At 56.7% G+C, this 57,671-nt stretch carries 41 protein-coding genes, 2 pseudogenes and 2 CRISPR repeat arrays (1 of these 45 running past the window's edge); of the genes and pseudogenes, 14 read left to right on the top strand and 29 right to left on the bottom strand.

Annotation, left to right across the window (positions count from 1 at the left end; translation table 11 throughout):
- The 3 genes from BGLCM_RS06715 to dapF all read right to left on the bottom strand — a co-directional run.
- Window positions 1-1,348 (bottom strand): RNA-guided endonuclease TnpB family protein (locus BGLCM_RS06715; RefSeq protein ID WP_044085203.1); only part of this gene is annotated, 1,348 nt, incomplete at its 3' end.
- Entirely contained in the window at window positions 1,341-1,940 is a 600-nt protein-coding gene (locus tag BGLCM_RS08470) for an IS607 family transposase (protein WP_006294599.1), read from the bottom strand. The genes BGLCM_RS06715 and BGLCM_RS08470, both read right to left, overlap by 8 nt.
- Before the next feature lie 123 nt (window positions 1,941-2,063).
- Entirely contained in the window at window positions 2,064-2,960 is an 897-nt protein-coding gene (gene dapF / locus BGLCM_RS06725) for a diaminopimelate epimerase (protein WP_006294598.1), read from the bottom strand.
- A 237-nt stretch (window positions 2,961-3,197) separates the two neighbouring features.
- Here dapF and murI point away from each other — a divergent pair, with 237 nt between their 5' ends.
- From murI to BGLCM_RS06745, 3 genes are all read left to right on the top strand, one after another.
- Window positions 3,198-3,974, top strand: a complete 777-nt coding sequence (gene murI / locus BGLCM_RS06730) for a glutamate racemase (protein WP_006294595.1) — start codon at window positions 3,198-3,200, stop codon at window positions 3,972-3,974.
- Window positions 3,975-4,040: 66 nt separating this feature from the next.
- Window positions 4,041-4,886, top strand: a complete 846-nt coding sequence (locus BGLCM_RS06735) for a patatin-like phospholipase family protein (protein WP_006294590.1) — start codon at window positions 4,041-4,043, stop codon at window positions 4,884-4,886.
- A gap of 454 nt (window positions 4,887-5,340) precedes the next feature.
- Window positions 5,341-5,673: direct repeats of the CRISPR family, unit length 28 nt; unit sequence GAATCATCCCCGCGTGTGCGGGGCTACC.
- A gap of 35 nt (window positions 5,674-5,708) precedes the next feature.
- On the top strand, window positions 5,709-6,362 hold the full coding sequence (locus BGLCM_RS06745; protein ID WP_006294587.1) for an RNA-guided endonuclease InsQ/TnpB family protein: 654 nt from the start codon (window positions 5,709-5,711) through the stop codon (window positions 6,360-6,362).
- A 14-nt stretch (window positions 6,363-6,376) separates the two neighbouring features.
- Here BGLCM_RS06745 and BGLCM_RS08475 read toward each other — a convergent pair.
- Both BGLCM_RS08475 and BGLCM_RS06750 read right to left on the bottom strand, forming a co-directional pair.
- Window positions 6,377-6,493 (bottom strand): annotated as a pseudogene (locus tag BGLCM_RS08475) (amino acid ABC transporter permease); the annotation flags it as partial.
- Window positions 6,480-6,824: pseudogene (locus tag BGLCM_RS06750) on the bottom strand (ABC transporter permease subunit); the annotation flags it as partial. The pseudogenes BGLCM_RS08475 and BGLCM_RS06750, both read right to left, overlap by 14 nt.
- Before the next feature lie 178 nt (window positions 6,825-7,002).
- Here BGLCM_RS06750 and BGLCM_RS06755 point away from each other — a divergent pair.
- Complete coding sequence (locus tag BGLCM_RS06755) at window positions 7,003-8,451, top strand: aldehyde dehydrogenase family protein (protein WP_052295092.1); 1,449 nt, start codon at window positions 7,003-7,005, stop codon at window positions 8,449-8,451.
- Between the two features lie 130 nt (window positions 8,452-8,581).
- Here BGLCM_RS06755 and BGLCM_RS06760 read toward each other — a convergent pair whose 3' ends face one another.
- From BGLCM_RS06760 to BGLCM_RS06770, 3 genes are all read right to left on the bottom strand, one after another.
- Entirely contained in the window at window positions 8,582-10,030 is a 1,449-nt protein-coding gene (locus BGLCM_RS06760; RefSeq protein WP_006294583.1) for an APC family permease, read from the bottom strand.
- Between the two features lie 153 nt (window positions 10,031-10,183).
- Window positions 10,184-10,828 (bottom strand): 3'-5' exonuclease, encoded by a 645-nt coding sequence (locus BGLCM_RS06765; protein WP_006294581.1) that lies wholly within the window; start codon window positions 10,826-10,828, stop codon window positions 10,184-10,186.
- A 306-nt stretch (window positions 10,829-11,134) separates the two neighbouring features.
- The gene (locus tag BGLCM_RS06770; protein ID WP_238548646.1) at window positions 11,135-11,770 is read right to left on the bottom strand and encodes an N-acetyltransferase; all 636 of its coding nucleotides are present in this window, start codon (window positions 11,768-11,770) and stop codon (window positions 11,135-11,137) included.
- A 426-nt stretch (window positions 11,771-12,196) separates the two neighbouring features.
- Between BGLCM_RS06770 and BGLCM_RS08105 the strand changes: the two genes are divergently transcribed.
- The gene (locus tag BGLCM_RS08105; RefSeq protein WP_052295091.1) at window positions 12,197-13,768 is read left to right on the top strand and encodes a CHAP domain-containing protein; all 1,572 of its coding nucleotides are present in this window, start codon (window positions 12,197-12,199) and stop codon (window positions 13,766-13,768) included.
- 187 nt (window positions 13,769-13,955) lie between these two features.
- Here the strand turns inward: BGLCM_RS08105 and BGLCM_RS06780 are convergent, their stop codons facing one another.
- From BGLCM_RS06780 to BGLCM_RS06820, 9 genes are all read right to left on the bottom strand, one after another.
- Window positions 13,956-16,181, bottom strand: a complete 2,226-nt coding sequence (locus tag BGLCM_RS06780) for an elongation factor G (protein ID WP_006294578.1) — start codon at window positions 16,179-16,181, stop codon at window positions 13,956-13,958.
- Between the two features lie 16 nt (window positions 16,182-16,197).
- Window positions 16,198-17,997: a CRISPR direct-repeat array (repeat unit 28 nt; unit sequence GGATCATCCCCGCGCTTGCGGGGAGCAC).
- A gap of 137 nt (window positions 17,998-18,134) precedes the next feature.
- The gene (gene cas2e / locus BGLCM_RS08350) at window positions 18,135-18,497 is read right to left on the bottom strand and encodes a type I-E CRISPR-associated endoribonuclease Cas2e (RefSeq protein WP_081450373.1); all 363 of its coding nucleotides are present in this window, start codon (window positions 18,495-18,497) and stop codon (window positions 18,135-18,137) included.
- Window positions 18,488-19,588 carry a type I-E CRISPR-associated endonuclease Cas1e gene (cas1e, locus tag BGLCM_RS06790; protein ID WP_006294574.1) on the bottom strand — a complete coding sequence of 367 codons (1,101 nt, stop codon included), beginning with the start codon at window positions 19,586-19,588 and terminating at the stop codon, window positions 18,488-18,490. The genes cas2e and cas1e overlap by 10 nt, the downstream gene beginning before the upstream one ends.
- A gap of 37 nt (window positions 19,589-19,625) precedes the next feature.
- On the bottom strand, window positions 19,626-20,363 hold the full coding sequence (gene cas6e, locus BGLCM_RS06795) for a type I-E CRISPR-associated protein Cas6/Cse3/CasE (RefSeq protein ID WP_044085204.1): 738 nt from the start codon (window positions 20,361-20,363) through the stop codon (window positions 19,626-19,628).
- Window positions 20,364-20,379: 16 nt separating this feature from the next.
- A complete protein-coding gene (gene cas5e / locus BGLCM_RS06800; protein WP_006294572.1) occupies window positions 20,380-21,132 on the bottom strand; it encodes a type I-E CRISPR-associated protein Cas5/CasD in 753 nt (250 codons plus the stop codon).
- 4 nt (window positions 21,133-21,136) lie between these two features.
- The gene (gene cas7e / locus BGLCM_RS06805; protein ID WP_006294571.1) at window positions 21,137-22,282 is read right to left on the bottom strand and encodes a type I-E CRISPR-associated protein Cas7/Cse4/CasC; all 1,146 of its coding nucleotides are present in this window, start codon (window positions 22,280-22,282) and stop codon (window positions 21,137-21,139) included.
- Window positions 22,283-22,352: 70 nt separating this feature from the next.
- A complete protein-coding gene (gene casB / locus BGLCM_RS06810) occupies window positions 22,353-22,949 on the bottom strand; it encodes a type I-E CRISPR-associated protein Cse2/CasB (protein ID WP_160268323.1) in 597 nt (198 codons plus the stop codon).
- 25 nt (window positions 22,950-22,974) lie between these two features.
- Entirely contained in the window at window positions 22,975-24,675 is a 1,701-nt protein-coding gene (gene casA / locus BGLCM_RS06815) for a type I-E CRISPR-associated protein Cse1/CasA (RefSeq protein ID WP_006294569.1), read from the bottom strand.
- Window positions 24,676-24,782: 107 nt separating this feature from the next.
- Entirely contained in the window at window positions 24,783-27,842 is a 3,060-nt protein-coding gene (locus BGLCM_RS06820; protein WP_006294568.1) for a CRISPR-associated helicase/endonuclease Cas3, read from the bottom strand.
- A gap of 424 nt (window positions 27,843-28,266) precedes the next feature.
- Between BGLCM_RS06820 and BGLCM_RS06825 the strand changes: the two genes are divergently transcribed.
- Complete coding sequence (locus BGLCM_RS06825) at window positions 28,267-28,584, top strand: PIN domain-containing protein (protein WP_052295089.1); 318 nt, start codon at window positions 28,267-28,269, stop codon at window positions 28,582-28,584.
- Window positions 28,585-28,783: 199 nt separating this feature from the next.
- Here BGLCM_RS06825 and ileS read toward each other — a convergent pair whose 3' ends face one another.
- The 8 genes from ileS to BGLCM_RS06865 form a co-directional block, all read right to left on the bottom strand.
- Complete coding sequence (gene ileS, locus BGLCM_RS06830; RefSeq protein WP_006294566.1) at window positions 28,784-32,152, bottom strand: mupirocin-resistant isoleucine--tRNA ligase; 3,369 nt, start codon at window positions 32,150-32,152, stop codon at window positions 28,784-28,786.
- A 624-nt stretch (window positions 32,153-32,776) separates the two neighbouring features.
- The gene (locus tag BGLCM_RS06835; RefSeq protein WP_006294564.1) at window positions 32,777-33,628 is read right to left on the bottom strand and encodes a tyrosine-protein phosphatase; all 852 of its coding nucleotides are present in this window, start codon (window positions 33,626-33,628) and stop codon (window positions 32,777-32,779) included.
- A 244-nt stretch (window positions 33,629-33,872) separates the two neighbouring features.
- Window positions 33,873-34,067 carry a hypothetical protein gene (locus BGLCM_RS06840; RefSeq protein ID WP_148401555.1) on the bottom strand — a complete coding sequence of 65 codons (195 nt, stop codon included), beginning with the start codon at window positions 34,065-34,067 and terminating at the stop codon, window positions 33,873-33,875.
- A 220-nt stretch (window positions 34,068-34,287) separates the two neighbouring features.
- Window positions 34,288-34,512 (bottom strand): hypothetical protein, encoded by a 225-nt coding sequence (locus BGLCM_RS06845; protein ID WP_006294562.1) that lies wholly within the window; start codon window positions 34,510-34,512, stop codon window positions 34,288-34,290.
- 138 nt (window positions 34,513-34,650) lie between these two features.
- Window positions 34,651-36,732 carry an ABC transporter ATP-binding protein gene (locus tag BGLCM_RS06850; protein ID WP_006294561.1) on the bottom strand — a complete coding sequence of 694 codons (2,082 nt, stop codon included), beginning with the start codon at window positions 36,730-36,732 and terminating at the stop codon, window positions 34,651-34,653.
- Window positions 36,732-38,807: an ABC transporter ATP-binding protein gene (locus BGLCM_RS06855; protein WP_006294560.1), complete on the bottom strand. Its 2,076-nt coding sequence runs from the start codon at window positions 38,805-38,807 to the stop codon at window positions 36,732-36,734. Before BGLCM_RS06855 ends, BGLCM_RS06850 begins: the two co-directional genes overlap by 1 nt.
- A 110-nt stretch (window positions 38,808-38,917) precedes the next feature.
- Window positions 38,918-39,508, bottom strand: a complete 591-nt coding sequence (locus tag BGLCM_RS06860; RefSeq protein WP_052295088.1) for a MarR family winged helix-turn-helix transcriptional regulator — start codon at window positions 39,506-39,508, stop codon at window positions 38,918-38,920.
- Window positions 39,509-40,051: 543 nt separating this feature from the next.
- On the bottom strand, window positions 40,052-40,600 hold the full coding sequence (locus tag BGLCM_RS06865) for an NADPH-dependent FMN reductase (RefSeq protein WP_006294556.1): 549 nt from the start codon (window positions 40,598-40,600) through the stop codon (window positions 40,052-40,054).
- A 188-nt stretch (window positions 40,601-40,788) separates the two neighbouring features.
- Between BGLCM_RS06865 and BGLCM_RS06870 the strand changes: the two genes are divergently transcribed.
- Window positions 40,789-41,151 (top strand): hypothetical protein, encoded by a 363-nt coding sequence (locus BGLCM_RS06870; RefSeq protein WP_044085205.1) that lies wholly within the window; start codon window positions 40,789-40,791, stop codon window positions 41,149-41,151.
- A gap of 181 nt (window positions 41,152-41,332) precedes the next feature.
- Here the strand turns inward: BGLCM_RS06870 and BGLCM_RS06875 are convergent, their stop codons facing one another.
- Window positions 41,333-42,613 carry a glutamate-cysteine ligase family protein gene (locus tag BGLCM_RS06875; protein ID WP_044085206.1) on the bottom strand — a complete coding sequence of 427 codons (1,281 nt, stop codon included), beginning with the start codon at window positions 42,611-42,613 and terminating at the stop codon, window positions 41,333-41,335.
- 362 nt (window positions 42,614-42,975) lie between these two features.
- A complete protein-coding gene (locus tag BGLCM_RS06880) occupies window positions 42,976-47,718 on the bottom strand; it encodes an acyl-CoA dehydratase activase-related protein (protein ID WP_044085231.1) in 4,743 nt (1,580 codons plus the stop codon).
- A gap of 524 nt (window positions 47,719-48,242) precedes the next feature.
- Between BGLCM_RS06880 and BGLCM_RS06885 the strand changes: the two genes are divergently transcribed.
- The 7 genes from BGLCM_RS06885 to BGLCM_RS06915 all read left to right on the top strand — a co-directional run bounded on the left by BGLCM_RS06885 (window position 48,243) and on the right by BGLCM_RS06915 (window position 54,198).
- On the top strand, window positions 48,243-48,800 hold the full coding sequence (locus tag BGLCM_RS06885) for a hypothetical protein (protein WP_006294551.1): 558 nt from the start codon (window positions 48,243-48,245) through the stop codon (window positions 48,798-48,800).
- A gap of 107 nt (window positions 48,801-48,907) precedes the next feature.
- Window positions 48,908-49,408 (top strand): hypothetical protein, encoded by a 501-nt coding sequence (locus BGLCM_RS06890; RefSeq protein ID WP_006294550.1) that lies wholly within the window; start codon window positions 48,908-48,910, stop codon window positions 49,406-49,408.
- Window positions 49,409-49,911: 503 nt separating this feature from the next.
- Complete coding sequence (locus BGLCM_RS06895) at window positions 49,912-50,448, top strand: hypothetical protein (RefSeq protein ID WP_044085207.1); 537 nt, start codon at window positions 49,912-49,914, stop codon at window positions 50,446-50,448.
- A gap of 100 nt (window positions 50,449-50,548) precedes the next feature.
- Window positions 50,549-50,947 carry a PIN domain-containing protein gene (locus BGLCM_RS06900; protein ID WP_006294548.1) on the top strand — a complete coding sequence of 133 codons (399 nt, stop codon included), beginning with the start codon at window positions 50,549-50,551 and terminating at the stop codon, window positions 50,945-50,947.
- A 174-nt stretch (window positions 50,948-51,121) separates the two neighbouring features.
- The gene (locus BGLCM_RS06905; RefSeq protein WP_044085208.1) at window positions 51,122-51,721 is read left to right on the top strand and encodes an IS607 family transposase; all 600 of its coding nucleotides are present in this window, start codon (window positions 51,122-51,124) and stop codon (window positions 51,719-51,721) included.
- Window positions 51,711-52,976, top strand: coding sequence for an IS607 family element RNA-guided endonuclease TnpB (tnpB, locus tag BGLCM_RS06910; RefSeq protein ID WP_006294546.1), 1,266 nt, complete (start codon window positions 51,711-51,713; stop codon window positions 52,974-52,976). Before BGLCM_RS06905 ends, tnpB begins: the two co-directional genes overlap by 11 nt.
- Window positions 52,977-53,193: 217 nt before the next feature.
- Entirely contained in the window at window positions 53,194-54,198 is a 1,005-nt protein-coding gene (locus tag BGLCM_RS06915; RefSeq protein ID WP_006294544.1) for a hypothetical protein, read from the top strand.
- A 297-nt stretch (window positions 54,199-54,495) separates the two neighbouring features.
- Here BGLCM_RS06915 and nrdG read toward each other — a convergent pair whose 3' ends face one another.
- Together nrdG and nrdD are read right to left on the bottom strand one after the other, a co-directional pair.
- Window positions 54,496-55,185, bottom strand: coding sequence for an anaerobic ribonucleoside-triphosphate reductase activating protein (gene nrdG, locus BGLCM_RS06920; RefSeq protein WP_081450372.1), 690 nt, complete (start codon window positions 55,183-55,185; stop codon window positions 54,496-54,498).
- A 133-nt stretch (window positions 55,186-55,318) separates the two neighbouring features.
- Window positions 55,319-57,671: the 3' portion of an anaerobic ribonucleoside-triphosphate reductase gene (gene nrdD, locus BGLCM_RS06925; RefSeq protein WP_006294541.1), read on the bottom strand. The gene runs 44 nt beyond the window's last position; 2,353 of the gene's 2,397 nt are visible here — the last part of the coding sequence; its start codon lies off the right edge, out of view; the stop codon is at window positions 55,319-55,321.

Below are 57,671 nucleotides of genomic sequence, written 5' to 3' on the forward strand. Positions count from 1 at the left end.
CGTGCCGGTGTCGTCGCTGGGAATGCTCCTGAGCGAGCTGTTCCCGGACTTGGGTTTTGCTGATACGTCGCCATCCATCCTTGCGTGAACGTCGCGCGAGTATGTTGCGGCTGGCGATAATGTCGGCTTGCCCGGTTCTTCCACAGCACACGCAGTGGAAGACGCTTTGTTTGGTGCGGTTGCGTTTGTCCACGCACCCGCACGAGGGGCAGGTCTGTGAGGTGTAGGCGGGGTTCACCTTGGTGATGGTGATGCCTTCGCGTTCCTTGAGTGCCTTGAGTTTCTGGTTGACGGCGTTGCGTCCGGCGCGGGATACGAGACGGTTCATGTCCTTACCGAGTTTAGGCGAGCGGAAGTCGAGGTCTTCGACCACGAGTTCACGTACCTGTTCGTCGGCTATGAGGTTGAGGACGCGGTTGGTTTCGTTGGTCACGTAGTTACGTATGCGTCGGTTGAGGTTGCGGTAGCGTTTCGACCGGGATGGTTTGATACCGGATGCCTGTAGCGCCTTCGTGAGGTTAACGAGTTCTTCGTCGCGTTTTTTGAGCCATGCGTAGAGTTTCAAGCCGTGTAACCGGCCTTCGGATGTGGCGAACAGTGAACACATGCCCCAATCCAGTCCGAGCACGTCACCGTCGTCGCGGGGATTGGTTTCGGGTCGGGTGGTGAGCAGGTGCGGGACAAGCTTACCGTTTCCAGTGACTTGCAGTTGCAGATGGTTCGCAAGCGTCTCCATACCATTGGCGAGCCGTTCCTCCATGCGCGGGTCAGTATTCAGGGGGATACGGACGGGGTGTCCTTTTTCGAGCGTACTGATTCGCGCCCAGTAGCGGAACCGGGTGGCGGTATGTGGCTGTTCGATGACGGCGATTTTCCCGTCCAACGACATGGTACGGCAATGCGCCGGGTCGGGCAGTCGCATGACATGACGGACGCGCTTCATAATCCGACGCGCAAGCCAATGGGCTCCATCGTCTCCGGGTTCGTACCATGCGTGCTTGAGGTTGATGCGGAACAACTCGATTTTTACCGGTTCGTCGAGCGTGCTGTCGCGCACGATACTGCGGAACCTGTTCTCGGCCAGTTCCATCCACGATACCAACATGCCACGGTACTGGCGGGACACGGAATCCCACTGCCGCTGTGACAGCCCGCCATCCAGCGGCTTCGTGTCAATCCAGCGCGGAAGCTTGCCGGTGGTATGCCATTCGCGTTGCCACATGGCGGCGACGGTCTTCAACCCGTCTTGCCAGACGGGAAGCATTGCGACGATGGCGTTCACCTTGGTTTTGGTCGCCCATTGCGAGGTGTGGTAGGCAGAGTATATGGTGCCGGGTTTGCTACTCATGGTTCACCTCGCCGTTGCGTTCCGCTTCGGCCTGTTCAACCACCCGCGTCATCTTCTTGGCGTGTTCACTACGGCGCTGTCCATATAGGCGGGCGCAGAACGAATAGATGATGGCAATGAGGTCGGCCACGAGGTCGGCACGGTCGTTGTCGTTCTCGTTGACAACGACGATGCGCCGCCCCCGCTGTTCGAGAAACAGCCTGAACCAGTTGAAACCGAACCGGGTGAGCCTGCCCTTGTGTTCGACAATCAGCGTGCCCCAGTCGTCGCGCTTGAGCAACGCGGTGAGCTTGCGGCGCTTGTCGTTCACGCCGGAACCGACTTCCGCAACGGACACGGCGACGCGGTAGCCGTTCTTCACCGCCCACCGCTCCACACGCTCCTGCTGTGCGGGAAGCCGGGTGTGCCGCTTGGAACCGTCTGAGACGCGGGAGTACACTGCCGCATCCATGAGCATGTTCTCTTCCGGGTCGGGGATGATGATGTGACCCACCTCGTCCTGATACGCACCCTTGATTTTCCCCGCCTTGTAACGGTTCCAAGCCGCACGGTACTGAATACCGTGCTTGCGTGCGTACTCCGAAAGATTCATACTCTTTAGTATATCACAGAATACTAGATTCTGCCAGAATAAGAAGAACTAGTTACACGACCCCGTACTTGTTCACGAGCACGGGGTCTTTGGTTTGTTGAATCAGCTCAGATAATTCACGATTCAGTGCATCAACGTGACGGTGGCTACGAGTTCGGCGTTGCCGGTCAACTGCACATCATTGTCGGTTACGGCCACGTCAAGGATGCCACCGGCAACGGTGATGCGCCAATGGTTGATGCCTGTGCGTGCGCGCAATGTGATGGCCGTGGCACACAATCCCGTGCCGCACGACAACGTTTCACCACAGCCGCGTTCGTAGACGCGCATCGTGGCTTCGCCCTGGTCAGCACGCTCGTCCATGTCGTCGATGCGCACAAACTCCACGTTCTGACCGTGGTCCAGTTGCGGTTCAACTTTTGGCGCGTGCGTCAAATCAAGGTCGTCGATGACGGGCAATGTGGATTGTGCGTCTTCAATGACCGCGACCACATGCGGGTTGCCCATATCGACAAATGTGCCTGGCGCCTGGCCTGGTTGGCCCGGGATGCTGACCGTATATGCGTACAGTTCGCCCATCGACCAGCCACCCATGTCAACACGGAACACATGCTGGCCCAATCCGGGCTGTGCACCCAGCGAACTCAGCATTTTGACACCGGCTCGTGTGCCCAGCATGAACGGCTGATCTGCATCGGCCAAACCTTCATGTTGGGCGAACAGTGCCGTCGCGCGCGTGCCGTTGCCGCACATTTCAGCCAGTGAACCGTCGGCGTTGCGGTAATCCATGAACCATTGCACGCCTTTGGCGCCGCATTCGTCGGCGACTTCAGTGGACACCTGGTCCACAAACTGCGGTTTCGTCACACGAATCAAGCCATCGGCACCCAGGCCGAAATGGCGGTCACACAACTCACGCACTTCACGCGGTGTCGGGTTCACGGAACCATCGGCATCACAATAAATCAGAAAATCATTGCCCGTTCCATGGGCTTTAATCATGGTATTCGGCTTAGTCATGCCGCCGATTGTACGCGGCGGACTTGAGGATTGCCACCCATATGCACAGCGCTCAACCAGGCGTTGGCGGTTATAACGTCAACGGCTATAGGGCGAATCGGTATGCTTGCCACCATGGTTCTTCGCGCTCTGCGCATGCGTAGCCCGCAATCTGTTCGGTGGTGGCGCGAGTATGGTGGGACAGCAATGCGGTGGCAACGCGCTTGCCGCAGATGTGCGAGCGTTCAGGAGGTTCGTATGGCATCGTCAGCTCCCATCGGCGTGTTCGACTCTGGGTTGGGTGGACTGTCTGTTGTCCGTCAAATCCGCGAAGACCTGCCCAACGAACACGTGTTGTATTTTGGGGATTCAGCCCATGCGCCATATGGCGTCAAAACACCCGATGAAGTGCGTGAACTGTCGTTCGGCATTGTCGACAATTTTGTGCGCCAGGGAGCCAAAGCCATTGTCATCGCTTGCAATACGGCCACGTCGGCGGCTGTCAACGAGTTGCGCGACACGTATGATGTGCCGATCATTGGCATGGAGCCCGCGTTGAAAGTCGCAGTGGACCGCGGCCAAGGGCAACGGCAGAACATTATTGTGGCAGCCACCGAATTGACATTGCGTGAACGCAAGTTTGAGCAGCTTATGCAACGATTTGAAGCCGACCATACGATTCATCGGCTGCCCTGCCCCGATCTCGTGGAAATCGTGGAGCATGGCCAACTTGACGATACCGCGCTCGTTGATGCCACATTGCGGCGGTATTTGCACGATTACGACTTGGACACGATTGATGCGATTGTGCTGGGCTGCACGCATTTTGTGTTCTACCGTGACGCATTCCAGCGCATCGTGCCCGAGCATACGGCAATCATTGACGGCAATGCGGGCACGGCCCATCATCTGCGTGTCGTCTTGGAATCATTGGGGGCGTTGGCACCGGAAGACCAGCAAGGCGGCGTCAGTGTGACGAACTCGGACACGTCGGCACAGATGGCGAATCTTGCGCACAAACTGTTGGCACGCTGAGCGTATTGATTCATTGACAGATTACTGGATGGAACGGCGTGATAAAGATAAAACAGGAGGACCACGATGGCCACACAAACCGCGATCATTGACGTTGGGGGTGGATTCCGCGCGATTTACAGCTGCGGCGTTGAAGACTACCTGATGGCCCATGGCATTGAATTCGACCATGCGTATGGCGTCTCGGCAGGCAGTGCGAATCTGGCTTCGTTCGTGGCACGCCAGCCTGGCCGCTCCTACAAGTTCTATTCGGAATACGCGTCACGGCGTGAGTATGCGAGCGCGCATGAGTTGATCCGGCATCGCAATTTTGTCAATCTTGACTATGTCTATAGCACGTTGAGTAATCATGATGGCGAATACCCGTTGGATTATGAAGCGTTCGCGAACAATCCGACGCAATTCACTGTGGTGGCATGCAATGCCGAGGATGGCAGCACGAAGTATTTCACGAAAGATGATGTGAGCTTCGACAATTTCGACATTTTCAAAGCCAGTTCGGCCGTGCCTGTGGCGTGCCGGCCGTATGTGATTGATGGTGTGCCTTATTACGATGGCGGCATTGCCGACCCCGTGCCCGTGCAGCGCGCGTTGGATGATGGCGCCGACAAAATCGTGGTGTTGCTCACGCGTCTGCCTGAACCGCGTGAGGCGAGCGCCGATGAAGTGTCAGCGCGCATCCTGTCACGCTTCAACCCGGTGGCAGGTGAACGCTTGGCCAAGCGTTACCAGGTCTATAACGATGAAGTGGCGTTCGCGCGTGAACTCGAGCAAGAAGGCCGTGCCATCGTGATTGAACCGCACGACATCCATGGGCTGTCCACGTTGCACCGTTCGTTTGAAAACAGTGAAGCCATGTATCGTGAAGGCTTCGCGGATGGTGCGAAAGTCGAAGCATTCCTGGCCAAATAAGCATGACAGTGCACTCTCCGCAAGCCCTGCGGCGAGCATGATGATGGCTTTGCTGGGTTCCGTGATGCCGTCGAGGGTTTTCAGGGCGTTCTTTGCTGCCTGCTGCATGACGCTGTCGTTGCTGCGCCAGCTGAGCGCGTCCTTGACGCGCTGGGCGCTGGGGTGGGTGCCGGTTTTGCAGCTGAGCCAATGCTTCCAGTCGTCGAGCATGTTGTAGTGCAGGAGCAGGTCGGCCTGTTCGGCTTGTTCCGTGTCGGTGAGCAGGAAGTTGTATTTGTCGGCGATTTCGTGGGCCGCGTAGGCGATGCGCTTGTGTCGCTGGTGTTGACGCTGGGTTTCCACGTTGAAGGCGTCGTCTTGGCTGAGGATGGCTTCTACGACGCGGTCCGCTTTCGCCGCTTCGCGTTCGAGTTGTTCGAGCGCCCGCATGCGTGTTTCTCGGATGGCGGGGTAGGAATCATCCCCGCGTGTGCGGGGCTACCTGCACGGTTCGGGTTTCCGCTACCTGTGGTTGGAATCATCCCCGCGTGTGCGGGGCTACCGTCCGCGCCGCACATGACCGCCGCGTGGCCGGCGGAATCATCCCCGCGTGTGCGGGGCTACCTTCACGGGCTCGGCGGGCTGCACGAAGCGTTTGGAATCATCCCCGCGTGTGCGGGGCTACCTCACCCGTCGCGGTGCGCAGGCTGAACGTGGCAGAATCATCCCCGCGTGTGCGGGGCTACCCTGAAATCGTCAAGATAACAGTTGATTGGCGCGGAATCATCCCCGCGTGTGCGGGGCTACCTCACGGGGGTCGCTGCTACTCGTGTAAGCACGCTGATGACCTGCGCGACCATCGACGGAAACGGCATCGTGGACGAAACCGGCGCATACGACCTGCCCCATCCCGAATACGGCAGGAAAGCGCACCTCGAACTTGCCCGACTGCAACGACGCATGGCCAAGGAACGACGCCCGAAAGGCAAGAAACCCTCCAACAGGTACCTGAAGAACAAGCGTCGCGCCGCTGAAATCCAACGCCGTGTCCAACGCCAACGGCAGGACACGGCGAACAAGTGGGCGCGCCACATTGTGCAGGACCATGACAATATCGCCATCGAGGACTTCAAACCGAAGTTCCTGTCGAAAACGACCATGGCAAGGAAAGCCGCCGACGGTGCGATAGCTGCTACCAAGCAGGCGCTTGAATGGCAAGCGCTCAAACACGGCCGCATCCTTCGACCCGTCAATCCATCCGACACCACGAAACGTTGCGCGCATTGCGGCGCGATAGCCAAACACCGCATCCCCTTAAAGGAACGCACGTTCCGTTGCGATTCATGCCGCATGTCGCGCGCGAGGGACAAGAACTCCGCGCTGAACATGCTTTGCAGGGCTGGTTTCATCCCTGACGGCGTGGACGGGGTAAACCCACGCTGGGACGCTGTTCCCACTGGCACCCGCCCGTCAAACCGTGGAATCCCCCGCCTTTAGGCGTGGGGAGGATTCAAACCGATGGGAATCGACAATCCCACACTGACGGCCGAGATCCAAATCGTGACCCACAGGCCTTGCAACAGGCGCGGGAACACACCGGGTTGCAACAGGATTTCAACGTCGTGCATAGTCGAACTTCCTTTCCAACCAGGTGCCCATCAGCGAGACGGGCAGCAGGATGACCAGATAGGCCACAATCAGCATGAACAATGATTCGTAAGTGTTGTATGTCACGTCCATCAAGTCTTTGGCCATATACATCACGTCGGCGAGCGCGATGGCCGAGACAACCGAGGATTGCTTGATCAGGAAGATCACGTTGGCCACGACACCTGGGGTTGCCATGCCGGCGGCTTGGGGCAATGTGACGTGCGTGAATGCTTGGAATTGTGACAAGCCAAGCACGTAGGCGTTCTCATGCTGGATGGCGGGTACGGCCTCGAATCCGGCGCGCAACGCGCGTGTTGTAGTGTCTCGGTGGATGGGCTGTGCATAGCCGGAGAGAAGCTGCGTGTCGCGTGCATGGTTGTGCCTGTAGCTGACCGCAGTCGTTTTTCCAGCATCGTTGAAGCCCACCGAAGTAGACCGGCTAGCATGGACGCACATGCGTCGTTGTTCAGATTCAAAGGGGATGCCTATGAGCACATCACAATCTTCCGGTTCGGCTACTCCCACGCAGACCGTGCCCACATTCTCCTCGCTTGAGGATGTGCAAAACCAGGCCAAGGCGATGCGCACCTATTTTGTGACGGGTGCCACACGTGATGTGGCACATCGCAAAAGCGCGTTGCGCGACATGAAAGCATGGCTGAAAGCCAATGAAACTGATGTGCTCAAAGCGTTGCATGCCGATTTGGGCAAAGCCGCATATGAAAGCTATATCACCGAACTAGGTCTCGTGTATACGGAAATTGACACGATGCTCAAGCATGTGAGCGAATGGTCGAAGCCGCATAGCGAACCTTCCCCGCTGACCGTGTTCCCGGCCACGTCGAGCGTCGTGCCGAGCCCGTATGGTGTGGTGCTCGTGCTGAGCCCTTGGAATTATCCGGTGCAGTTGACGCTCGTACCGATGGTTGATGCGATTGCGGCCGGCAATTGTGTGGCGTTCAAACCGGCACGAGAAGCGCCGGCGAGCGCAGCCATCATGTTGCGCATGGTTGCGGAAGTGTTCGACCCGCAGTTCGTATGTGGTATTCCAGGTTCCGCGCATGCCAATGAGTGGATTGGGCAGACGGCTTGGGATTACATCATGTTCACGGGCTCACCCAAGGTGGGCAAGATCATCATGTCGAACGCCGCGCAGTTCTTGACTCCGGTCACGTTGGAACTTGGTGGCAAGAGCCCATGCATTGTGGAGCAGGATGCCAAGCTGGACTTGGCCGCCAAGCGTATCGCTTGGGGCAAAGGCATCAATTCGGGCCAGACTTGTGTGGCACCTGATTACATTGTGGCGCACGAGTCGGTGGCTGATGAGCTTGCGATGCTGATTGGCAAGCATTGGACGGCGTTCTATGGCGATAATGCGTTGGAATCACCGATTTGGCCGCATATGATTTCGAGCAAACATTATGAGCGTGTCATGGGGTTGATTGAGCAGCATAATCCGCATGCCAAAGTCGAGTATGGCGGCCATGGTGACGCGTCCACGCTCAAGATCCAGCCCACGATCATGACGGGTGTGACGATGGACGATCCGGTGATGGGTGAGGAAATCTTCGGTCCTGTGCTGCCGATTTTGACGTATAAGAACTTGGATGATGCGTTCGACATGATTCGCACGTTGCCGCATCCGCTGGCCTGCTACGTGTTCACCGAGTCGAAGCAGACGAAACAGCGTGTGATCAACGAACTCGAGTTTGGTGGCGCCACCATCAACGACGTGTGTTTGCATCTGTCGAATGAGCATATGGGCTTTGGTGGCGTAGGCAACTCGGGTATGGGCGCTTACCATGGCAAGGTCGGCTTCGACACGTTTACGCATTACAAGTCCACACTCGACCATGGCACGTGGGCTGATCCTGACGTGCGTTATCCTCCGTTCACGGCCGACAAGAAGCGTTTGGCGCGCAAGCTCATGGGCTGAACCGCTTAAAGCCCCGGCTTCGGTGATCTCAACCACCGCAACCGGGGCTTTCTCATGCGCACCATATAGCCAAGGCGCTCGTCAACCAGTGGTTGGCGGGCGCCTTGTTTGTGGTGTTGGAACGATACGCTTAGGCGCGCAGGTCCACGCTATGATGCAGCTTCTTCGTCCAGACGAAATAGAACGCGATACCGATCACGAGCCAAATGACGCCGATGATCCATACGAGCGCACCAAGGGAAATAAAAATGATGAGCGTGATAATCGCGCCGATAATCGGGAACACGTAGTTGAACCAGATTTTCTTGGCGCCCGTCAGCGTGCCGCGACCTTTGATGCCCAAACCCCAGAGCACGGCCAAGTTGAGCATGCAGTAGGAGCCGAGCGCGCCGAAGTTCGAAATCTTCGCGCCCGTATCCATGCCGAGCGGCAGAATCGCGAACAGTAACACGAGTGAGACGAGCACACAGAACACGGTGGCAGCAATCGGCACGGACGTCTTCTTGCTGACCTTCTTCAACCGTGCGGGCAACGCGCCATCGCAAGCCATCGTGAACAGCAGACGCGAGATGGCCGTCAGACCCGACAGGGACGTGAACAAGCCGAGCGCGAGCGCGTTGGCGACGGCACACAGGATGCCAAGCCAGTTGCCGGCGAGTGCGGCGACCTGGTAGAACCCGTTGTTCGGATTGCCAGCCATGACGTTGCCGGACGGGTCCATGCACACGGTAACCCAGCTCATCAGCATGTAAAGCACGCCGAGCGCAAGCACGATGATCAGCATGGCCTTGGGCGGGGCTTTGCGCGGCTTCTTGACCTCGTCATCCAACGTGACGATCGAACCGAAGCCCACGTACGACAGTGCGCACAGTGACACGGCGCTCATCATCGCGTTGAGGTTGAACGTCTTGGGATCGTAGAACGCGTCACCACTGAAATGGGCGACCTGCGGGTTGCGAATCACGTAGGCGATACCGAAACCGATAAACAGGGCGAGCACAATGAGCTCGCAGACGAGCGCGATTTTGTCTATGAGCACGGTGGCACCCATGCCGCGCAACGCGACGACCGTGATGAACGCTAAGAAAATCAGGCACCATACCCACACGGGCACATGCGGCACATACTCATGGATGGCTTCGCCGGCCATGATCAGCATCACGGCGGGCGTGACGAGGTACTGCAGGATCATGAGCCAGCCCACAGCGAAGCCGATCGGCGTGTTCATCTCATGCGAGGCGTAGACGTAAATCGAGCCTGATGAGGGGAACAACGGCACCATTTGGCCGAATGACAGCGCCGTGAACAGCATGGCGACCATGGCGATCAGATACGCCAATGCCGGCATGCCATGCGACGTGTTGTTCACCGAGGCGAGAATTGAGAACGGTGCGATCGGCACCATGAAAATCATGCCGAAAATGACAAGATCAAACGTGTTCAGCGTACGTTTGAGGCCACCGTTGTCGGGCAATGGTTTGCCATCGGGTCCGGTTTGCACCGCCCCCTTTGACGAACCTGGTGTTGCCGCGACGCCCGTGGCGGCAGCGTTTTGGGGCTGCGCACTGTTGGCAGACATCGTGTTTGCTCCTTATGTTCCAACCAATTGATTTGGTTTCCACACTAGGAGCACACCCTCAGGGAATCCTTGATTTTGCTGGCAACGAATCAACGGGGGGCATGCCACGCGCCCTCACGCCGTCGTTGCCAGCGCCGATGTCATTGCAACGGTTCAGTCCACGATGTGCGCGAGGTTGGAGGCGGCCACGTAGCGTCGCTGCCATTCGAAGCATTGGTAAGTTTGCGTGGCGTCCGACAGCGCACGGTGCGCTTCGGTATCGGCCACGCCATAGCGCACGATCAGGTCGCTCAGACGATGCCGTTCGGATGGGAACAGCCAGCGGTCAATCATCATCGTATCCAACGGGTCGGGTCCCAGCATGGCGCGCGTGATTTCCGCTGTTGTCGTCATCGCTGCCGGGTTGACGGCTTTGGCGTTGAATGGTGTGGCCAACGCTGCATCAAGCAGCATCGCCTCTTTGAGCAGGAATGACAGGTCGAAACGGATGTTGTGGCCGATCAGTCGGTCGCCGTCCACCCAATCGACGAACGCGGGAATCGCTTCGTCAATCATTGGCGCATCCTCAACCATCGCATCGCTGATGCCGGTCAATGCCGTGATGCGTGAAGGAATATGTTTGCCCGGGTTGATCAGCATCGAGAACCGGTCGGCGATACGGCCGTCGCGCACACGCACGGCACCGATTTCCGTGATTGTTTCCTGACGAGGAGCCAACCCCGTCGTTTCAATATCCAATGAAATATAGTCCAACGGCATATGTATGGGGTTGTGTCGCGTCCTGATCACCATTGTCATGTTCGCTTTCCTGCGGCTGCATGCCACACATCTCTCCCCGCCTCGTCATTGTTGGGCACGGCCCGACTTCCAACAGCGGTGTTCTTCATTCCTGTTCGAGAGTATATCGGGCTTGGAACTGTCTCAACCCCCAGCGCCCACGCTTGAACAAAAACTCCAATAATTCTTACAATTGCTTCACTACGAGGTGAAGTCGGGGGGATGAATGACGTTTGGTTGCCCATGTCAACGCGGCGCTGCCGTGACGACGTGAGGACGTGGCGGCAGGGAGGCTTACCTGACGCCAGCGCGAACCCAATGCAGACGTCAACGCTCTTCGTCGTCGATGTAGGCCGTGGTTTCCCCGATGGCGGCCGCCAATGATTCGCGTGTGGCGGCGAACGCTTCAGGATGCTGTTCGATCATCTGTTTGCATTCGTCATCCTGCTGATGGCCAGGCAATACGAGACGCATCTGGTACCATGCGGCGTTGCCGTGGCATGACGAGCTGAGGCCTTCATCGAAAAAACCGAATTGGGCGTAATAATCCTTGAGCCGTTCCTTGCACGTGAGTACCACGCCTTTGCGCCCGTTGAGCGCCGAGTCGAGGATCACGCGACGCATCAGATATCCGGCACAGCCGTGATGTTGGTATACGGGCGCCGTGTCCACGCCAAGAATGACTTGCCAATCCCCCGATTCCTCATGCACTTGCGGATCGCTGAACATGCCATCATGCAGATCACGGTCAGACGTCACAGGACCATTGATGAAGCTCATGAGTGTGCCTTCTTCGACTTGCGCCGGAAACGTTTCGGCGATGGCATCCTCATCAGTGTTGATCATGAGCCAAAAATGATCGGGATACTGTTCAATGCGCGCTGCGAGCCGTTCAATGTCGGCCGCTTCTTGCGGTGGGAAACATGCGGTTTCCATTGTCGCGAGCGCATCGAGATCATCCATGGTCGCATGTCGAATGAGCATATCTCAATACTCTTCTCTTACAGGGTTACGCCGCCAATGTGCTGATGCACCACGATCAGGCACGTCGGTCAACGATTCATACAACCCAGACACTGTAGAAGACATCGCCGACAGCCGCCCCCTTCACCTCTCTTGGGGCGCAACGTTGGCGCTACGCTGTCGCCAGGACGGCAGACATGGACAGGTTTGTTTTGCATCTTGGACAACAACGTTCGGATTTTGTGAAGACTTTGGACACGGGTATTGCTTTGAGCAAATTCTTCCTAGAATGGAAAACCAAGCAAGCAAGACGGCAAGGGCCTACGTCAGTCCCTTGTTTAGTAGACGGAACTAGACATAACAAAGTCGTATGCAGCATTGTCACGTGCTTTGGGGATGTATGACTTTGGGGAGGGTAACGGTTCTATGACGTTCATACCGGCACATCAGCCAGCGCGACGCAGCCAGCGTTCACGCATCATGATTTGCACCGGCACCGTCGCAACCACGGCAGCACTGCTGGCAGGCGGTTTGACGGCCGCCCCCGCCAACGCGCTCTCCGACCCGGGAGCCGCCCATGATTTGTTCATCGAGGCGCCGCAGGTGCCGTATGCTCCTGTTGAGCACGGATTCATACCCAAAGATGGGCAGAACGCCAATGCTATTCGCCATGATTTCCTGGCGGCCACGCTGATTCGTGAACATGCGCAGATGCCATCCTTGGACGACTGGGATGAATACGAGGACGCCAAGCTGGCCGACGAAGCATTCGTCATCACCCAGGCGCAAAACCGTCGCGCCGAAGAGCAGGCGCGCAAAGACGCCGAGGAACGCGCACGCATCAAGTCTGAGGAAGAGAAGAAACAGCAGGAAGACGCCAAAATCAAGGAGCAAGCGCAGCAGCAGGCCGTGACCAAGGCCAAGGCCGAGGTCATCGCCAAAGCCAAAGCGGAGGCGCTTGAGGCTGCGAAGAAGGCGACGTCAGCAGCAGCGTCACAGGCATCCGAGGATACGAAGAGCCACGCGGCGACGTCGGGAAATAATAAGACCGAAACGCCTCAGCAGGATGCCGCAACACAAGATTCGGGCGCGACCGCGGCCGGCACCACGGCGCCAACGCAAACGGACAAGGACGTAAGCAAGGAAGCCCAAGCCCAGGGTGAAGCCAAGGGCAAGGCCATCGGCACGTGCATTTCCGAGCATCTGGAGAAGGTCAACAAGGCTGAGCAAGAGAAGGCTGAGAAGGAAAAGAAGCAGGCTGAAGAGGAGGAAGCCAACCGTGTGGAGGCGCCGAAGAGCGCCGGTTGGGCTGACGGCTTGACGAACAGGATCGACATGGACGCGCTGTCTGTGGACGTGGAAGCGGAGAAAAAGAAGCAGGAAAAAGCCAACGCCGACCCTGCCGAACAGGCGCGCAACGATGTTGAGGAAGCCGTGAAACTGTGTTCGGCGCAAGTCAACGCGACCATGCGATTCGACAGCGTGTTTGGCAAGCAGAACACGTCCGGCACGCTTACGGGCACCACGGGAACCTCGCTGTTCAACTCGGGAACATCCCAAGGATTCGACCAGGACGAATGGTTGAAGATGCTGGCCGCACTGCCGGAAGGCGACCGTTCGATGGTCTCCAAGCCCAAGAGCACGGGAGACACGGGCGTGAACAGCTACGCGTTCGGTAACTGCACGTCGTACGCGTATGAACGCCGCAAGGCGCTGAACATGCCGATCGGCAGCCACTTCGGCAACGGCGGCCAGTGGGCGAACAGCGCGCGCAAACTCGGCTACTCGGTGTCGAACCTGCCCACCTACGGCGCCGTGGCTGTGTTTGGTCCCGGTCAGGTGGGCGCGGACGGCTACTACGGTCACGTGGCCGTCGTGGAGCAAGTCAGGCAGGACGGCAGCGTGCTGATCAGCGAAATGAACGTGAAGGGACTCAACGTGGTCTCCACGCGCGTACTGACGCCAGCGCAGGCCGCGTCGATTGAATACATCCACTAAATATCAACACGGGTCGCGGCCGCGAGCTTGGCGCAAGCGGCCGGAATGATAGACGTCAATAGCGCAGAAGAAGAAGGGACGGGTGTCCGGTTAAAGCAGACCGGACACCCGTTTTTTATTGGGCTGCAGTGGGTTGGGCTGCAGTGTGGTGGGCTGAGTTGCGCTACTGCTGTGTTGCGCGGAACTTTCAACCCTCTTGAGTCTCCTCGGTCTCCTCCTGCGCATCTGCCGGCGCGGGGGCCGCGAAATTGGCGGACGTTGCGTAAGGCAGATGCATGAACTCGGGCACCTTGTACCACTTGACTGGATACCCGGCGCCATGCGCGCAGAACACCGAATCGGGCGTGTGATCAAGATCGGACTCAGGCTCGTAGGCAGCCTGTTCGATGATTTCCTGGGCGTTATGGCAGGGCCTGTAGCCGTTGAACACGAGCGTGAGATGGCCGCGGCCGTGCGTGTATTGCATCACGTCCATCGCGTAGTCACGCAAGCCGGCGGCAGGAGCCGTGCCACGCACGCAAACCATGCCGTCGGCCGCAGCGGACGAATCGGACGGCGAGGATGCTGCAGCAGTCCCCTCCCCCATGTCCAAATCCGCGGCGCCAAATGAACCGCCCATGCGCTGCACGTCGGCCATCGCACGACCCACGTTCTCTTGCGGCACTTCAATCTCAAAGCGGTACCACGGCTCGAGCAGCACGCACGCGCCACGCGCCTTGAGTTCCATCAGACCCTGCCGAATCGCACGATACGTGGCCTGACGAAAATCACCACCCTCCGTGTGCTTCAAGTGCGCACGACCCGCCACCAGCGTGAACTTGACATTCGTCAGTGGAGCACCCGTCAGCACGCCCAGATGCTCACGCTCCACACAATACGACAGAATCAGACGCTGCCAATTGCGGTCGAGTTCGTCCTCGGGAACCGCGCTGGCGACGGCAATACCGGGACTGGAAGGAGCTTGCGCAACGACTGGGGCGGCCGGAGCGGATGAACCGTCGGCTGACTCGCTCCCGAGCGGCTCGAGCAGGATATGCGCCTCGGCATAGTGGCGCAACGGCTCAAAATGGCCCATGCCCTCCTGCGGTTCGGCAATCGTCTCCTTGTAGAGGATGGAACCGGGACCGAACGACACGTCCAGATGAAAGCGCGTGCGCAGCAACTGCTCCACCACTTCCAGCTGCACGGCGCCCATGAGCTGCACATGGATTTCCTCAAGCTGCGGCTGCCAAAGCACGTGCAGCATCGGATCCTCGTCACCGAGCGTACGCAAGGCCGTCAGGCAACGGTGCACGTCCTCGTCACCCGGCAGCAGCGTGTACGACAGCACAGGCTGCAGCATCGGCGGCAAAGCCGGAGGTTCAAAACCGAGCCCCTGTCCCGGGAACGTAGCCGTCAGACCCGTCACGGCCGCCACCTGACCGGCGCCCACACGCTCAACCGTCGTGTATTTGGCGCCCGAGTAAGCACGCACTTGGTCGACTTTCTCACGCACAGGCTCGCCGTGCACGTTACGCAAGTCAAGCATGGTCTTGGCCGACAGCTCACCGCCCGTAATTTTCAGCCATGTCAACCGTGCTCCCGACGCGTCATGAGAGATGCGGATCACGCGCGCGCCGAACTCGGCTGGGTAGACAGGCTCGCGCACGAGCTGGCTGAACGCATGCATAAACTCGTCAATGCCCTCAAGCCGCAGCGCGGAGCCGAAAAACACAGGAAACATCGTGCGGTCGGCAATCATCGACTGCAGCGTGGGTAGCGAAATTGAGCCCGCGTCCATATATTCGTCCATCGCCTGCTCGCTCAACACGGCCGCGTCCTCAAGGGTCGGGCTGGGTTCGGCGTTGAGCAGGGCCTGGCCGTCGACCAAGGCGTCACCAAAGCGGGAACGCAGCTGAGTAAGCAGTGCGTCACGGTCCGCACCCGGCATATCAATTTTGTTGACGAAAATGAACGTCGGAACGTCGTAACGCTTGAGCAGCCGCCACAACGTTTCCGTATGGCCCTGAATACCGTCCGTCGCGCTGACAACGAGCACTGCATAGTCAAGCGCCGTCAACGCGCGCTCCATTTCCGCCGAGAAATCCGTGTGGCCGGGAGTGTCGAGCAATGTCACTTGCAGCGGGTCGTCTTGGAAAGGATCGTGCGGATGTTGCGGTGCGGAGGGGTCGGTTTGGGCTTTATTATTGTGTATTTCTGTGGTAGCCGCAGTGCCATCCAATTGCAACACAGCCGGCTCCGTAAAAATCGTGATACCGCGCTCGCGCTCAATCGCGTCGGTGTCCAGGAACGCGTCCCCATGGTCCACGCGTCCAAGCTTGCGCACGGCTCCCGCACGATACAGCAACGCTTCGGATAGCGTGGTCTTGCCCGCATCCACATGAGCTACGATGCCTGCTACTAGATGACGCATAGGTGTACTTTAACAAGGATCATCCCCGCGCTTGCGGGGAGCACTTCCGCTTCTTGCCATTGGAAAGCGAAGTCTTTGGGATCATCCCCGCGCTTGCGGGGAGCACCGACACCACAGAAGCTGAGGGTTCACCCGATTAGGATCATCCCCGCGCTTGCGGGGAGCACCTGGTTCACGCTGTCGGTGACTTCGTACACCTGGGATCATCCCCGCGCTTGCGGGGAGCACACAGAGCATACCCCCCAAGCGCGTGGATCGCGAGGATCATCCCCGCGCTTGCGGGGAGCACGGCCGCGAATTGTGCCGGCTCCGTCATCGGCTGGGATCATCCCCGCGCTTGCGGGGAGCACCGGATGCTCACATCGAGCCACGACGCGGCTCCGGGATCATCCCCGCGCTTGCGGGGAGCACGAGTATGGCCTGCACGCCATTGATGCCGAACTGGGATCATCCCCGCGCTTGCGGGGAGCACGTCGATGTAGGTGGCCTTGGCGGTGATTCTCAGGGGATCATCCCCGCGCTTGCGGGGAGCACCGTGAACCACTGATCGAGGTCGAAGGCCACGCAGGATCATCCCCGCGCTTGCGGGGAGCACCATGAGTACGATGGCGAGCACGTCTCTCACGTGGGATCATCCCCGCGCTTGCGGGGAGCACGTTTGACTTATGCGCAACATTCCGCGGTTTTGGGGATCATCCCCGCGCTTGCGGGGAGCACCGATGTCCACGTGCACATTGCGGTCACGTCCCGGGGATCATCCCCGCGCTTGCGGGGAGCACACGAAAAAACAGCGTAGTTTTGCGCATGAAACAGGATCATCCCCGCGCTTGCGGGGAGCACTTGCCTGAAAATATTGGCGCGACCAAACCTGAGGGATCATCCCCGCGCTTGCGGGGAGCACTGGGGCTACGTCGAACGCGATGAGCCACCGGCGGGATCATCCCCGCGCTTGCGGGGAGCACCGAGTGTGCGCTGCCAGACGCGGCGGGTCTTGGGGATCATCCCCGCGCTTGCGGGGAGCACGCGAAAAAGCATTATCTGGAGGACTGCGACGCGGGATCATCCCCGCGCTTGCGGGGAGCACGGCACCAGCGTCCACGCGCAGTTCGAGCGCATGGGATCATCCCCGCGCTTGCGGGGAGCACCCTACGGCGTGCAGTTGCGCGACGAGCGTCGTGGGATCATCCCCGCGCTTGCGGGGAGCACTACGACGCGACGGACCATCCCAGCAGTACAGGAGGATCATCCCCGCGCTTGCGGGGAGCACGCGGGTGGAGCGAAGCGAGCAAGACGTGCACGAGGATCATCCCCGCGCTTGCGGGGAGCACCCGTGCACAGTCGCGCCTACAGGGCTCTGGCTGGGATCATCCCCGCGCTTGCGGGGAGCACGAGGATGAGCCTGGGCTGGGCACGATCGGCGTGGGATCATCCCCGCGCTTGCGGGGAGCACGAATGCAAGCTGACACTATTTTCAGCCCCCTGAGGATCATCCCCGCGCTTGCGGGGAGCACCTATGATGGGGACACGCCGGACGTGTGGCTGTCGGATCATCCCCGCGCTTGCGGGGAGCACGTTCCCATGAACAAGCGCGCCGGACTGCCCCGGGGATCATCCCCGCGCTTGCGGGGAGCACGGAAGGCATCTACGTCGACGGCGCGGCCGTCGAGGATCATCCCCGCGCTTGCGGGGAGCACAGTGCACACTCCTGGGACATCGTGGGGCAGCGGGGATCATCCCCGCGCTTGCGGGGAGCACGTGAGGCCTCTCAGGGGGATGAAGCTGACACTAGGATCATCCCCGCGCTTGCGGGGAGCACCCTAAAAAATCCCAGTGGTTCCAACCATACCACATCCTGCTGATCATCGTTTTCCTTTAGTCTGTATATGATGCACGCAAACTCATGCGGCATAGGCAGAAATCAAAATAGAATGGAAAACCCCCAGCAACGCAACATCACCGCCCTCCAAACTTGCGAGCGCGATGATAACGTGACGCTTTGCTCCATCCATCTTTACGGGATCCGGAGAAACTGTTGTCACGGTTTTCCAAAGGGCGCCGCACCAAAGTAAGCCCATCCTCATCTTCAGGAGTCCAAGAACTGCGTAGAGTTCGGAACGCGAGGTGCTGTTCATTGCGGGCGCTGTATACCATGATGGCGCGTCCTTCCCGAACGAGTTCTTCAATGCGTTCCCAGAGTTTGTCTCGCACGCGGGCGCTGACGTGTCCTACAAATACTCCTGGAGATATTTCCAGCAGCCAGCGTGTCAAGTCTCCGCGTAGTCCTGGAGGGCAGGCTGTCAGCACTATCACGACCATGGTTCCTCCATTTCCTCGTCATACACTGGCTCGGGCAGTTCAATAGGTTCAGGAATGTTCGCAAACGGTTCCCCTATTTCTAGGATTCCCTCTATCTCGTCGCTATCATCAATATCTCCGTACGATCGTCCAGCTTCAACCGTCCCTTCTTTGCCGTCCCAAAGATAGAGATTGTTTCCTTCATTCTCGGCGTCAGCGGCATCAAATAAATGATGAATATCCTTGACCATGCGGGGCATGATGGAGAGGTCATACATGGCATCTCGCATCGCTCGTCTCACCGCACCGCCAATATCATCCACTTCTGTTGCTGCTGTTTTGAATGCTACTGGAATGGATAATTCAGCTTTGTATAAATCCGCCATGTCATATACAAATGACAGTTCATGTCCCGTGTGCACGAACCCGAGTCCCGGAGAGCATCCCAGTGCAACAATCACGGCGTGAGCGATTCCGTACAAGCAAATATTGGCTGCGGACAACGCTTGGTTGATTCGGTCTGAATCCGCAAAATCTTCGGGTCTGTAATCTCGCCGTTCCCAACGAACCCCTGTTTGTTTGGACCAGTGCCGGTAGACGCGCCGCACGCGCGCCCCTTCCCTGCCGCGCAACTGTTGCATGGTCAGGTTCGACACATCTTCATGGGGAAAGCGCATCGCATACATAGCTCTCGCGACGCTGAGCCGTTTCCTCATATTGGTGACGAGCTGTGCTTGCTTCTGGAGAAGGTTCGAAGAATGGGTCAAAGGTTTCCCGGAACAATATGTGCGTACTCCGCGCTCCCCTACCCAAATCACTGTGGCACCATTGTCACCAATCACCATCATCGCCTGGTGGGTGACGCTGGTTCCAGGCCCTAGCATGAGCACGCTCAACGCCGCGGCAGGGATGTGTCGTACGCCGCGGTCATCCGTTACTGTAATCGCGTTGTTGTCTCGGTTGACGACGCAATGTTCGAAGTATAGGAACGTCAGCCGGTCTTCACAACGGACCAGCTCACCGAGCTCCGGTTTGGGGGTTCCGGCCCCTTTGTTCGGATTTGATCTGGGCTTCCCCGGTTCCGGGCTCGGCTGTGCTGGTTCATCGTTCATGGGTTTTCCTTGATTGTTATTTATTTCTGTGATTGCTTCATGGCGTCATGATTGGCGCCAATGTCATCAATCCGCAGCCAAACCCTTTCGCTTTGCCGATGCCGAAGCACAGCGCATGGCGTAGGGATTGAGGATCCTCTACCTGCAGGGTTCCTTCAAAAACAGCTGTGGATAAGGTGACTTGGTTCTTGCGGTCACGGAACTTGTGACGCTGCCGGTCAATCACTCGTACCGAGGACAGCAGCAGTGGATCCTTCACCTGTTCGTCAAAACCCGAGACAGGATCACGTTCAGGCAACGAGAATCCATTAGCTGCAGCGCGACGTTCAAACCAATCAATTTGTTGACGCACGGTGACATACGCCTGCCTGGAACCTTTCATCTTGTCAAATGTGGCCAGGCTGTTGTGGAGATTGAGGTCCGTCGCCGCGTTGCGCACGGGATTGGCGCAGACGCGGTAATGCCACTGTTGTCCTTGTGCCAAGCGATCAAGGAACGGAGTGTAATCCTTCGTTTCCCATTCGGCGTACCCCGGCCAACCCGCTTGCTCCACAATATGGAGCAAGTCAGGTTGTGATGGACTGACCACATACAGCCAGACGCTATGGTCCTGCCGGTTATGGTCCAACCTCCACAAGATGCGCCCTTCATCGGTGGCCCGTGGCGCGTGCGGCGGGAAACTGGCTTCCACAGCCGCATGGAGTTTGTAGGGAGAAGCCGCCAATTGTCGAGCCCCGATACGCGCCATATTCAATGCGATTCGAGAAAGATACATGGTCTTGTCTCCTTGCTCACATAAGGCTCATCGGGTCAGCTGCCCCGGTAAACTCTGGCGGACGGTTATCGGTTTGGCGCGCGGACGGCTCTGTGGCAGAGTCTTGCGTTGGGCAATCCACAAAATAGCGGCGTACCGGACGTTGCGCATACCGGCGATGCTTCTGACTGAAGCTCAACGGCATATCGGACTGCTGTCCCGTGGTTTCGCCATTTTCAACGGCATCCACCACAACCTGCAGCCGCTTGGAATCATGAACTTTTTTGCGGTACCAAGGCGACGCAATCCAAGGTTCCTTGTCCAGAGCCTCTTCCACATTGGCATAATCCTTGACCCCGAGGGACACTGGACTTGCCGGTGGACACGACCTGCGGCCCAGGAACAATGGCCACTGGGGATTGCGCAGCGCAGCATCTAACGACTCCAGCAACGAGCGTTCCCCCTCGATGGCCACAAGGAATTTGGCGTCTGCCAGATAGTAACGGTGAGTCAAAGGCATTGTGAGGGAGAATTCACCACTCTTCTTACGTGCGATGCTTTTTTCAGTCTGGAAGTCTCGCATGATTCTCCCAGGCTGGTCGGAACGCACCCCGAACCGTAAACCAAGCAGGTCTTCAATGGAATCCTCTCTGCGGCGACCCTGAGCCGATGCCAGCAAGCCTATGACAGCACTTTTGGTCGGTTCAGTCCTCGTCTCTCTACGATTGAATCGCGACGAGTCACCCCAGGATTGCATCGGTCCTGCAAGGCGCAAGATCAATACACTCATGTTCTCACTGCTCCTTGGCGGCCAGTTCTTGCTGGAGCACCGTATCCAAGGACTCGACCATGACAGGTAGCGTGACATGCTCACTCAAGGAATCCAACAATTCCACGGGTTGACCTGCCACAATATTCCATGCGGCAATTGGAGTCTCACCATAGGTGTCTTGGATATCCTGCAACTTGCGACCCAACCGTTCCGCGGCCACACGGGAAATGGACTTGTCTCGTTCAGCATGCACAGGACGTTCGAAGGCCTCAACAGGATTGATGGGCTGCGAATTACGCACAACCACCAGAGCTGCCGTGGGTAGCGTACGGTTGGCAAATGTGTTCTGCTTGCCGGTCGGCATTGACCTGAGGAACGCGTTGACGAACGCGTCCACAGCCTTGACAGTCATATCGGCACTCTGCAGCTGCTCATACAACGAATCCACAGCAACCGTGGCATAGCGATACAGTGTTGAGGAATTGAATCCAACCGTATCCAGCATGGCCGCTCCCGCATTATCATCGGCAGCGTCATCATCAATAGCAGTGAAGTAATCATATTCCGGAGTCACTTCATCCACCGAAATCGCATGAGCAACTTGAGCTGAAGCATCCGTGTTCAATTCGGGAGCATCAGCCAACATGCGTCCGAACAGTGCGATATCCACAGCTTGCGGCCCGTGGAACACTGCCGACACCTGGCCTTTCATTTCTTTAGAAGGTTTGTCCAAATCTTCATCGGCATCAATCCAAGCAATAGCGAGATCAGCCAACTTATCAATTTCCCTGTTGGCAATGAAAATCAGGTATTGCGTGAGATCTGCACCTTCCATGGATCCCTTGCGCTTCGACTTCTCGACTTTTGCACCAGTAGCAGTCAACGCCGCGGTGGCAGCCTTGTGGACTGTTTCCACATCAATATCAGGCCGCTTGGCGACAATGCTCTGTTCAATCTGAGCTAACGCATTCTTGGTACGGATACCCAACTGATCGGCATCGAGCATCTCCGGGAACGCTTCACGCATGGCACGCTTCCACGCTTGGCTTGATACGCGGGCACGCAACACTCCGCCATAGATTGCAGTCTTCGGATTACCCGTGTCATCCCGATTGATGTTGCTTGGAGGCACATTCTGGATGGCATAAATTTCAACAATAGTGGTCATGACGACTCCTTAAACAATATCGATAACGTATTGATTGCAAATCAGCGGCAATCAATCTTGTATTGGGTTCTTATTTGTTGGATGATTCAGCATTCCGCTGGGATTGGCGATAGTGGTAATCCATGCTCCAACGCTGGAACACGGCACCCCGGGAGTCCGGGAACTGCATCAGATACAAATCCCGGGCCAGACGCCCATAATCCAGAGCGATTGGGTGCTCTGTACTACGCATAAGCATGATGAGTGCGCGAAGATACCAAGCGGTGCCTTCAAAGGTGGGCGCGTTCTCTGCAGCATTCAATCTGCGGACCACACCTTTATCCTCATCGGAGCCTTCAGCGATGAACTGACAGGCTTTACCGAATGAAATCGGATAATATTCGCCCTCTTCTTTGCGTAACTGCGCCACACCATAATCTTTGGACTGCTGGTGTACGGCATACAATCCGAGTGCTGTGGTGATAGCTTTGACCAAGCGGGAGTCATGCTCGGGGTCTCCCAGCATGTCTTCCGGCCATGCATCAAAGATTACCGCGCCAGCAGCCAGCCAGTCCGTATGTGCCGGATCTGCGCATTTGCGAAGATTCGCCAGAACGGCACGGACATCAGCGCTGGCACCTCCATTGCCGACATACTCTTGCTGCATGTTGCGCACGAGACGGTTCACGTATGTTTGCACGCCACGTGCTTTGTCACTGCGTTGGAGCATCTTCTTCCCCTTCCGTTGGTATGGAATGTTCACTCAGCGACCCCAAGTTCTCCTTCAGTCGGTATTTCAGGGTCAACATGGCCTGCCCCGCGTCCACGCGACGCCCGTTCTCCTCATGGAATGAGAAGGACTGAGTCGGCGACTGATCCAGATAATCTTGCGCAAGTCGCAAGAGCAACCTATGGATTTCATCCTTCCAAGACTTGCAGTACGCCAGCGCATCATCATCAGATCGATATTGGGCCAATCGTTCGCGAAACACTCCGTCAAGTGCCGCATAAGCCTCTTCAGCAATCTGCATCCGGGTATCAGTACGCCTGTTTTTGCTGTCACTATCTGCGCCGCTGGCAACTTCAAGACGGAACGCGAAGGTACCTAGATCTTTCACCGACTGTTCAGTGGCAGCGACCACATCCAGCACTCTGCCGATAATGTCACCACCGCTGCGTAGCATCTCACTACTTAATTCCAGAGAATCATCGTATGACGCTTCAAACACTGAACTTTGCGTGCCATAGGTCATGCCTTGGGCAATGATGCCTATAGTTTGCAATAGATGCTTCTCGCGCAATTCAGGAATCTCGTCAAAGAGTCGGTCCAACCAACGTAGCACTCCAGGACGTGCCGAATTTTCCGAATCGGCGACCAGCAGCGGCCCCAATGAACGCCACAATGCCTTGCCTGCTTCGAAGGTCCGAGGCATTACCACAGGTGCATTGCCCTCACCCTTCTTTGGTTTGGACACTCTCCAAGAGGTATGCATTTCTGCAATTTGTGTGTATGCAGGACGGATAATATCGCCATAACAAATCACAAGGCCAATAACCTGCGTACCGGCTTCATTGCATACCAATCGGATACGCCGTGACTGCACAGTCAACGCATCGACCATGCCACGGAAGCCATCTCGAACCACAAGGTCATGTTCCGGCGGGGTGTCAAGTTCCCAAGGAGCACGATCATAGGTGGATTCAGACAGTTCTGAAGTCAAAGGGTTAGATATGACCCAGTTCAACATAATTGTTTCGAACAGGTTAGATCCTTCTGCCCACACGCTACCGATATTGCCAAGCCACCCTACCGATGGCACTCCTTGCGGCGCAAAGGCTTTTCCCTTGTTAATTGCAGAAAACCCTTCCACGGGGCTCTTGATGCCTGCAGTATCGTAAGCCATGATCGTAAGCAGCTGTCGTGCTGCCTCAGCGAAATCCAGCCCTTCCAGCGTTTCTGGATTGCGCAACGAGAACAATCCCGTACCTTTAGGCACGTCCAGAATCATTGTCTCCACACCGTCATATGCCTTTTTGCCGACATATTCCAAATCCGGCACTTGGTAGAACGGTGTCTTGCTATCGAACAACTCGAATTTAGCTTCATACTTGTTCAAGTATGCGTTGATGATCTCCAGATCGAATTCGCCAAGATCCCAGAATTCTTGCCACAATGCATAGCATTCCGATGGAGCCACATCGATTTGCTCCATTTCATAAGCGCGCATCCAGATTGCTTCAAACAATCGATACAGCACAGCTTTTTGCAATGGATTATCAGTAACAATCGCAACGATATGCGACGCCTGCTCAAACGACTCACGCAAGCTTACAACAGCGCGAGTCGCATCATCATAGACCACAGGAATCCAAGGATCATTCACCAAATTGAATTGAGGTTGGATAGCCTTCATCGCCCTACACCTCCCTTCTATTTACAGAAATGGATATGCAGCTTCAGCGCTGCATATCCATGACTATAACAGAAGAATGATAAGTTCGCAACTGATAGTAGTTAATATCATGACTGTGGGTTGCGAATATGCTTCAGACCGGTTTCCGATCCATACTGCAGGCGTTCTCCCAGAACAATTCCCTCATACATGTCCAGACCACCGGCAGGCTGCAATATGAGGGGCAATACGCCTTCAAGCATTGGGGATTCTTGCCATGCCATGGCATAGTGGCCTCCAGTGCGTTCCAAATCCTCAATAATCGCCTCGATGCAATCACCATCGTTCTTGGGATGGGTCAGTGACAGCGGCAATCGAATCATTTGCCCTAACATGGCGTCCACAATGCGACTATTGGGTATCGTGTCAGCTGGAACTACAGGGCCTAATCCGCCATCTTCGTCCAGCACATGCAGCACCCCATCCTCGTCTTGCACCAACAACATCACTTCCAACGATTCCTGAGCATCACGAACAGCCTGCATGCCGCGCTCTTCACCTTGCCGGTCCAGCAAACCAGCGCGACCGAAAAAATCAACCAGCGTTTCCTTGGAAGCCAGCATCGTATCCAATTGTTTCAGGCAATAGTCAGTTGCCCTTTTCTGCTTACTTTCATCATGTTCATCCCGAACCTGAACTGCTTTCTCATATGAGGCATGCCATTGTTCGGGGATACGCTCACATGCATCCGCCCCATACGCTTCGCGCACCACAACAGCAATATCCTCCGGCAGTAATTGCTCAGAACAAGCCTGTTCATCAGTGATATCCAGCACTGTGAGCGCTTCCATCAGCGACGCCTTCTCATATACATGGGATACGCCGTTGTCAAATGTCGGGGTTTGCCATGATGTAACGCCACGCACATAACATTCGGGGATGGCCACACGCGGGGGTCGTTGTGATCGCTCATGGCGGTGCATGCGCCCTACGCGCTGCATAATCAGGTCCACAGGAGCAATGTCACTAATCATGAGGTCCACATCAATATCCAAGGATTGCTCCAGCACCTGTGTACCGACAACAATCAGACAGTGGGGGCGCTTGCCGTTTTCCAATGTGGCCGCGTTTCCCAGCATGTGCAAGAGTTGCTCTTCTTTGGAACGTCGGTCATCGTCGGTAAATCGCGCGTGCAAAAGCATCACCTCATCCGCTGCATACTGATCTTGCAATGCTTCATACACTTTCTGTGCCCTACCGACCGTGTCACACACCACTGCGGCGCAGCCGCCCTCACGCAACTTATCTTGCAACAAGGCGCACAATTCTTCGATATCGTCGCCCATAGCGTTGAATCGCACGGTTTGCGACCTGCCACTTGGAGCCACAGCGGCATGATGGATATGCATCCCGTCCGTGTAACTGATCAGAGGGTATGCTATCCGGGAATCTGTTTCTTCGGTCTCAGACCCACCCATGGATTCCGGGGGGTGTTGCCGTTTCTTACGCCCCCGTATAGAACCGGTACGCAATTGTGCATGATTCATTTGGTATTCCCATGCATGCTCGGCTTTACGCCCGCGCATATAAGCATCAAGGTATGCCTCACGCAATGCCGGTGGTAGCGTTGCCGATAAAAGAACTACCGGTACTTGCAAACCGCCCAGCCAAGTGAGCACACATTCCAGATATTGCTGCATGTATCGGTCATAGGCATGGCATTCATCGACAACGACTATTTTGTTGGCTAAGGCGAGGTCTCGCAACGCCACATGTTTCATTTGCAATGCACCCATAAGCACGTGGTCTACTGTGCAAATCAGGAAGTTGGCCAGCGGGCCTTTCTTGCGGCCCCATAGCCAGTCAGCCACCATGGTGTTGCTCTTCCGTGGTGCAGTTTCGTCATACACGGATGCCATTGATTTTGATTGAGCAATGAGACCCCGAAATTCACGATTACGTGTCGCCTTGCCATGCGACAGCCACACGGATTTATCAGTATCAGAGGGCAATGCATCCAACCAGGAGTGCACACGCGTGAACATCGGATCCGTGGTGGCCATTGTCGGCAATGCGACGCAGACACCTCCCGCTTGTGTTTTTGCGGCGAGTATTTCGGCAGCCATCAGAGCGGCTTCTGTTTTGCCCTCACCCATAGGCGCTTCGACAATCATGATGCCTGGCTGCTCCACAGCATTGCACAGCTCAACAACCTTTTTTTGCATGGGACGCATTTGCGCCTGCTGAGGCATATTGAATCGTTGCTGGAACCAGTGCTGCACCGCTTGTGCATTATCGAGATCTTCAAGCGCTGACGCTTGCCATGCTGGAGTCAGCTTTGCCGTGCTCCATCCGCGCTCCCCACGCTCACGCAGTTCTCGAAATTCACTAGGCGCCGACTTCTCCGCTGAAGCGCGCGCGGGGAAGAGAGGAAACATTCCCGCGTCACTATTACTGGCAATCCAATCGGCCATGATGACCATACCTGTGATAATCAAGGCGACATGGGATCCGAGCTCTAGTGTTCGAAGCCGCTGCATATCGGCATCTGTCAATCCGCTGATTTGGATTGCGAATGCAATTAGCTCCCGTTGTACTTCCTGCCATAGGGAATACGCATCACTACTTCCCATTTCCGCATTTCTTTTGTAAGCATCACGAAGTTTGCCGGTTTCAGCCGGACGGCCATGATGGCCACCAACAACACTCGCATAAGAGCGAGCGCCCCGCTGCGTAAATCCATAAGTATCTGTGAGATACCGCTCAAGAATGAGTTCACCTGCAATGGTGTGATAGGGTTCAACCCCTTCCAGATAAGGACTGAATGGCAATCCCGCTTGTTCAGGTTTCCAAGCCATGGACTTCACACCATCCACATCACCAGATATATGAATGGAACGATTTTGGAAAATTGGCGTGGCTTTGCCGATATCATGCACAGCAGCCAGAAATATCACCACTTTGCGCGCCAAATCATAATCATTGTTGAAATTACGGGTGATTGTTCGTTTCGTATGCTCAGGCAGCCATTGATACCACAATCGATCCGCCACAAACCCCGCGTCATGCATATGCACATACAATGGCGACCATTGTTCGCCCGTTTGCCTATCAGTTTTTCCCCATATGGAGCGCGCAGCCTCAGAAAGGTCGATTGAGCCTTGTAATTTCTTGAATGGCTCTACCATTGGCACCTCGTTTCCCCCGCTTCAATACCTCTTCTATATTGCTGCGTTGAAATCCACCCTACACCATAAAAAAAATCGGGCCACCATTAGGAAGCCCGATATCCCCTGGAAATCAGGGGAACACGCATATATCAACTAATATCACGGATCATCCAATACTCACAAAACCATGATTTGACAATCGGGTTTCACTGATTGGAACAACATATATGCACAGTTCACTGTATCTTACTTTTCTTCAAATCTTCCCATGTTCGCTTCCCTGAGTGAAAGCAATCCATGCTCTACCCTCTATAACCATCTATATATAGACACAAGGAGGAACGATGAGCAGCAGCACGGTATCAGCTAGCGTCGCACCGGTAACAAAGAATGTAGCAAAACAACATAATCCGCAAAAAGGGACTAACTCCTCACTCATGCAGTGCAGCACAATAACACAGTATTCGTCAGCCCATTGTCATTGAAAGATTTGTACTATATTGGCGCCAAACGATTTGGGCGTGACGCTATGCGCATGGCAATCCAGTCCATTGTGACAATCTGCACGGTAACTGATTGTTCTTCTATTGACTGCATCAATGCCGCTGATTCCAACGAGCCGGACTTTGAAGATGATCTCATTCGTGCAACTGCGGAACGCTTGAACGTTGATATCATCATCACTCGTGATGAAACAGCATTCAGCCATAGCCTCGTCCGTTCGATGAATGCTGAACGATATTTGGAATTATTCACATAATTAATACTTGTGTGTTCTTCTGCGCTACCATATTGCTATATATTGATTGCTCTATATCGCATCCCAACACCAAAGCGGTCCGCACCTCCTCTCAGAGATACGGACCGCTTTGCTATTGCCGCGCTATTGCGTTGCTATTGCCGCGCCTGCACCGCGTGCACTGAAGCCACCTTCAGTCACACCGGTTACAGTTCCAGCATCACACCTTCGCCACGCTCACCGCGAGCTCCTCGCCCGGCTGCACTTCAACCTGGTCGGCCAGCGTTTCAGCGGCAATCAGTTCGCGGAACTGCTCGACCTTGGCCACGTCGTCGGCTGGTACGGTCAGCGTTAGCGCAATGTGGTCGGACACGTCCAAATCGGCTTCCTTGCGCGCGTCCTGCACGGCGCGAATCACGTCTCGCGCGTATCCTTCAGCCAGCAAGTCGTCGTTCAAGTCAAGGTCGAGCACCACGAATCCGCCCGTCGGCATGATCGACGACGCCGTGTGCCCAGCGGCGGCGCTGTCGGTTTCCTCGATGCGCTTGGTCAGGTCGTACTCGTTGGGTTCGAGCACAATGGCCCCGTCAGGCGTATCGATTACGGGCGCGCCCGTCTGGGCGTCCGTATGCCAGTCGCCGCTCTTCGACGCCTTGATCACGAACTGCACCTTCTTGCCCAGGCGCGGGCCTGCGGCTCGTGCGTTGACCTTGAGTTCGTCAATGATCTTCAGTCCGTGCGCCGCAGCTTCGTCAACCGTCAGGAACTCAATGTCCTTGATGTTGAGTTCGCCCTTGAGCAGCTCGTCGTACCCCATCACAGCCGACGCATCCTCGGTCACCACAGTCATACGGGCCAGCGGCTGGCGTACACGCATCTTCGCCGCCTTACGCAGCGACAGCGCCGTCGACACCACTTCGCGCACCTTGTCCATCGCGGCTACGAGCGCACCGTTCTCGACGAGCACGCGGCCCAGTTCGGTATCCTCGCCGGTTTCCGGGTCGGTCAGGTACGGCCACTCGCCCAGGTGCACGGACTCTTCGCCCGTCAAGCCGCGCCACACGGCTTCGGCTTCCATCGGGGCCAGCGGAGCCAGCAGGCGCATGAAGCATTCGAGCACAGTGTAGAGCGTGTTGAACGCGTTCTCGTCTTCGTTCCAGAAACGGTCACGCGAGTTGCGGATGTACCAGTTCGTCAGCACGTCAATGAACTCGGCCACCTCAGCACAGGCGTCCGCGATCGCGAACGCGTCCAAGTCGGCCGTCACTTGCGCAATCATCTTGCGTGTGCGGGCCAGCAGGTAACGGTCCATGGCCGGCAGTCCCGGCACTTCATCCGCACTCAGCTTGCGCGCGTCATACCCTTGGCCACCGTTCGCCGCGTTGGCATACAGCGTGAAGAAGTAGTACGTGCTCCACACGGGCAGCATGATCGAGCGCACGGTGTCGCGGATGCCGTCTTCCGTCACGATCAGGTTACCGCCGCGCAGAATCGGCGAGCTCATCAGGAACCAGCGCATCGCGTCCGAACCGTACTTGTCGAACACGCCGTTCACGTCCGGATAGTTGCGCAAGTGCTTGCTCATCTTCTGGCCGTCGTTGCCGAGCACAATGCCGTGGCAGATCACGTTCTTGAACGCCGGCTTATCAAACAGGGCCGTCGCCATCACGTGCAGCAGGTAGAACCAGCCGCGCGTCTGGCCAATGTATTCGACAACAAAGTCGCTTGGGAAGTGCTCTTCGAAGTACTGCTTGTTTTCGAACGGATAGTGGAACTGCGCGAACGGCATCGAACCTGATTCGAACCAGCAGTCGAGCACGTCCGTGATGCGTCGCATTGTCGACTTGCCGGTCGGGTCATCTGGGTTCGGTCGCGTCAGCTCGTCAATGAACGGCCGGTGCATGTTGATATTGCCGTCATGGTCGCGCGGGTAGTCACCAAAGTCCGCTTTGAGTTCATCCAGCGACCCGTACACGTCCACGCGCGGGTAGTTCGGATCGTCCGACACCCACACGGGAATCGGGCTTCCCCAGAACCGGTTACGGGAGATCGACCAGTCACGTGCGTTCGAGAGCCACTTGCCGAACTGTCCGTCCTTCACGTTCTCAGGAATCCAGTTAATCTGCTGGTTCAGTTCAATCAGACGAGGTTTTATTTTTGTGACCGAAACAAACCAACTCGACACGGGCTTATAGATCAATGGGGTGCCGCAACGCCAGCAATGCGGGTAAGAGTGCACGTAGCTCTTTTCCTGGAACAGCAACGCACGCTGGTCTTCCGGCATGGCGGCGAGCGGACCATCACCCGCACGCAGGTTGCGCAAGATCGGCAGGTTCGCGTCGAACACGCTCATGCCCGCATAGTCAGGCACTTGGGCTGTGAACTTGCAACCCTGGTCGAGCACGTCCAGGGCCTTGATGTCGTGGGCCGTCAACGTGTTCATATCGTCTTCACCGTAAGGAGCCTGGTGCACAATGCCCGTACCCTCAGCCGTGTCGACGTAATCAGCCGTGAAAATCTGGTAGGCGTTCGGACCTGGCACGCCACCTTCAGCGCGCGCCTCGTCACCAGCGAAGTACGGGAACACGGGGTAATAACGCCAACCGACCATGTCGCGGCCCTTGAGCTCGCGCACAATCGCATAGTCCTCGCCCAGTTCCTTGCCATACGAACCCAGCAGCGCCTTGGCCACATAGAACTTCTTGCCAGCGAACTTGCCTTCAGCCGGCTGCACTTCCACGTAATCGATGTCATCGCCGACCACGAGCGCGAAGTTCGTCGGGATTGTCCATGGCGTCGTCGTCCAGAACACGGCATAGGCGTCGTCTTCGTCCTGCAGCTTCACAGCCACCGACACGGTCGTGTCCTGACGGTCCTGATAAACGTCGGCGTCCATGCGCAGCTCATGGGCCGACAGTGGCGTCTGGTCCTTCGGGCAATACGGCAGCACACGGAATCCCTGGTAGGCCAAACCCTTCGTATAGAGCTGCTTGAACGCCCACATCACCGATTCCATATACGGCAGATCAAGCGTCTTGTAGCCGTGGTCAAAATCAACCCAACGGCCCTGACGATCCACATAGTCATGCCATTCGTTCACATACTTGAGCACGGACTTGCGGCTGGCCTCATTGAACTTGTCAATGCCCATTTCCTCAATCTGTTCGACCGAGTCGATGCCAAGTTCCTTCTGCGCTTCCAATTCGGCGGGCAGACCATGCGTATCCCAACCGAAAACGCGGTTGACCAAATGACCTTTCATCGTCTGGTAGCGCGGAATCACATCCTTGGCATAGCCCGTGAGCAAATGGCCGTAATGAGGCAGGCCGTTCGCAAAAGGCGGTCCGTCAAAGAACACGAACTCGTTGCTGCCGTTCTCCCCCGCAGGGTTTTCATCAAGCGAGCGCTGGAACGTGTCATTGGACTGCCAATAGGCCAGCACGTCCTCTTCGAGTTCGGGGAAGCTGGGGTTTGGTGCGACGCTGGCGCTTACGTTGCCTACTGCCGCTTTGGGATAGATGTGGTTGGTGTGTGTATTGGCGCATTCAGGCTCGTTGGCCTGCTGTGATGGCTGTGATTCGCTCACCATGGCTCCTCGTGTAGTTAGGGACTAAACCATCACGAGGACGACAATCCTTTGAGCTTCATGCCCGTGTGGATTACCGCGGTACCACCTCGCTTGCCGGATTGTGCCGGTTCCACGTTTTGGGGCGTGTGAACGGGGTTGTCAATCCGACCGCTTGCGTTAGGCTGTGTCGGGCCTTCCCGCCGGTTCTACTGGGTGCAATGCCGAGTTAGTAAAGTGGCTGCACTGTTCTTCCGGGAGCTCCCCGTTGATGGCGGATCATCGCTCTTGTTTGCGTTGGCCAGTATAGCAGCAGCCATCCCGTAACTGGAGCTACAACAATGCCCGCTGTCCATATAAAACGACGGGCATTGCAATCCGGCATATGCGCGGTCTGCCTCATCATCATCCAGACGGACACACGCTAAGCGTTCACTGTGCGGCGTGGATTGCTGCGATGGGTCACAATGCCCTCCTTGCAGATGAAAGCCCGGACGTCATTACGTCACGGCGCTGCACACCCTACGTTTGGAGCGCAATAACCAACCAAGGCGATTCATCAAGCGGACGCAGTCATGTTCACAATGTGGCCTGTGCACCTGTGGCCCACTCGGCATTAAACCCTGTCCGCACCGCTATCGTCTCGCCTTATTGCAAGTAGGTCGCCCTTAAGAACGCGATATCATCATCGGTGACACCCAATTGCTGCTGGGCATAGCCCAACAGGCCACCATACTGGTTGGCTTGCTGCATCATAGCGTCAAAATACGCGGGAGCGGCCACAAGGAATTGCGTGATGTCGGCTTCAACGTCCATCGGCATCACTTTGTCGACCATCTTGACCAATCTTGGCGTTTCCGTGTTCATATACAGGTTGGTTTGCAGATACTCGTCACGAATCGTCTGCTCGTCGACACCCAATACGGCCAGAATGAGTGCCGCGGCAATACCGGTACGGTCTTTGCCTTGCGTGCAATGGAACAGGTAAGACCCCGGACGGTCCACGAGCAGGCGCAGCCACTCGCTCCAGCAGGCGATGCCTTGTTTGGAGACGAGCAAATCGGTGTACATATGGCAGATGAACGTGCCTGGATGCGCGATGACCCCGTTGAGTTGGGCGCCAAGTTCGCTCATTTCCTTGAATGAAGGCAGCTCGTAAATGTTCCAGGTTGACAGCAACCGGTCAGGTTCGGCCTCACGTTCCTGCTTCGTGCGCAAATCCACGACGTTTTGCACGCCAATTTCACGCAATGCGAGCAAATCCTGGTCACTCGCATGATGCAAGTTCGCCGATCGCAGCAGCATGCCAGGTTTAACGTGATGCCCATCAGCAGTAGCGATGCCGCCCAAATCACGGCAGTTGGCAATATGGTCGAAGTCCAGATGCTTGGACATCACACGATACTGGCCATTGCCAATCGCGTTGAACGTGTCTGCGGAAAGGCCGTCTTTGGCTTGCTGCGCTGTGGCATTGGGCGTTATGGGTTCATGGTCGGTCACTATGGGTCACTCCTTGCATCACTTGGGTTCGCCGAATATGTAAAGGTTTGAGGGCGGCAATCCCTCGCCTATGGGCACGGGACAGATTCACATAGGAACAGGGCCGCGCTTGCCGGATGTTGACACAGCTCATATTTCATGCTGTGCCCATGCCGGCCTGCACGGCCCTGCTCATGTGCAATCTCACGTTGGCAATGGAGCTAGGTTGTAGCTCGTATGCGATTGCCAAACGCCAGTCGGCTGGTCAGCCGATGAACGATACGTCGTCGGTCCACTCCTGTTCGAGTGTTTCCGCTTCGGTCAGCTTGTCTTCAAGCTTCTTCTCGGACTCTGTCGGCTTGTCGGAAGGGGCTTTGCCTTTGCCTTCCGTTTCCTCAACGAGCTGCTCGAGTTCGTCCGTGGTCTTCTTGTCCATGTTGTCAAGATCTTCGTTTGCCATGATCATGCTTCTTTCCAATGGCATGTTCCGTTTCCCAAACACTTTGGGAAACTGATATTCGCCAGCTCACCGGCCGGCAGCGCATCACAAGCCTCGCCTATCTTCCGGCAAGACCGCAATGGTAGTGCAATCCCCGAAAAACGGCGGTCATGCCATTTTCCGGGGAATTGACGTGGTCAGTCACCACCAAGGCAGCGACTGGAGTTGAGCGCGTGAAGGCTCAGTGGGTCTGATGAGTCTCCTCATGCTCGGCAACCAGGTGCTTGTCACCCTGCTCAGCGTGAGCGGTCTCCCAGCCTTCCTTGGCGCCCTTGACCTTGGCTTTGAGCTCTTCACCAGCGGACTGGAAAGAATCGCGAGCGGCAGCGACGCGCTCCTCGATCTTCTCGAAGCCTTCCTTGAGCTCTTCCTTCTTGGCTGCGGATTCCTTGTTCGGATCAGACATGATTGCCTCTTTCCTTATTCCATACGGATTGCATTGATTCCATTACAACATGCCCGCTCTGATTGTTCCCTGAGAGGAACGGGAACAAAAGCCAGAACTTTTCACCATGTCATCTGGGCACTCGGGGGCGCGCCGCGCTTACTCGAGTTCTACCGAACCCGTGTAGAGCTGGTAGTACTCGCCCTTTTGGGCAATGAGTTCATCATGCGAACCGCGCTCAATGATGTTGCCATGGTCAAGCACCATGATCACATCCGAATTGCGCACAGTCGACAAGCGGTGCGCGATCACGAACACGGTACGACCTTTCATCAGGTTATCCATGCCCTGCTGCACCACGGCTTCCGTACGCGTATCAATCGAACTTGTCGCTTCATCGAGAATCAGCGCAGGCGGGTCAGCCACGGCGGCACGCGCAATCGAAATCAACTGGCGTTGGCCTTGTGACAAGCCCGAACCGTCACCCGATAGCACCGTGTTATAGCCTTCTGGCAGCATGCGGATGAATGAATCGGCGTTCGTCAGCTTGGCCGCCGCGATGCATTCCTCATCAGTGGCATCCAGCTTGCCGTAACGGATATTGTCCATCACGGTGCCCGTGAACAGGTTCACATCCTGCAGCACAATGCCCAGTGAACGGCGCAAATCAGGCTTGCGGATGCCCTTGACGGCAATGCCGTCATAGAGAATCATGCCCTGCTGGATGTCGTAGAACCGGTTGATCAGGTTCGTGATTGTCGTCTTGCCGGCACCCGTGGCGCCCACGAGCGCGATCTTTTGGCCGGGCTTGGCGAACCAGGTGATGTCGTGCAACACGACCTTGTTCGGCGTGTATCCGAACACCACATCGGTGAATCGCACGTCGCCACGCAGCAACGTCAACCTGCCGTCAGGCGACGTGATGGCTTGCTCACGCGCCTTGCGCGCCACTTCAGCGGCCTTCGGGCTGAGTTTCTTGGCGGCTTCGATCGAACGCTGACCATTGTCGGACGCTTCACGCTTCCACGCCCAGTGTCCGGTCACACGGTCCGTTTCGGTCATCGTGCGACCGTCTTCGGCCAGTTCCACGTTGACGAGCGTGACGGTGCCTTCGTCAGTTTCCGGCTCAGCATCCATCAGCGCGAAAATGCGCGAGGCGCCGGCCAAAGCCATCATGACCATGTTGAACTGCTGCGAGACCTGGCCGATTGGGTTGACGAACGAACGCGACAAGGTCAGCAGTGAAATGATCGTGCCGATCGAGAACGTGGCGAAGCCGCCCAAACCGAAGTTCACCCAGCCGTTGATGCCCGCCAGGCCGCCGAAAATGGCCGACAACACATAGAGCAGGTAGCCGAGGTTACCCACCACAGGCATTGTCACGTTGCCATACGTGTTGGCTTTGGCCGACGCCGCGTACAGCTGGTCGTTACGCTCGTCGAACTCGGCTTGCATCGCGTCCTCATGGTTGAACACCTTCACGACCTTCTGGCCGTTCACAGCTTCCTCAACGAACGCATTCACACGGCCCAGCTCCTGCTGTTGGCGCACAAAGTAGCGTCCCGAACGGCTCACGAGGTACCGGATGATCACCACAAGACCGGCTGTGAACACGAGCACGAACAGCGTGTAGGGCACGCTGAGCCACAGCATCGCGATCAGGGCGGCCAACGCCGAAATCGCCGAGCTGAACATCTGCGGGAACGACTGGCTGATTGCCTGGCGCAATGTGTCCGTATCGTTCGTGTACCGGCTCATGATGTCGCCATGTTCATGCGTGTCGAAGTAGCTGATCGGCAACGTCTGCATGTGGGTGAACATGTCGTCACGCACAGCTTTCAACGTGCCCTGCTCAATGCCGACGAGCAGGAACGAGAACAGCCACTGGCAGAGCGTGCCCACGGCGTACAGGCACGCCATCAGCACGAGGATCTGCACGAGCGGCGTCCAGTTGGGATCCTTGACACCCACAATCGGCAGAATGTACTGGTCAATCAACGTCTGCAAGAACAGTGCCGACGCAGCCTGCGCGGCCGCCGACGCGATAATGCACACGACCACAATGAACACGCGGAACTTGTAGCGCATGATGTATTTGAACAGGCGTTTCGTCGTGCCCTTCGCGGCTTTCTGCGGGCCGCGTGGCATCTTCAACTCGGGTTCTGTGCCCGGCTTGCGCGCGTCGTCGTTGAGTACGACGTCGTCGCTGACTTCCGTCATCGCTGCGGTTGCTGCGCTCATCAGGCTTCACCTCCTTGACGTTCGTCAGACGCATCATCAGTGGCGGCATCACCTTGGGCCGTCTCATTACGCATGGTGCGTTCATGGATTTCGTCATAGTCACACGGCACGAGCGGCGTGTTCGGCAGGTCGTTGGACCCGCGTTTGTCGGCCATGAGCTGCGCTTGGGCCGTCACCTCGTCCTCCAGCAGCGTCACGGCTTGCGCACTACCCTGCTGTTCGGCCTCGTCAAGCTTGCTTTGCAAGATATTGACTTCTCGCTGCTCGGCTTCGGTTTCCTGCTCGTGGTAATCGTTCGCCTCACTATCAAGGTCTTGCGCGGCATGCTGTTGGGTCTGCGACTCGTAAATGCTGCGGTATTCGTCGCATGTCTTGAGCAGTTCATCATGCGTACCCTTATCCAAGATGCGACCCTCATGCATCACAATGATCATGTCGGATTCCTCCACGGAAGCCAACCGCTGCGCGATGATGATCTTCGTCGTGTCGGGAATCTCATGCATGAACGCGTTGCGGATCGACTTGTCGGTCTTCGTATCCACAGCGCTTGTCGAATCGTCAAGGATCAGGATCTTCGGACGTTTGAGCAATGCGCGTGCGATGCACAGACGCTGGCGCTGGCCGCCAGAAACGTTGGTGCCGCCCTGTTCAATGAACGTGTCGTACTTGTCAGGGAATTCCTCGATGAAACCGTCAGCACATGCCAGTTCGCAGGCGTGGCGCAGTTCTTCATCAGTGGCGCTTGGGTTGCCCCAGCGCAGGTTTTCGGCGATCGTGCCGGCAAACAGCACATTCTTTTGCAGTACCATGGCGACTTCGTCACGCAGCGCCTCAAGCTCGTACTGCCTCGTGTCGAGACCACCAACTTTGAGGCTACCGGCTGTTACGTCGTATAGTCGAGGAATCAATTGAACAAGGCTCGACTTAGCCGAACCGGTGCCGCCAACGATGCCCACGGTCATACCCGAGCGGATCGAAAGATTGATGTCGTCAAGCACGGGCTTCTCGGACGTGTCGGAATAACGGAACGAAACATGGTCGAACTCGATCGAACCATCCTTGACGGCAGTGACGGGAGAATCCTGCTCGGTGACGGTCGAAACCTCATTCATGACCTCGCAGATACGGCTGGCGGACGCGCGCGAGATGATGACCATGACGAAAATCATCGACAACATCATCATCGCCATCATGATCTGCAGAGCATACGTCGTCAATGCTGTCAAATCGCCGGTCGTCAAACCGATGGCCGGATTGTTGCCCGACGCGATGATTTCTTTGGCGCCAAACCAAGCGATCAAAATCATCGACACATACATGCACAGTGAGAACAACGGATTGTTCAAACTCAGCATCTTCTCGGCCTTCGTGAAGTCCTTGTAGATGCGCATCGAAATGCGGCCGAACTTGCGGTCCTCATACTGTTCGCGAGTGAACGACTTGACGACGCGCACACCCTGCAAATTCTCGTCGACGACGTTGTTGAGCTCGTCGTACGTGTGGAACACGCGCTCGAAAATCGGGTGGACGAGAGCGGCCATGCCGACCAAGCCGATGCCGAGTACAGGAATGCAGGCGAGGAACACCATCGAAATGCTCGGGCTGATGTTGAACGAGAAAATCCACGCTACAATCAGCATGACAGGAGCGCGCATGCCGATGCGGATCAGCATCTGGTAAGCGTTCTGCACGTTCGTGACGTCAGTCGTCAAACGCGTGATGATCGAACCCGTGGAGAACCGGTCGATGTTCGTGAAGCTGAAGCCTTGCACTTTCTCAAACAGGTCGTGACGCAAATTGCGTGCGAAACCCGACGAGCCGATGGCTGCGAACTTGCCGGAAAGGAAGCCGCAGGTCAGTGAAATGGCGGCCAGCACAATCAGGATGCCACCATACTGCCAGACCACATTCATCTTGCCGGGCGTGATGCCGTGATCAATCAAACCGGCGATGACGGTCGGAATCACAATCTCAATGACGCCTTCGAAAATGACAAAGAACGGGGACAGCAAACTCGCTCGCTTGTACTGGCGCAACGACTTGAGCAGCGTGGCGATGACGTGCTTAGGTTCCATATGAGGCTGTGCGGGGCGCTGTGCAGCCGGCTGCCTGGACGACTGACCGGCGGGAGGACCGGACGGCGATGCGGATGAGCGCGACGCGGGTGCTGATTTGACAGCTGCGGTCATGAACGTATTCCTTTCTGTGAATCGGGGGTTGATTGGACGTTGGAAAGTTTGTCAAGTGTGTTGGGACGTGTTGAAGAATCTGGAGGCGGCGGACCGGGAGAAGATTGGGTTGTGCAGGCAGGCCTTGAACTGGTGCCATCACGCAGCAGATTGCTGTTGGTGAGATTGTCTTTCATGCGTTGCAAGTCGTCGTGGATGCGCTTGCGGTCGGCCGGGTTGAAGCCTTGCAGCATCACCTGTTCCATGCGCGCCGCGTTGTCTTCGAGTTGTTCGCCGATGGCACGGGCCTTATCAGTGAGCACGATTTTGCGCAAGCGAGCGTCATGCTCGACGCTGCGGCGTTCAATGAAGCCTTTCTTTTCCATCAGCGTGAGCACGCGCGAATCGGTCGAACGCGTGATTGAAAACACGCGGTCGAGCTCGTGCTGGTAGACGTCATGGTCCTGGTTATGTAGCAGATAAATGATCAGCTGAATGTTCGGGGCACTCAAGCGCTGCACCTCGTCGGGCATCATGGCATTGAGCGTGCGCACAATGAGGTTGTGCAACGAGCGGATATCCATGCCCAAATGCCATGTGTCACACATGGTGCCTCCCTATGCTCTCCCTATTCGGTGTGCGCTGCCGCGCTGCCTCATCCCGTTATGCGCCGTATCTGTTGGACCTTGCTGGAACCGGTGATCCTGCTGGATCCGGTGACCCTGCTGGACCCGGTGATCTTGCTGGAACCGGCGGAACCGGCAGATCCGGCGATGCCGACGAACCCGCAAATCCGATGGAACTCGCGAACCCGCAGCATTACTGCGTGCGCCTTCTCTCTTGCGCGTAACGGTTGTGCATTCTATGAACAACAACATACAACAGTTGCATGTTGCAACAATTATGTTGCGCGGTGGGCTGCAAACTGCAACGAAACGCCGAAAACCCACCAATACCCCCGTTTTGGGCCGGGTGTTGATGGGTTTGGCAGAGTATGCGGGACTACGCAGGGCTACGCAGGACCACATACATAAGAAAGCCGCCGCTCCACATGGAACGGCGGCTTTACGCAACAAACCGCGCTCAGGCGATTTGTTGAGTGGCTACTTCCGCGGTAAGAATGGGAAGAGTGGGAAGCATGGAGAATAGACTCACTTCTGCTCGTTCATCTCGATGAACTTCAGGAAATCGGTGGCCTGCATGCGCACAGCTTCCACATCAGCCTCGTCGAAGACCCAGTCGCCCGTCTTGAATGCCTCTTCAGGAACGGACAGACCAACCTCGACCGGGAACACGCGCATGCCGTTGTCCTCGAGCAAATCGCCGAGCTGGATACGGCCGAAGATGCCCTTGAAACCGCCGACGCCCGTGATGGCGACAGGCTTCTGGTTGATGGCTTCCTGACGGGTACCCGTGGTCAGCCAGTCGAACAGGTTCTTCACAGCAACCGGAATGTTGTGCTTGTATTCTGAGATGAAGACCCACACGGCGTCAGCGTTCTTGAACTTGTCGAGGATGGCCAGAGCGGCGTCGGGATCAGGGAAGTTCTCATCTTCGTTGAGCAGCGGCAGATCCTTGTAATCCACCTCGATGATTTCAGCGCGGTCGCCGAGCGCTTCGATGGCCTTGCGAGCCAGCTTCGACTCGAACGAATCGCCATCCAGCGAGCTTTCCACAAATGCAATGTTTGGTGTTGCCATGATTGACCTCCAAATAAGACCACTTCCGCACCTTGCCGTATTCGGGCGCCGTATAGCGGTCCGTGAGCTTACGAGTGAAGTGGATAAGTGAACAGTGTTATTGAGTCCATATTCGAACACCACCCACACTGCCGACCCATCAAATTGCCGCCGGTGAAAGAAAACCTCTAGAATGCCACAGCGCTGGCGTGAATGACCTAGAAACCATGTCGTTGCGCCGCACGCATAGCTTCAGCAATTTCTCAGCATTTCTCAATCAATGGTATTGCACAGCCGCTGTTCGGGGGCATCTGGAGGCAATCTGTACGCTCCCCCAGCTTGCTGCACTCTCGCTCCGCATCAACTTCACCACCTTCACCCAGCATTTTCCAAGCTACTACCATGCACCTTTACCGACACGCAGAAAGGATATGCAGGCACCTCAGGAAAACAATGGCGGAGGTAAGGATTTCAAAGCAAATTACCTCATGCTCGTTTACCACCTTTTGGTAAGCAAAAAGCCACACTCTACGCTGTCGCGAGATGCGCCAATGAAGTTTGGCAATACGTAGCCCTTGCTGTTCGTAGTTTTTGAGCTACTAACCATACCTGTGGTCAAAGTCATTGATCTGACAGGCATCCGAGATGCATCATCGCATACACACAAAAGGCCCCGGCCGCTCAACCTCGCGACCGGGACGATTGCTCCTATGGTATTCGCACGTTCACAGATTCACATGCCCATTCGCACGCTCACTTCTGGAACACATCCGGATACTTCGCATCCCCCGGCACTGCAGCCAGTGTGCCGCCGGCTTCGGTCACGCCGAGCAGATCCGCCCATTCGTCAAGGCTGCGGTCGTAGGGCCGCGCATTGCCGCCGCGCGCTTGCAGCGTAGCTTTGGCTTCGAACACATCTTCCTCACGCAGACCGTCGAGCAGCGCCACGAGGCGTTCGCGCCTGGCCTCGTCATAGAACATGCCGCCCACAATCTGCGTGAGCCGTTCAGCGCGCTCCACCGGCAACGAATCCCAGTGGCGGATTTCAATGAAGTTTTTCAAGCGCACATCGTTGAAATGCGTCGACAAAATATGGTTGATCTCATAGTCGTTGAGTTCACGGTCGGGATACACGTCGCCCGCATTCTGGTGGAACGCCGCATATTCGAGTTCCCCGTCCGCTTCCGGGGTATGCGTCAGGTCCGCAAACATCAGCGGCGTGCACAGCACATCGTTCGCATAGGTTTCCCAGTCAAAACGCGGGTCATACAATCCTGGCGACACGTTCGTGCGCTGGAAGTCCAGGTAATCCCACATGCGTTGGCGCATGAGCGGCCATGGGTTCTCCGCGCCTTCAAAATAAGGCGAGTTGCGGAACATCCACGACAAAATCGGCGCCACGGCCGTGGCCAGCCGCATCTTGATAATCGAATCACGCTCATCCACGTAGTCAAGGCTGACTTGCGTGGACGACGACGCGCGCATCATCGCAGGCCCGAACTGCCCCACACGGCCCAGGTATTCGGTCATCGCCGCATAGCGTGGCTTCGGGTTCACGGGAATGTCAAGCGCCCGCGACACGGGTTGATATCCGTAATTGACCATGCGGAATCCCAGTTCCTCCGCAATTGGATCCAGTTCTTCGCGGAACTCACGATACAGCGGCGTCAGTTCCGCCGGCTCGTTCAGCACACCGATTGACGTTTCCAACTGTCCGCCAGGTTCGAGCGTCACGGACACACGGTCACGGCCCAGCCCCACGAGCTGCCCATCATCCGTGCGCACCTCTTTGGCTGCGTCATAGTAAGGCCGCAACCGTTCAAGCAGCGCTTGCACGCCGCGTTCTTCAAAGTAGGTCACAGCAGTATCGTCGGCATTATGCACGGGCAGATGCTCGATTTCCACGCCGAATCCTCCCGTGCCGCGCTGCGTGCAGCCGCGTTCAAAAAACGCAAGCAAGCTGGCCATATGTTTGGGATTGGGTTTGGCAAGCATATGGGCATACGATGGCAGCGGTGGCAGAGGTCGTGACATGGCTGGTTCCTTTCCTCACCTTCACATGAATTTTCCCACTAGCGTATGTACTACGTTCGACGGCACCAATAGTTAGACAATTGCACTATTCGTGTGCAAAATTATTGGACACTCCCACAACGACAAGCCCGCCCGAAACCCCTCCGATCCACCATTTCCGCTTTAGCCGTCCCATCTGCAGGACCACGCATGAGCACGCCCTATCTCAGGAGACTCACGTCAGTCCCCCATTACGCCGGTAGGCTGACGCATTTGCGTCAGCCTACCGCCATTATTTACGCGAACTTCCGCACTCTCCGCATCACACTGAGCCTGCAGGTTCGCGCACCACTCCCCGGGCGCCCGTTTACTTGCCTGTCCGTTTACTTGCTCGCGCGCTCCTTGTGTGCCTTCTTCGCGGCCGCAATCATGAGCTTGATGCGGTTAAGCTGGTTGGCTTCCGACGCGCCCGGATCGTAATCGATCGACACGATGTTGGCTTGCGGATGCAAACGGCGGATTTTGCCGAACATGCCGCGTCCCGTCACATGGTTGGGCAGGCATGCGAACGGCTGCGCGCAAATCACGTTCGGGCAGCCTGATTCGATGAGTTCAAGGATTTCGGCTGTCAGCAGCCATCCCTCACCGGCCTGCACGCCGATTGACGTCACCTCAGCCGCCTTGCGCACGAGCTCTTCCATCGGCATATCGTTCGTGAACTTGCCGTTCGACGTGTCAATCGCCTTGCGGATCGGCCCCATATACAGGTCGATGGCCTTGCGCATCGCCGCATAGAGCGTGGGGTTGCCGCCCGTGCCGAGATGTTCCTCATTCCAGTCGCGAATATATGGTCGCGTCGTCATGAATTCCACGATGCCTGGCACCACGGCTTCACAATCCTGCGATTCGATCACGTCGACCACATGGTTGTTGGCGTCCGGCTGGTACTTGACGAGAATCTCGCCGACCACGCCCACGCGCACCTTGCGTGGCACATCCTTGAGCGGCAGCGAGTCGAAACTGCGCACGATTGCTTTGGCGAGTTTGGCATAGGGCAGGTAGCCGATGCCGTACACGCGTTTGGCCGTGGCCGAGTATCCGTGATGCTCGAGTGTTTCGCGCACGATCGTGTTCCAGCGTTCATACAGCCGGTTGGCCGCTCCTGGTGTCTGCTCGTAGGGCCGCACGCGGTACAGGCACTTCATCAGCAAGTCGCCGAGAATCAGTGATTTGGCCACGCGGTGCAGCAACGGCACGGTTGGCATGAATCCCGGGTTATCTTCCAACCCTTGAGTCGAGATGGCCAGCACGGGAATCTGCGGGTACCCGGCATCGATCAGCGCCTTGCGGATCAGGCCGAAGTAGTTCGTGGCTCGGCACATGCCGCCCGTTTGTGTAATCACAAGCGCTGTGGTATCGGGATCGTACTTGCCGCTTTCAATGGCCGCGATTAGCTGGCCGACGACCATGATCGCCGGATAACACGCGTCATTGTTGACGTATTTGAGTCCCGTTTCCACGTCCGAATGTTCGGCGACGCGCAGCACGTCCATTTTGTATCCGCTCGCGCGCACTGCCGACTCGACGAACTCGAAGTGGATCGGGCTCATCTGCGGCGCCACAATCGTGTGCGTCTTCTTCATGCCCTTTTCAAACTTCGCGCGCTTCGCATAGTTCGACAGCGTCGCCTGGTTGCGTTTCTTCGGTTTCGCAGCATTCTTGCGCTGTCCCATCACGGCATCGAGCATGGCTTGCCGTCCGGCTGTTGGAGCCTGTGTGCCCGTCTTGCGGAACTGCATCTCGGTTTGCGTCGGTTCTTGTTGTATTTCCGTGGCGACTTCGCCGGTGGCGTTCCCACCTGTCGCAGGTGCGGAAATCATACTGGAACCACCAGCGTTACGCTCGCGTTCCTCCACAGCGGCCTTGAGCGAACGCAACCGAATTTTTGCGGCGCCAAGGTTCGACACTTCGTCAATCTTGAGCAGTGTATAAACGTCGGCCTTGTCGGCGAGAATTTCAGCGACCTGGTCGGTCGTGATTGCGTCGAGGCCGCAGCCGAACGAGTTGAGTTGCACCATTTCCAAACCTGGGTAGGACGCCACGAAATTGGCGGCCGTGTACAAGCGCGAATGGTAAGCCCACTGGTTCGTGACGCGCAGTGGCATCTTCGTGAGCGTACGGTCACCCACGTGGCGGAAGCCCGCGGAATCCTTGACGCGAGGGTCGGCCTCCCCTTCGGCAAGGAATGCCGAAAGATTGAGCTTGTCCGACGGGTCGAGACCGCAGATCGAGTCTTCCGACAACACCACCATGCCAAGGCTGCAGATTGTTTCAGGAATACCGTGGTTGACTTCCGGATCGACGTGGTAGGGGCGACCGGCCAGCACGATGCCGCGGCAGTCGTGTTCCTTCATGTAAGCCAGCGCACGCAAGCCTTCCATTTGCACGTCGTGTTTGAACACTTTGTCTTCAGCGTAAGCGGCGTCGACGGCCGCTTGTGCTTCTTCGAGCGTGACGTTGGCCCAGCTGAACTCGTCAACGATACGTTGGGCCATGAGCTCATGGTTGGCGAGGTTGAAGTAGGGGCGCATGTAACGCACGGACTCGTCACGCAACTCAGGCATGTTGGCGCCGATGACGACCGGATAATTGGCCACAACCGGGCAGTTGTAGTGGTTGTCGTCGTGGTCGACGAGATGTTCCTCGTAGCTCACGCACGGGTAGAAAATCGTGGTGATGCCTTTGTTGAGCAACCATTTGACGTGGCCGTGCACGAGTTTGGCCGGATAACAAATGTTTTCGGAGGCGATGGATTCAATACCCGTTTCGAACAGTTCATGGCTGGAACGGCCCGACACCACGACTTTGAAACCGAGGTTGGTCAGCAGCGTGAACCAGAACGGGTAGTTCTCGTACATATTGAGCACGCGTGGGATGCCGATTTCGCCGCGCGTGGCTTTTTTGTCGGTCAGACGGCGGTAGGCGAACGCGCGCTTGTATTTGTAATCAAACAGGTTGGGCCGGTCGCTGCGCTTACGTTTGGCGTCGCCGCCGCGTTCGCAACGGTTGCCCGTGACGTAACGTGAACCGTCCTGGAACGTCGTGATTGTGAGTTTGCAATGGTTTTGGCACAGTTTGCAAATGTCACGTTCTGAACTCATTGACAGGGTATCGAGTTCTTCACCATGCACGAGGTTTGATGCCGTGTGTTCCACAACTTCACCCGTGGCCGGATCAGTGATCGTGATGCGGCGTTCGTTGACGGCATCATGATCGACGCCTTGCGAATCGGTGTCGTCGGCCACATCGTCGTAGTGCATGCGGGCTGTGAGGGCTGCACCATACGCACCCATGAGGCCCGCGATGTTCGGGCGTGTGACGTTGCGTTCAGTCAATAGTTCGAAAGCGCGCAACACGGCGTCGTTGAGGAACGTGCCGCCTTGCACGACGACCGTGTCGCCGAGTTCGCCCGAGTCGCGCAGTTTGATGACTTTGTAGAGCGCGTTGCGCACGACTGAATAGCATAGGCCTGCAGCGATGTCTTCAATCGATGCGCCTTCTTTTTGCGCTTGTTTGACCGACGAGTTCATGAACACGGTGCAGCGTGAACCCAAGTCCACGGGATGCGTGGAGTTCAACGCGGCTTGCGTGAATTCCTCAATCGTCAAACCCATCGATAACGCGAAAGTTTGCAGGAATGAACCGCAGCCCGACGAGCAGGCTTCGTTGACGGCAATCGAGTCAATGACGCCATCGTTGACGGCCAGGTATTTCATGTCTTGTCCGCCGATGTCGATGACGGCGGTGACGCCGGGGCTGACCATTTCAGCACCGCGATAATGCGCCATGGTTTCCACAACGCCTTCGTCCAAATGCAAGCCGGTTGTGATCAGACCTTCCCCGTAGCCTGTGGCGCAGGAGCGTGCGATCCAAGCAGTGTCGGGCAGTTCGTTTTGGATGTGGCGCACAATGTCAACAGCCGCGGTCAATGGCGAGCCGTCATTGGTTGCGTAACTGGACCAGACAATTTCACGGTCGTCATTAACGAGCGTGGCTTTGATTGTGGTCGAGCCGGCGTCAATGCCAAGGAAATGCGGACCTGTAGCACCTTCAAGCGTGTTGACATGCACATGTTCACGATGATGCCGTTCGTCGAATGCCGCACGGTCCTGAGGCGTGGGGAACAGTGGCGGCATCGTTTGCGTGTTGATCGGCTGGGCGCTCACGTCGTCCAGCTTGGCGATAATCTGCTCGATTGGTTGCGTTTCGAAATGCTGGCCTTCTTCAAGCATGTCGGGGTCGCCCACAATCAGCGCGGCGCCATAGGCGACGTACAGATGCGCGTCGGTCGGCGTCACGAACTCATCCACTTTGCCGTCGAGCGCACGGTGGAACGCTTCGCGCAGTTCCGACATGAAGAACAACGGGCCACCCAGGAACACGACGGTGCCATGGATCGGACGTCCTGAAGCCAAGCCAGCGATGGTCTGCGTGGCGACGGCCGTGAAAATCGAAGCGGCCAAATCAGGTTTGGCAGCGCCGTCGTTGATCAGTGGCTGCAAATCGGTTTTGGCGAACACACCGCATCGGGATGCGATCGGATAGAGCGTGTTGTATTGCTTGGCCATGTCATTAAGGCCTGCCGCATCGGTGTCAAGCAGCGTGCTCATCTGGTCGATGAACGCACCCGTGCCACCTGCGCATGAACCGTTCATGCGCTGTTCAGGCGTGGGCTTCAAATACGTGATTTTTGCGTCTTCACCGCCAAGCTCAATGATCACGTCGGCTTGCGGATATTCCACATCAATCGCACAGGTTTCAGCCATGACTTCCTGCACGAACGGCACATGCAACGAATCAGCCAGCGCCAAACCGCCCGACCCAGTGATTGCCAAGCGCACGGGTTCGTTGCCCTTGCCGAGTTCTTGCAACCGCTGCTGAATGTCCACGAGCAATCCTTGCATCGTGGCGCGCACGTTCGCATGATGGCGGCGATAATCGCTGAATAGTGTGGAGTCCAACGCGTCGGATTCGTCCAACACCACGGCTTTGACCGTGGTTGAACCGATGTCAAGACCAATACGGATGCCGGGGTGTGCGCTGGGTTGACCGGCTGCCACTTGCACCTGTGCTAGCGGCTGTTCACTCTGGCCGCTTGGTTCTGCCGGTGACATAGTCGTCTGTGCCATGTTGCTGACCACGCGCTGCACTCCTCTTCCCTCTTCACCCCCGCAAACTTCCGATTCGCATCGGGCAGGGTACTGAAAGAACCACTTTACTGGATATAGCGCCCAACACAAGACCTTATATCACCGTGCAATGGCGATAAATGTCACTATTTGAAGCACAACATGAGGGTATGGGGGTGACATGTCGCGAGCAGCGAAATGCGTTGTTTCTATTCGAATCGCGCATCTGACCCACGGTTGGAGGGTATAACAGCAATGGCAACCATTTGGCGCTTCCTTGAGATGTTTGACATGCCGCGCATTCATGGACCATGCACCCAACCTCCAGCAAATTCCAACATTCGCAATCGTATAGTGCCAACAACGGTGCATGACAGCGGGGGGGCTGCCATGCACCGCTCTTCCCGCCGAGCCCTCTCCCCCGTTCATATGAGGTTGGGCGGGAACAAGGAAAGGAAGCTATGGCTGTGGTGACATTCACTGAAGCTGATTACACGCGTTTTCGCGCCATGCTGCGCTTCTTTGTGCAGCAGGCGGATGCCGATGAACAACAAGGACACGTGGACCAACCCGCCGTGTATCCCGATGACAACGGTGAGTTTTGCAAGCATTACGATGTGCAGCCCGACCTGTTCATGTATCCGGGCAACCTCAACTATGGCGTGCATCTGAGCTTGCGCGGCAAGTTCGGCACGTCAGCTTCCACATACATGAACATTTGGGACACGTGGATTGTGATTGAACCAGTCTTCACGGGTGAAGGCAAAGACCGTCGCGTCACGGCCTTGCGTACCGGGTTGAAAGCAGATGCCGGATTCGCAACCACAGAAGAATTGCCGTCGCCTGACGAATTGACGTTCACGTTGGACCAACTTGATTTGAACGGCGCGATGGAACAACTGCCGAACGAGCACGTCAAGCAGATGCTTGACCTTGACTGGCAGCTATTGCGACTGCATTTGCAGCACAAGATTGAACGGCGCAAAGAAGAGCAGCTGAACGAAGCCGACCGTTTCTAACAGCTTCTACCAGCACATCACTCGTATGCCGCCGCCATATGTGAGGGGGCGGCATGGAACACCGGCACGACAAGCCGGCATCAGAAAAATAAAGGAAAGGAACCCCCATGGCACAGGACAAGCCCACCACCGAAGATTACGGACGTTTCCGCGAGATGCTCGCGTTCTTCACCACCCAAGCAGACAAGAACGCGGATCTGGGTCGTGTGGAGCAGCCGGCCGACGACGCGAAGGAACTGCTGCAAGTGGAGCAGGCCAACGCTGAATTCTTCAAGCATTACGGCATCAAACGCGAACTCGTGAAGTATCCGAACGAGATGAACTACCACATCACGTTCGGCACTGACGAGCATTTCGGCACGCCGGAAAGCACGTATCTGAACGTGGCCGATACGCGCGTCATGCTGGTTCCTTCTTTTGAAAACGGCCATATCACGGGCTTCCAGTCCACGATTGTGGCGGAAAACGGCGATAAGCCGGCCACGTCGCGTTACGCCACCGTGCATGACCTCAAGCTTGACGCCGAGGGTGAGCCGGACGCAGCGCTCAAAGAACTGTTCGACCATCAGGAAGAGCTGCTGGCCACCGTGCGCGAGCTGCAGGCCTGAACCGAGCCATATCCGCTAAATCAAAGCGTTTTTTCGAGTAAGGCGCCGCAGGGCGCTGCCGGCGATCTGGAACACCGGTACACAACATCCCACAAGTCTCCCCTCTTGTGGGATGTTTTTATGCGCCGTAAGGGGTGGAAGATCTGGGATGCAGGCGAAGTGGGCTGCGAGGACTGGGACCGGTGCTCTGACACGATGCTATGCAGGGTGCGCCGTCAGCGAATGTCGTGAACATGGTCAGGATTCCCCCAACCGGGCGTTCCTCGTCAAACGCCATGAGGCAGTAGGGATTATTCCCGCGTCGATACCCTCGTGAGAGCTGTGCGCAATTGGACAAATACCCTCGATGCATGGTTCTTTGGGCGGGCTTTCAGCACACTTTGAACATCGCGGATTTGACTCGTAATCAACAGGTTCGGCAATCTACCGGGCCCTAGGACATGATTGAACCGGCATCCAGCCGGCAACGCCGCTCGATGCGACGCAGGAAAGGATTGGCAGACATGGCATTCGCAACACCAACTGCAACTGATTACGAGAACTTCCGCACACTGCTGGCATTCTTCGTCAAGCAGGCCGATTTCAACGAGCGCATGGATCACGTTGATGGCCCGAACAGCAACGACACGGTGCAGGCCGACATTGATGCCGCTCACGCCGAGTTCTTCAAGCGTTATGGCATCAGTGAAGACATCATCCACTACCCGAACGGTCTGGAATACCACATCCTGTTCGGCACCGACACGTTCAGCGAACCTGAAGAGAACGTTGCCCAGGGCACTGCCACCACCACCGAGATCGACATTCCTCAGACCCCGATCGCTCTGACTCCGTCGTTCGACGACAACAAGCAGATCACGGCGTTCACCTCGCAGATTGTTGAAGAGGACCAGCGCACGGGCGACTTCAAGGACATTGATCCATTCACCGCAACCGTTGCCGACCTTGACCTCGAAGGCAAGGGCGAGCCGACCGAAGCTCTGAAGAGCCTGCTGGACCACCAGGAGAAGCTGTTCGAGACCTGGAAGGCCAACCACTGATTGTGAAGTTGTTTGGTCAATATGACTGAATAACGCTTCTACCCATCGCAGGTGCCCCGATTCCTTGCATACAGGAGTCGCACCTGCGTATTGCAGACCAATGTTCACGGTATTTCAGCACTGGCTTCAGGTAAGACATATTCATGACGAATGCATGGAGCTGCTGCGCACCTGCGTGAACAGTGATGTTGAAATGATGATCGCCGTGTCCTCACTGAAAGACACTTATTACATTCTCGCGAAACGATACGGAGAGAGTTTTGCGCGACAGACCGTCGCCGAGTTGCTTGATTTATTTGATGCGCAACCACTACTCGTTGCCTATGCGCGCACAGCGGCTGTCAGTAATGAATCCGACTTTGAAGATGGTCTCGTACGCGCTCTGGCAGAATCATTGCGCTGTGATGCGATTGTGACCCGAGACGCAACAGCTTTCCAGAACTCTGCCATTGCTCACTGTGCTCCGCTAGCTTTTGTAGAGCATCTGAACAATTTATGACGATCGACACAAGATGCAATACACGTGATTCCCGAGTCTCCACTGGAGATGAGGGCAGACGTATTTGCTACGAGTCATTGAGGGATGGGAAGGAACGGGGAAGGACAGAAGGGGTTGCAACCAGCTGACTTCCTGATTTGTTTTCTACTGTTTTCTTATGCTATCATATGTTGCATGAAAGTACGTGATTGGGCGGGGTTGGAGCATTTCAACCCGCAGACGGTGTGGAAGTGGTGTCGCGAGGGCACGATGCCGGACCGTGTGACGGTGGAGCGTTCCCCGTCCGGCGCGTACATGATTTACGACCCGAAATACGAAACCGCCTCGAGGGTTCCCGTGGATTCGGGGTCGTTGCGGACGGTGTGCTATGCGCGGGTATCGTGCGCCGACCAGAAGGCGGATTTGCAGCGTCAGGCCGACCGTCTCAAGGCGTTCGCCATCGGCATGGGCGTTGAACATCCCGAAGTGGTCATGGAAACCGGGTCGGGGATGAATGACAAGCGGCGCAAGCTCAACCGCTTGCTGGCCGACCCGACCGTTGGCACGATAATCGTGGAGCATCGTGACCGGCTCGCCCGCATGAACGCCGGACTGGTCGAATCCGCGTTGAAGGCGCAGGGGCGTCGCGTCATCGTCGTGGACGACACGGAACTGGACGACGACTTGGTGCGCGACATGACTGAAGCGCTGACCTCGTTCTGTGCGCGCCTGTACGGGCGTCGTGCCGCGAAACACAAGGCGCAGGCCGCGTTGAAGGCGGCGCATGATGCTTAAGGGAATCAAGGTCAGGCTCGACCCTACGCCAAGTCAGGAGCGGATGTTGCTGTCGCATGCGGGTGCGGCGCGGTTCGCCTACAATTTCATGCTCGGCATGGTCAAAGCGGCCATCGCGGGCCGTGTCGGCTGGTTCGTCTGGTCGAAGGCGCAACTGCGGCGCGTCTGGAACTCGTGGAAGCCGGAGGTTGCGCCGTGGTCGGCCGGGAACTCGAAGGAAGCGTACTCGTATGGCGTTGAATGCCTCGCCAATGCGTTGAAGAACTGGGCGGACTCGAAAAACGGCAAGCGCAAGGGCCGCAAGGTAGGGTTCCCGAAGTACCGGACACGTTCCAGGCACATGAAGTTCGCGTACACCACCGGCAGCTTCGGGCTTATCAAGGGCGACCCGAAGGCGCTGAAGCTGCCGAGGATTGGCCGCGTCCACTGCTTCGAGGACATGGAGAAGCGCGTCGGCGACGGCAGGGTGTTGCGCATGACCGTCTCGTACTGTGCGGGAGCATGGTATGCGTCGCTGACTGTCGAATACCCCGACCCCGTGGTTGCGAAGAAGACTGACGGCGGGACGGTCGGCATCGACCTTGGCATCAAGACCCTCGCCACCTGCTCGGACGGCACCGTCATCGACAACCCGAAACACTACAAGCGCAACGAACGCAAGCTGCGCAAGGCCAGCAAACGGCTCTCCCGCCGCGTGCAGGGGTCGAACCGCTGGAAGAAAGCGCTGCTCGCTGTGCAGAAAGCCCAAGCGAAGACAGCCGCACAGCGGCAGGACGCCATCAACCATGCGACGACGATGATTGCCACAACGTATGACACCATCGTCATCGAGGACCTGAACGTGGCGGGCATGAAACGCAACCGCCATCTCGCCAAGGCCATCTCCGATGCCGCGTTCGGAGAGTTCCGACGCCAGCTCGCCTACAAATGCCTCAACAGCGGGGCTACGCTCATCGTGGCCGACCGCTGGTACCCATCCTCGAAAACATGCAGCAGGTGCGGGACGGTGAAAGCCAAACTGTCCCTCGCGGACCGCGTGTTTGTCTGCGACAACCTGTCATGCGACTACGCCCGTGAGGGCGTGGACCGTGACTGGAACGCCGCCGTCAATCTTGAACACTACGTCGCCCCGAGTGCCGTGGGAGACGCTAAACGCGCGCGGAGGAACCGTAAGACGACCAGCCCACAGCAGGCTGGCAACGCAGGACCCGTTGAAACGCGAACCAAGCAGAACAGCCTCATGGCTGTTTCGTGAGTCTTGGAGCCTCCCCGCCGCAAGGCGAGGGAGTGCAACCGGCCTTGGAATCGTCGAACAAACGAAAACAAAGCCAGTCGCAACGGAGCAAGGAAGGGATAGGAAAAGACAAGAAGAAGCAAGAAGAGGTAGCCCGCAACAGCCACTTCTTCCTAAAACGTTGCGCTAGGATAGGCATATTTACGACGGTTGACACCATATACGCAAATAGGGGGCAATGATGAGCAACCATGAAGAATTCGGCAACTCGCATGACGATGGTCAGGAGATGCCCACCACACGCATTGACATCACTGAGTTCGACTCGTTCTCGCAACCCTCGGACCCCGCACAACCATTGCCTCCGGCTATTGCGCCCACTCCCGCGGCTGCAGCGCATGCCGATGGGACTTCTTCTTCGCGAGCTGCACAGCCGCGCAAACGTTGGCCTGTGGTCGTGAGCATTGTGGCCGTGTGTGCACTGATCCTTGGCGGCATTGGTGGATTCGTATATGCGAACAACCATACGAAAGCGTTGAACCGTTGCCGCGCTTCCGTGGCCGCGTTCAGCGAGCAACGCAAGCAGTTGCTCGACACGATGGACCAGACCCCCAAACTTCAGCAGTTGATCCAGCAAGTACTTGGTGTGGATGAGATTCTTGATGCGGCAGCCAAAGCCGCCAACGCAGCCGAAGGCACAGTGGATCAGCAAGGGTGTGCCACGAATGCCACGATTACGCAGCTCAACCTGGTCGCCGACACATTGGATAGCGCCACCGATTCATTGCAATCATCGTTGGCAACAATGAAGAAGCCAATCTCCGATTCCACTGCTGAGGGATTGCTGGACTGGCTCGGACTGTCGGGAAATGCGAATGGTTCTGATTCCAATACGAACGGTTCGGACCAATCGAAGGATTCCAATAGCGATAGTGGCAACAGCGGAAACAATGAAAATAACGAGAATAACGAGAGCCAAGTAAACCGCGACAAGCAGCAGTTGTCTGAGTCGATTGAGCAGGGACGGTCGTTGCTGGAACGACTGCGCAGCTCCTATGAGGATTCGGCAGCCGCGCAACGATTTTCCGACGGCCTGCAGGCTGCGCTGGACACGGCCGAGCAGCTCGTCAACGAGTCAGGCGTGAAAGATTCACGCCTCTACAAAGCCGCCAAAGTCACGCTCGACGAAATCATCAAAGCCGTCAACGACTGGATCGACCAACAAGCCGCCAAAGCGCAGTGACGTCGGCAATCACAGACCGAGCCTTTCGACAAACCTGACACCCCACCAAAAAGAGTGGCGCTCACCAGACCCTGTGAACGCCACCCTTAATTATTGCCATACGCTACGTCGCGAGGATGTCAACGCACGAACACTGCATACGGTTCCGCCAATGTGGCACGGATGATGATGGAGTTCTACAAAACAGCACAATATGATGCATTGTGTAAAGCAGGAATCTATTTTGCATCGCAATACGCTTCATCAAACATCAAACATCAAACATATATAGGCGCACTTATATTCAGCAAGCAGCAATCAGCTGGCGTCGCCTTCGCCGGCGGAGCGTTCTTTGCCGTAGATTTCGGGGATAAAACGCTCTTGGTCGTGCAGTTTGGGCCAGATGACGGGTGTGTCTTGCTCGAACGAGGCGGCAACGTCGAGGATGCGCTGATTGCGGGAGCCTCGGAACTGTAGCAGCGAATCATGCTCGGACTTGATATAACGGCCATCGACCAGAATGTCAATCTCATGCAGCAGGTCGAGCTTGTCCTGTGTCTCCCCTTCGCGCATGAGTTCTTCCCACGTGTAACCGGTCCAACACCAAATATCTTTGGTGTGATCGAAACGCTCGCGAATCTTGCGGGCCAGCGGCAGCAGCACACCCGTATTCAGTAACGGTTCGCCGCCCAGGAATGTGATGCCCTGCACAAACGGTTGAGCGAGATCGTCCATGATCTGCGCCTCAAGCTTGTCGTTGTATTCGTGACCAGCCTGGAAATCCCAAATCGAAGCGTTATAGCAGCCCTCACAGTGGAACGGGCAGCCAGACACATACAAGGAAACGCGGATACCTTCACCGTCAGTCATCAAGAACCGCTTATAGTCAGCCACCATGTTGTGGCTCATACGGTTGGTCCACTGCCCAGCACGCGGGTTGTTTGCCAGCCTGGTGGGGATGAACGGTCCGCGGCTGGTTTCTGAAGCGGCAAAATCATGGGTTGGCATGGAGTTCCTTGGTAGTTAATGCGTGCAATTCGTGGATGGTACGGGTTTCTATACGATAGCGAACCCATGACAAAGGCCCGTGGCGCCGAAGCGCTCACCGGGCCTGTAGAGTGTCAATGCGACGAGCGTGGGGTTACTTGGTTTCCTCGAACCATTCGCGCGAGGTGCCGTTGCTCAACGTCACGCGACCGGTCTCACCAGCCATGTGCTTGACGCGATGCGCAATCTCTTCATGGCGGCCATGCACCATCGGACGCTGCACCGGGTTGCCCAGGTAACCGCACGTGCGCTTCGTCACGTTGCACAGGTCAGGATCGCTGTTGCCGCACTCGGGGCACTTGAACCCTTCTTCAGTAGGTTCAAAGTCGCCTTCGAAACCGCAGACGAAGCAGTGATCAATTGGCGTATTCGTGCCCAAGTAGCCGATGCCAATGTTGTAGGCGTAATCCCACACTGCTTCCAGGGCCTTCGGGTTGGCCTGCAGGCATGGGAATTCGCAGTAGTTGATGAAACCGCCCGAAGCCAAGTATGGGAAGTCCTTCTCATAATCGAGCTTCTCCATGGGGGTGGGTTGCAGCCATACGGGGTAATGGAACGAGTTCGTGTAGAAGTCGTGGTCGGTCACGCCCTCAACCTCACCAAACTTCTCGCGGTCCATGCGGTTGAAACGATCGGTCAGTGATTCGGCGGGCGTGGAGTACACCGAATAGTGGTAGCCCTCTTCCTTGCACCACTGCTTGCACAGCTCGTTCATACGACGCACGATTGAAAGCGCGAACTCCTTGCCCTGCGGATCCCAGCCGTGATCACGCATCCAATCCTTGCCAAAGAACATGGCCGTGGTCTCATACAAACCGATATAACCGAGCGACACAGTGGCACGCTCGTTGCGGAAGAGCTGGTCAACAGTATCATTCGCTTCCAAACGGCCGAACGCACCATAACGGAACAGCGTCGGAGCGTTGAGCGGCGTCGCCTGCTTGCAACGCATGATGCGGAACTGCAACGCCTGGTGCGCAATGTCCATGCGCTCTTCGAACAGCTTCCAGAAGCGGTCAACGTTGCCATGCGATTCCAACGCGATACGTGGCACATTGACCGTGACAACACCCAGATTCATGCGACCGTCTTCAACATCTTCGCCTGTTTCGGGGTCAATCCAACCCTGCAGGAACGAACGGCAGCCCATCGGAGCTTTGAACGAACCCGTGATCTTCACGATGTTGTCGTAGAACACTACATCCGGGTACATGCGCTTCGTAGAGCATTCGAGAGCCAGCTGCTTCAAATCGTAGTTGGGATCCTCAGGATCGGCATTCACACCATGCTTGATCGTGAACACCAGCTTGGGGAAAATGGCCGTGTGGCGGTCCTTGCCCAAACCGCGAATGCGGTTGAGCAGAATCGCACGCTGAATCTCGCGAGCAAACCACGAAGTACCCAAGCCAAGGCCCACCGTCACGAACGGGGTTTGGCCGTTGGACACGCGGTTCGAGTTGATCTGGTATTCCATCGTCTGCATGGCATCGTAAATGGCCTTGCGCGTCATAATCTTGGCGTAGACCTCACGCAACTGGTCCAGTTCAGAAAGGTTCTCATCAAACGGAGTATCTTCGGGCAGCGGCTCGCGGTTCTCGAAATGCAGCCATTCGGGCTCCTGCTGCTTGAGACCCTGCACCATGGCTTGCGCAACCTCAATAGGAGTGGAATCAGGAATCATGGCCTGGGCCATGTTGAGGTTCTTCGCATAGTCACGCTTGGCATATTCTTCAAGCATTTCATCAGCACGATTGACCGTCTGACCACCGTACTGGGCGCCTGCAATATCCTTGATGATCTGCGTAATCTGCGTGGCCGCCGTACCAATGGACTTCGGCGAGTCCATCATCGCGTTGCCCAGTGCAAAACCGTGACGCAGCATGTCACCAAAATCAGGCAGCGAGCAGTTGCTCATCGCGGTAAACGGCGAATAGTCAGCGTCATGGAAATGGATGTCACCCTTGAGATGGGCGTTGGCCACAGAATCGGGCAGCATTGCGAAAGCCGAAGCCTTCGACACGGCGCCGGCCAGCAAATCACGCTGCGTGGCATACACATTCGAATCCTTGTTGGCGTTCTCGCGCACCAGCGACTCGTCCTTGTTCACGAGACGCTTCACGGCTTCGTTGATATCGGTAGCCTTGGCACGCTCAATGTCTTTGTTCAGACGGTAATTCGTGTAGGTGCGGGCCACGTCATAGAGATGATCCTCAATGAGCGCGTGCTCAACAAGGTTCTGGATATCTTCAATCTTTGCAGGACCGTTGTAACGTGCCTTGATTTCACCTTCGACCTGCTTGGCGATATCGCGGATCATGCCCTCCTCCTGGGGGCCGACCTCCTTGTCCAAATCATCAAAAGCCGACTTGACCGCAACGACGATGTTGATGGGGTCGAAGTCGACGATACGACCATCGCGCTTCTCAACGAGCACTTTCGAAGATGCC

The organism is Bifidobacterium gallicum DSM 20093 = LMG 11596 (genome assembly GCF_000741205.1).
Taxonomy (GTDB): Bacteria; Actinomycetota; Actinomycetes; order Actinomycetales; family Bifidobacteriaceae; genus Bifidobacterium; species Bifidobacterium gallicum.

What these genes read in the sequence shown, in the direction of transcription:
- BGLCM_RS08470 (WP_006294599.1), bottom strand. Translation starts at nt 1,940, where the DNA reads ATGAATCTTTCGGAGTACGCACGCAAGCACGGTATTCAGTACCGTGCG.
- dapF (WP_006294598.1), bottom strand. Translation starts at nt 2,960, where the DNA reads ATGACTAAGCCGAATACCATGATTAAAGCCCATGGAACGGGCAATGAT.
- murI (WP_006294595.1), top strand. Translation starts at nt 3,198, where the DNA reads ATGGCATCGTCAGCTCCCATCGGCGTGTTCGACTCTGGGTTGGGTGGA.
- BGLCM_RS06735 (WP_006294590.1), top strand. Translation starts at nt 4,041, where the DNA reads ATGGCCACACAAACCGCGATCATTGACGTTGGGGGTGGATTCCGCGCG.
- BGLCM_RS06745 (WP_006294587.1), top strand. Translation starts at nt 5,709, where the DNA reads ATGACCTGCGCGACCATCGACGGAAACGGCATCGTGGACGAAACCGGC.
- BGLCM_RS06755 (WP_052295092.1), top strand. Translation starts at nt 7,003, where the DNA reads ATGAGCACATCACAATCTTCCGGTTCGGCTACTCCCACGCAGACCGTG.
- BGLCM_RS06760 (WP_006294583.1), bottom strand. Translation starts at nt 10,030, where the DNA reads ATGTCTGCCAACAGTGCGCAGCCCCAAAACGCTGCCGCCACGGGCGTC.
- BGLCM_RS06765 (WP_006294581.1), bottom strand. Translation starts at nt 10,828, where the DNA reads ATGACAATGGTGATCAGGACGCGACACAACCCCATACATATGCCGTTG.
- BGLCM_RS06770 (WP_238548646.1), bottom strand. Translation starts at nt 11,770, where the DNA reads ATGGATGATCTCGATGCGCTCGCGACAATGGAAACCGCATGTTTCCCA.
- BGLCM_RS08105 (WP_052295091.1), top strand. Translation starts at nt 12,197, where the DNA reads ATGACGTTCATACCGGCACATCAGCCAGCGCGACGCAGCCAGCGTTCA.
- BGLCM_RS06780 (WP_006294578.1), bottom strand. Translation starts at nt 16,181, where the DNA reads ATGCGTCATCTAGTAGCAGGCATCGTAGCTCATGTGGATGCGGGCAAG.
- cas2e (WP_081450373.1), bottom strand. Translation starts at nt 18,497, where the DNA reads ATGGTCGTGATAGTGCTGACAGCCTGCCCTCCAGGACTACGCGGAGAC.
- cas1e (WP_006294574.1), bottom strand. Translation starts at nt 19,588, where the DNA reads ATGAACGATGAACCAGCACAGCCGAGCCCGGAACCGGGGAAGCCCAGA.
- cas6e (WP_044085204.1), bottom strand. Translation starts at nt 20,363, where the DNA reads ATGTATCTTTCTCGAATCGCATTGAATATGGCGCGTATCGGGGCTCGA.
- cas5e (WP_006294572.1), bottom strand. Translation starts at nt 21,132, where the DNA reads ATGAGTGTATTGATCTTGCGCCTTGCAGGACCGATGCAATCCTGGGGT.
- cas7e (WP_006294571.1), bottom strand. Translation starts at nt 22,282, where the DNA reads ATGACCACTATTGTTGAAATTTATGCCATCCAGAATGTGCCTCCAAGC.
- casA (WP_006294569.1), bottom strand. Translation starts at nt 24,675, where the DNA reads ATGAAGGCTATCCAACCTCAATTCAATTTGGTGAATGATCCTTGGATT.
- BGLCM_RS06820 (WP_006294568.1), bottom strand. Translation starts at nt 27,842, where the DNA reads ATGGTAGAGCCATTCAAGAAATTACAAGGCTCAATCGACCTTTCTGAG.
- ileS (WP_006294566.1), bottom strand. Translation starts at nt 32,152, where the DNA reads ATGGTGAGCGAATCACAGCCATCACAGCAGGCCAACGAGCCTGAATGC.
- BGLCM_RS06840 (WP_148401555.1), bottom strand. Translation starts at nt 34,067, where the DNA reads ATGGCAAACGAAGATCTTGACAACATGGACAAGAAGACCACGGACGAA.
- BGLCM_RS06845 (WP_006294562.1), bottom strand. Translation starts at nt 34,512, where the DNA reads ATGTCTGATCCGAACAAGGAATCCGCAGCCAAGAAGGAAGAGCTCAAG.
- BGLCM_RS06850 (WP_006294561.1), bottom strand. Translation starts at nt 36,732, where the DNA reads ATGAGCGCAGCAACCGCAGCGATGACGGAAGTCAGCGACGACGTCGTA.
- BGLCM_RS06855 (WP_006294560.1), bottom strand. Translation starts at nt 38,807, where the DNA reads ATGGAACCTAAGCACGTCATCGCCACGCTGCTCAAGTCGTTGCGCCAG.
- BGLCM_RS06860 (WP_052295088.1), bottom strand. Translation starts at nt 39,508, where the DNA reads ATGTGTGACACATGGCATTTGGGCATGGATATCCGCTCGTTGCACAAC.
- BGLCM_RS06865 (WP_006294556.1), bottom strand. Translation starts at nt 40,600, where the DNA reads ATGGCAACACCAAACATTGCATTTGTGGAAAGCTCGCTGGATGGCGAT.
- BGLCM_RS06875 (WP_044085206.1), bottom strand. Translation starts at nt 42,613, where the DNA reads ATGTCACGACCTCTGCCACCGCTGCCATCGTATGCCCATATGCTTGCC.
- BGLCM_RS06885 (WP_006294551.1), top strand. Translation starts at nt 48,243, where the DNA reads ATGGCTGTGGTGACATTCACTGAAGCTGATTACACGCGTTTTCGCGCC.
- BGLCM_RS06890 (WP_006294550.1), top strand. Translation starts at nt 48,908, where the DNA reads ATGGCACAGGACAAGCCCACCACCGAAGATTACGGACGTTTCCGCGAG.
- BGLCM_RS06895 (WP_044085207.1), top strand. Translation starts at nt 49,912, where the DNA reads ATGGCATTCGCAACACCAACTGCAACTGATTACGAGAACTTCCGCACA.
- BGLCM_RS06900 (WP_006294548.1), top strand. Translation starts at nt 50,549, where the DNA reads ATGTTCACGGTATTTCAGCACTGGCTTCAGGTAAGACATATTCATGAC.
- BGLCM_RS06905 (WP_044085208.1), top strand. Translation starts at nt 51,122, where the DNA reads ATGAAAGTACGTGATTGGGCGGGGTTGGAGCATTTCAACCCGCAGACG.
- tnpB (WP_006294546.1), top strand. Translation starts at nt 51,711, where the DNA reads ATGATGCTTAAGGGAATCAAGGTCAGGCTCGACCCTACGCCAAGTCAG.
- BGLCM_RS06915 (WP_006294544.1), top strand. Translation starts at nt 53,194, where the DNA reads ATGATGAGCAACCATGAAGAATTCGGCAACTCGCATGACGATGGTCAG.
- nrdG (WP_081450372.1), bottom strand. Translation starts at nt 55,185, where the DNA reads ATGCCAACCCATGATTTTGCCGCTTCAGAAACCAGCCGCGGACCGTTC.